Source organism: Nonomuraea sp. NPDC050202 (genome assembly GCF_040656115.1).
Taxonomy (GTDB): domain Bacteria; phylum Actinomycetota; class Actinomycetes; order Streptosporangiales; family Streptosporangiaceae; genus Nonomuraea.
The window spans coordinates 1-54,182 of record NZ_JBFALF010000041.1 but is presented as its reverse complement, the minus strand read 5'-3'; the positions used below and the strand labels follow the sequence as shown (position 1 = coordinate 54,182).

The following is a 54,182-nucleotide window of genomic DNA, read 5'->3' as shown; positions in this document are numbered from 1 at the left end:
ATCTGGTTGTCGCTGGACGCGCCCTGCAGGTGCAGCCCGGACTCGTAGTTGTCCCTGGTGACCAGGCGGTCGAAGACGTTGCCGTTGGTGTCGAGACCGAAGATCCCGTACGGGCCGTGGACGATCTCCAGCCCGATCAGCCGCCAGTGGTCGCCCTCGATGTGCACGGCGCCACGCTCGGCGCGCGGGATGCTGGAGCCGACCGCGCCCGGCGTGTACGGCATGTTCTCGCCGTCGATGATCACCCGTTCCCTGTTGTACGCGGTCATCGTGATCGGCTGGGCGGCCGTGCCGTTCTTGACGAGCTGGATGTTCGTGCTCGGCGCGTACGTCCCGCCGCGGATGAAGATCGTGTAACCGGGCTGCGCCAGGTCCACGGCGCGCTGGATGGTCCGGAGCGGGGCGGCCAGGGTGCCGGGGTTGGCGTCGTCGCCGTCCGTCGCCACGTGGAGCGCGGTCTCCGGCTGCTGGCCGCCGGCCTCGACGTCGAGGTGGTCGACGTTGGGCAGGCCGGCGGAGCCGGTCGGGTTGAGCCTGATGGTGTTGGAGCCGGCGTTCAGCTGGACGGTCGCGGTCTTGGTGACCCAGGTGGACCAGGCGCCGGTGCCTTCGAAGGACAGGGTCTGGACGGTGGAGCCGTTGACGATCAGGCCGGCGGGGCGCGACGTGGTCGTTCCGTTGGCGAAGCGGATCCCGAGGGTGGCGGTGCCGGCGGCGCTGGCGTTCACGGTGAACTGGGCGTGGGCACCGGCGGCGTTGTCGGCGTTGCAGAAGCCGGCGCCGGAGTAGTCGGCCCAGTTGGACTCGATGACGCCGGTGCAGACCGCCGGTGACACCTCGGCCTCGTAGCGGGCCGGCGCCGCGTACGCGGGCGAGGGTGACAACGCGGCGTAGGAGCCGGCCACCAGGCCGGCACACGCGAGGACAGCTCTGAGGCGCATCGCCCATCTCCTCGGTAAGCGCTTTCCGGGACGGCGCCGAGTCAAGCACAGCGCGGCCGGGCACGGGAAGCGGCGACTGCCGACCTGGCTGCAAACGGCCGGCTGGTCGCCGCGAACGGCATGCGGGCGCCAGCCGCGCATGGGGGATTCGCGCAGTTCGGCGCGCGTGACGACGGAGCCGCCGACGCCCGCGCCGGGCACGGCCGCCGCGATGAAACTTTCACCGGAGCCGGTGGGTCACGTGAAGAGGCGGTACGGGTGCACGCCGTCCACCAGGCCCAGGTCGGGTGGATGGATGCTGTAGCCGAGCATGCGGCGGGCCCGGCTGCTGAGCTGCCGCGCCACATGCCTGCCGGGGGAGAGGGCGAACGCCTCCCGGGTGCGCAGCCACGGCTCGCAGTAGTGCGCGGTGACGGTGAGGGCCGTCGCCGGTTGTGGGGGGCGGGCGTGCCAGAGGGTGCCGAGGAGGATGGTGCAGGAGCCCGGCGGGGGAGTCAGGGGGACGCCCGGTCCGGTGGGATCGCCGGCGGGCCAGCGATGGCTGCCCGGCCACACGGTGAGGGCGGTGCCGGCGTCGAGGGCCCAGAGGGCGGCGACGGACAGGGCGGGACGCGGGCGCGGCAGCGGGTACGGCTCGTCGTCGTAGCCCGGCGGGCGGGCGGGCGCGCCAGGGCCCACCTCGACGACCTCCAGCTGGGACAGCAGGTAGTTGGGCAGCAGGAGCCGGTCGAGGAGGGCGAGCACGCGCGGGTGGTCGATGAGCGGGTCCGCGGCCCGGGTGTTGTGGAGCACGCCGTACACGCGGCGGAGGTGACGCGACCGGAACGGGTCGCGTCCCGCGGGCCCGAGCAGCGGCGTGAGCTCGGCGCGGATCCGGCGGCAGTCGCCCGGATCGAGCAGGTCGCGCAGGACGAGGTAACCGTCCCGATGCAGCGCGGACAAGACGCCCCCGGCCCGCCCGCCACCGCTCGTGGCGCTCTCGGACTGGCTGCCACCGCTCGTGACTCTCTCGGCCCGCCCGCCACCGCTCGTGACTCTCTCGGCCCGCCCGCCACCGCTCGTGGCGGCCGAGGCGCGTTCGTCGCCGGTCATGGCGCGCTCGTGGGTTCGGCGCCGAGGGCGGCGGTGCTGAACTGCCAGATCTCCTCCAGCACGGCGGCCCGCTCCGGACGGGGCTCCTGATCGAGCACGACGGCCAGGATCGATCGCATGCCGCCGACGACGGCCGCCGACATGAGCTCCGGGTCCCGCCCCGGGGTGACGGCGCCCTCGGCCTGCCCGGCGGCGACGTGTTTCGCGCCGAGGGCGATGACCCGCCGGGCGCAGTCGGCCTCCATGGCGGCGACCCGGGCGTCCCCGACCATGCGCCCGAGCACGACGGGGGCCAGCGGCTCGTCGTACACCCAGTCGACCCACCGGGTGAGCTGGGCCCGCCAGCGTTCGAGCCAGGTGCGGCCGGAGAAGTGGCCGAGCACGGTCTCGGTGACGAGCCGGTCGTAGAAGTCGGCGATCAGGGCGCTCATGAGGCCGCTGCGGGTGCCGAAGTAGCGGTACGGCAGGCCGACGCTGAGCCCGGCGCGGCGGGCGACGGCCGCGACCTCGATGTCGCCGGTCTCGACGAGTTCGTCGGCGGCGGCCTGGAGGATGCGGCTCCGGGTGGTGGCGGCACGTTCGGACAAGGGCTCCACCCCGTCCATATTAGTTGAGTTCAACTCAACAATGAAGGACGGCTGGTGCGCTGTCGATCACCGGTGCTTGCCTGAGGAGGTCGCCCTTCGCGGATCCCGCCAAGATCAAGCCGAGCGGCTGAGCCCCCCGCGGGGAACCTGCGGGGCTGCCAGAGGCGTGGCGGGCTGGGGTCGGGAACCGCTGAGCAGGAGGCTGCCGGCGAGGATGACCGCGGCTGCGGTGGCGCCGTGCACGCCGAAGGCGGTCGCGGGCGCTCCGCCGGACTGCAGCACGATGATCATGTCGCCGAACGGGGTGAGTGCCATGGCGAGCATGACCCACCCGAGGACGCGGCGGTTCCCGATGACGAGGATCGCGAGGATGACCAGGCCGGATACCACGTCCCGGATCCCCTTGACGGCGAGGAATCCCGCGCCCTCGCCACGGGGCCAGCTCGGCAGGCCGAAGCTGGGCGCCATGGACTGGGGAGCCAGCAGGTAACTCATCCCGATGTAGCCGATGAAGACGGCGCCGACGACCGCGAGAGCGGTGCCGATCGTGGTGCGGGACGGCAGTTTTGCGGACATCAATGATCTCCTTCAACGTGGATCGGGGATGCGGTCGCCTGGCGGTCGCGCGTCCAGGCGGGGCTGTCGAGGAAGTGGTTGTCGTACAGGTCCTGGGAGGCCAGCAGTTCCTCCAGCGTGGCCTCGCCTCTGCGCAGGCGGTCGAGGAGGCGGAAGTACTCGAACCGCTGGATGCCGGGGGCCACGACGATGAGAAGGTCGGCGGTGTGGCCGGGGGCGGCGGCGAAGGCGTGGGGCGTCAGCGGGGGCACGGCTGCCACGTCGCCCGCCGCGAGCGTCACGATCTCCTGGCCCGACAGGACGCGGGCCTTGCCCTCCAAGACGTAGAACAGCTCGGTCGAGGTGGCGTGGTGGTGGGGCACGGCGCCGTCCGCACCGGCGGCGAGTGTCATCCTGATGGTGCTCAGCGCGCCGCTGGTGTGGCTGGAGTCGAGCAGCAGCCGCCCCGTGGCGGTGGGCGAGACGATCGTCTCGGCGTCGGTCTCGCGGACGACAGCCGTCTCTACGATCATGGACATGTCAGGCTCCCTTCGAGCGCGGACGACACCAGCCGCTCCGCGTAGGCGCGGTCGACCGGCGCGCCCGTGATCATCACTCGGTAGTAGAGGGCTCCGGCGAGCTGGTCGAACAGCGCCTCGGCGTCCAGGTCCGCACGCAGTTCGCCGCGCACGCGCGCCCGTTCGATCAGCGCGAGCGCGAGCGCGTTGCGCGCGGCGTATTGCTCGCGGGTCAGCCGGCCGATGTCCTCGTGCCTGGCCGCGGCCGCCACGAGTTCGCCGGCCACTCCTGCCGATGGGCCCGTACGGCCGCCCGCCGTGCGCATGCGGTTGAGCCCGGCGGCGATCTTCTCCAGGTAGTTGACGAGGTCGGCCCGGATGTCGCCGGTGTCGGTGATCTCGTCGTCGGCCTGCAGTCGCGCCACCACCGCGACGGCCAGGTGATCCTTGGTCGGCCAGCGGCGGTACAGCGTGGTCTTGGCCACGCCTGCCTGCTCGGCCACCTCATCGATGGACAGAGCGGCGTAGCCGCGCTCGAAGATCAGGGCAGCGGCGATCCGCAGCACCCGCTCGTCCACCTGCGTGTCACGCGGCCGTCCGCGAGGCACCATCAGGAACCCCCCATTTCGAAACTCAAGTAGCGAAATAGAAGCTACCGTCTGCGAGCCAATTACGCAACTCAGGTCTCGAAATTAGGGGTTGGCCTGGTGGCGGGGGTGGCTGGGTGGCGGTCGCGCAGCCCGGGTGGCGGTGGCGTGATCGGGACGCCGAGGATCTCCAGAGCTTCGCCGGACTCCTTGCCCTGGCCGCTGTGGGGGCTCGCACACTCAGGCGCCGCGCCTTGACCTGTAGGCCCATGGATCGACCGAACCCAGGGCTTGGATTCGAGCGACTGCTCGGATTGTTTCAGTGACCACTCGGACGGTGGCGTTCAAGGCTGGCACCCCTGCCCGTAACTGCAGGTCACCATCCGCATCGGATAGGCGAGCCCCACATGCTGACTTGCGCCACTACATGACGTAACGAACCTTGTCAACGGCACAAGTCATCAAAATAAAGTTACGTCACATGATGACTTACATCATTAATTTCTGATCTTGGTCCGACGTAGGTTGCAGGCGCCGACAAGTAATGATCACCGACTCCGGCGGCGCAACGATGCCGAACGGACCAGGTGCTCAGTGCTCGATGACCGTTCGGTGTCAGTGACCCTACAGGGCTCGACAGAGGAGATTTCATGATCCGTGCTCTTGGCAAGCTGGGTGACCGGCTGCTCGACAAGCTGCTGCCCACGACCTCCGCATCCGCTGACACCTGCTGGGACGAGACGAAGTTCGTCGGCTACGTCGTGCGCAGGACGTGCTGCATCGCCGCCGGTTACACGGCCTGCACCCCCTGGCGCTGACCGAGATCCCGGCCGAGTGATCGTCATGCAGTACGTGGCGTGGGCCTGCCGATGCGCGCTGGCTGCCGTCTTCCTGGTGGCAGTGCTCGGCAAGGTACGCGGCAGGGACGCCTTCCGCGCCTTCCGCGCCTCCGTGCTCGACATGGTGGCGCTTCCGGCGGGCGGGGCGACCCTCTTGAGCGCCGCGGTGGTCCTCTCCGAGGCATCCATCATCGTGCTGCTGGCGGTCCAGCGGACGGCACCGGCCGGTTTCATGCTGGCCGGCGCCGTGCTGCTGGCGTTCTGCGCGGGAATCGCGCGGGCCGTACGCTCCGGCGCCCGGACGCCCTGCCGCTGCTTCGGCGCCACGGCGACCCCGTCGAGCGGCAGGCACCTGGTCCGCAACGCCGTCCTGCTCACCGTAACGGCGGCGGGCGGTACGGCCCAGCTGCTCACCGCACCGGGTGAGGCCCACCCCGCCGGCGTCGCCATCGCGCTGGCCTGCGCCGGTGTGCTCGTTGTGGCCATCGTCCTCTTCGACGATCTGGCCGACCTGTTCGCCGGGCCGCCGCCGGCCTCCCGGCGTGCCGGCCTGTGAAGGGATTCCGATGTCGTACCTCGTTGTCGCCGTAGTCCTCGTCGGGGCCCTGTGCGCCGGGAACCTGCTGCTGACTCTGGCGGTCATCCGCCGCCTCCGCGAGCATTCGGCCCAGCTCGCCGCCGACCGGCCGACGAGACCGCCCCTCGTGACACCCGGCACCCCGCTGCCCCAGTTCACCTCCGCCGCGTCCGATGGCACGACGGTGTCGCGGGACTTCTTCACCGGGCCAACCCTGGTGGGGATGTTCTCCACCACCTGCGCCGCCTGTCACGAGCGCTTGCCCGAGTTCACCACCCGGGCGCGGTCGCTGGGGCCCGGGCGCGCGCTTGCGGTGGTGGTGGACGATCAGGCGGACGCCGGCGCGTTCGCCGCCGCCCTGACCCCGGTGGCGACCGTGGTCGCCGAGCCGCCGGACGGACCGCTGGGCAAGGCGTTCCAGGTGTCGTTCTTCCCGGCCTTCTATCTCGTCGACGGCCGGGCGGTGATCACCGCCGCGGCGCTCACCCCGGATGAGCTGCCGCTGGTGGCGCTCACGTGAAGAACCCCGAGGGTCCCGGAGGCCCTGCGGGGAGGGACTCCGGCGTGGGCCCCCTGTCTCGCCGCGGATGGGTGGCGGCCGAGCTGGCCTGGCGGGCGCAGCCGGCCGCCGTGCTGGGTTCGCTGGCGACGGTGCTGCTCATGGGGGCGGCCCCGGTGGCGACCGCATGGCTGACCAAACTGGTTCTCGACACGCTGGCGAGTGGTGAGGGCCAGGGCGGCCTCCTTCCCATCGCGGCCGCCCTCGGAGTGGCGGGCCTGGCCCTGGTCGCCCTGCCGCATGTCTCCGAGTACCTCCAGGGACAGCTGCATCGAGGGCTGCAGAGGCTGGTCTACGACCGGCTGTTCCGGGCCGTCAACGCCGATCCCGGGCTCAGCCGCTTCGAGAACCCCTCCTTCCACGACGAACTGCGGCTGGCCCACGAGGCCGGCCAGAACGCTCCGCAGCAGATCGTCGGCTCGTCCCTGGCGATCTGCCAGGGCATCCTGACGCTGCTCGGGTTCATCGTCACGCTGACCGTGCTCAGCCCGGTCATGGTGGCCATCGTCATCGCCGCCGCGCTGCCGTCGGCCCGGGTACAGCTCGCGCTGAGCCGCCGCAGGGCCCGCACGATGTGGGGCATCAGCTCCAACACGCGCCGCCAGCTCTTCTACGGCGCCCTTCTCACCAGCCCCGACGCGGCCAAGGAGGTGCGGCTGTTCGGGCTGGGCGACTTCCTGCGCACCCGCATGCTCACGGAACTCCGGACCGTCAACGAGGCCGAGCGGGATCTGGACCGGCGGACGCTGCGCAGCCAGGGGCTGCTGTCCGTGCTGGGTGCCGCCGTCGCGGCCGGCGGCCTGCTCTGGGCCGTGCTGGCAGCCGCGGCGGGAGGGCTGAGCGTGGGGGACGTCTCCGTGTTCGTCGCCGCCGTCGCCGGGGTGCAGACGGCCCTGACCTCCATCGTCAGCCAGTGGGCTGGCGCGCACAACGCCCTGCTGATGTTCGGGCACTACATCGGCGTCGTCAAGGCCGAGCCCGGTCTCCCGGTGGCCGCGGAGCCCACCGCGCTGCCGCCGCTGCGGGAGGGCATCGAGCTGCGTGACGTGTGGTTCCGCTACGACGACGAGCACCCCTGGGTGCTGCGCGGCGTGAACCTCTTCATCCCGCACGGCCACGCCGTCGCTCTGGTCGGCCTGAACGGTGCGGGCAAGAGCACCCTGGTCAAACTGCTGTGCCGGCTGTACGACCCGGTCCGCGGCTCCATCCACTGGGACGGCGTGGACCTGCGTGAGGTGCACCCGGACGACCTGCGCGCACGGCTCGGCGTGGTGTTCCAGGACTACATGTCGTACGACCTCACCGCCTCCGAGAACATCATGCTGGGTGACCTGGCCGCGGGCGCCGACCCGGTGTCCATCCGGGCCGCCGCCCGGCGCGCCGGGATCCACGACACGCTCGACGCGCTGCCCAGGGGCTACGACACGCTGCTCAGCCGGATCTTCTTCGGCGACAGCGACGAGCGGCAGGCGGGAGTGACACTGTCGGGCGGGCAGTGGCAGCGGCTGGCGCTGGCCCGCGCCCTGATGCGCCACCACCGGGATCTGCTCGTCCTCGACGAGCCGAGCTCCGGTCTGGACGCGGAGGCCGAGCACGCCGTCCACCTGGGACTGCGCCGGCACCGGGCGGGCCGTACCAGCGTCCTGATCTCGCACCGGCTGGGCGCCCTGCGGGACGCGGACCTCATCGTCGTGCTGGACGAGGGCAAGATCTCCGAACGCGGTTCCCACAGCGAGCTCATGGCGCGGGGAGGGACGTACGCGCGGCTGTTCGGCCTGCAGGCCAGCGGCTACGAGCTCACGCCGGAGCCCTCTGCCGCGCCCCCGGAAGGCTGGGCCGGGGAGAGCCTGCGCACGACCACACCCAGCACCCGGTCTGCCGGGAGATAACCCCAGTTCCGCGAGTCCGCGCTCATCGGGCCGTCGCCGATGACGACCAGCCGCCCCTGGGGGACCAGCGCCCCCTCGGGGGCGTTCACCGCGTGCGTGACAGCCGGCGGTACCGGATCACCGGGCAGTGCGGCCACCCGCTTGATGAGCCACTTCGAATCCTCCGGGGCGGACAGCGGACCGGTGCGCCATCGGCCTCCCAGCGCCGGTTGGAAGACCACCACCTGACCCCGCCGGAGTTTCGAGCCGGCCACGCGGCGGATGAGCACCCGGTCTCCGGAGCGGTACACCGGGAGCATGCTCGGGCCGGTCACCTGGACGATCACCAGCCGGCGCCGGGCGATGGCGAGAACGCCGGCGATCACCGCCAGCAAGATCACTATGTACCGCACGGACACACCCTAGCCGCCATCACCATCCAGCCAGGCCACGAAGGAATCCGGCAGGTGATCGACCCCAGCACCCGCACGGTCGCCACTCTCCCGAAAAGACGATCATTCAGGCATACTGATGCTGCTTGACCATGATCACTGACTGATGGGGGCCGATTGTGGTGACTTCTGAGAACAACTCCGAGCCAGGCATCAGCCGGCGACGGCTCCTGACCTCGGCCTTAGCCGTCGGTGGTCTCTCCGTGGGTCTGGCGGGCCTCCCGGCCGGTGCCCAGGCGGCCTCCTCGTCCGCGGGCAGTGCCACCCGCCGCGCCGCCCGCGCAGCCGCGCGCGGCGCCGAGACGTGGGAGAACATCATCGAGAAGACGTCCTTCAACAGCTGGACGGCCTTCGACCAGGTGTGGGCCCGCAACTACCCCGGTACCTTCGGCGACGTCACGACGCACAACGGCGCCGCCAAGATGCTGGACAGCCAGGTCTCCCTCTCCGGAGGCGTGCTCACCCTGACCGCGACCCGGCTGTCCCAGCCGGCCGGGACCAGCTCCCATCCACCGAAGGCCCCGCTGTGGTGGAACTCCGGCGCCATCCACGCCAAGCAGCAGATCGTCATCAACGATCAGTTCCCCGAATACGACATCGAGGGCGAGTTCAGGACGGACACCGGCCCGGGCATCTGGCCGGCGTTCTGGCTGACCGGGGTCGACGTGTGGCCGCCGGAGACCGACATCCTCGAGTACGTCGGGCAGGACGGCGCATACCCTCAGAACCTCTTCAACACCTGGAACGCCACCAGTACGGGCGACGACAGAGAGTTCGAGGACAGCGGCAACTACGTCACCCGGACGACCGAGCAGACCACCGCCGAGACCGATCCCAGGAGCAAGTTCATCAAGTACCGCGTCTGGATGTACAAGGACGGCAACGACGTCAGGCTCGAGTACTCCTTCGGCGGCAACTGGGTGGCCGACCATCTCGGCAAGGGCTGGGCCGGCATCCCGATGTGGCTCATCATCAACCTGCAGATGGGCACCTACGCGTCCGGCCTGGACGACGACAGCTCCCCGGGCTGGGCGGACCAGTTGCCGGGGCCCACCGGCAACACCTACTTCCGGGCCCAGAACGTATGGGTCGGGCGCACGCGCGCCTACTGATCGAGACGGCTCGTCGGGTGGCCGCCCTCCACATCCGAGTTCACAGACATGTCGCAACGCGGATCAGGTCGGCAACCGCACGAAGGCGGCTGTGCGGCGGCCAGGCGATCACCGTTGTCACGGGCGGAGCGTCCAGGACCGGCACGGCGGCGAGGTCCCGGCGCAGGTCGGCGCCGGCTGACTCGGGAATGACCGCAGTGGTACGGCCGAGCGCGATCAGCTGGAAGAGCTGTGTCAGGTTCCGTACCTCTGCGCCCGGCCCTTCTGGGTAGCTGCCGCCGGGACCGGGCCAGCGGGCCATCGGGAGCTCTGGCAGCGTGGTGACGCCGGCCATCCGGACCCGGGAGCGGCCGGCGAGCGGGTGTGCGGCCGGCAGGACCGAGACCTGTCCCTCGGTGTACAGGGGTTCGGTGTCGAGCCCGGCCGCTGAGTCGAAGGGGCAGGTGGAGCAGGGCCACGCCGGCTTGCCCGTCCTGCAGCAGCTGCTGGTGCTGGTGTGCCTCGCAGAGCAGCAGCACGACGGTGGCTGCGCCGGGCTCCGCGGCGTAGGCGTCGAGCAGTTTCGTCAGCAGCTCGCCGGCGGTGCCGGATTTGACGGCGAGGACGAGGCCGGGGTGTCCTGCCGCGGCCCGTTGGGTACGCCGCTCGGCTGCGGTCACCGCGCTGAGGATCGCGCGCCCCTCGGCCAGCAGCACGCCTCCGGCCTCGGTGAGCGTGACCTTGCGGCTGTTGCGTTCCAGCAGCGCGATCCCGAGCCGCCGTTCGAGCTGGATGATCGTGCGAGACAGGGGCGGCTGGGCTATCCTGAGGCGCTGGGCAGCCCTGCCGAAGTGCAGCTCCTCGGCGACGGCGACAAAGTACCGCAGCTCGCGTGTTTCCATGAGCCCAGGCCAATGACGGCAGACGCCAGATCGATATCGCTGGGGTATCGCTGCACTACCGAGACGGTGTTGGTGCCCGGCCCCAGCACAGGCATGCTCGCTGTCATGAGCGAGAAGACGATCGCGCTGGTCACTGGCGCGAACAGGGGAATCGGGTATGAGATCGCTGCCGGGCTGGGTGCGCTGGGCTGGAGCGTCGGTGTCGGCGCCCGGGACGAGCAGCGCCGACAGGACGCCGTGGCCAAGTTGCGCGCGGCTGGTGCCGACGCCTTCGGCGTACCCCTGGACGTGACCGAAGAAGTGCCGCCTGGCGTGGGCGAGCTCCTGGGCGGGCGAGTCGGCCGGGTCCGGCGAGTAGAAGCTCCGCCCGCTCGGCGCCCACCAGCCGGCGTCGCCTTCGGAGTGCAGGTAACGCCCGTCGGACTCGAACATCGCGTCGGTCGTCCTGCCGCCGTACAGCTTGGAGACCAGCGCCGGGGTGAACGCCAGCTTGTGGCTCTGGAACGGCAGCGCCAGCGGCTCCAGCCGGCCGAGCGGGCCCGCGCTCGTGATGGACGCCAACCGCAACCGCTCGGCGATCGCGTTCGACGCGCTTGGAGGCCTTCCAGAAGGAGCTCGGGGAACGCACGGCGGCGAAGGGCCTGGGCTCGAACAGGAAGAAGGGCACCGGGATCAACTACGCCAGGGAGACGTACGCCAAGGTCAGGACCAGGTTCGGGAAACTGGCCCAGTCCACCGCATCTCACTCGAAGGCATCCAGGTCCACCACACCTTCGACGAGCTGGCCAAGAACCCGGCGCAGGCGCTCGAGACCACCAACCTGAGCTTCCAGCAGGGCCACGCGGGCTCGAAGGGATCGGCGCACAACTTCGCGCACGAGGTGAACAAGGCCCACGCGGCCGGCGTCAAGAATCCGGGCCAGCACGTCAAGACCACGATGGCGGCCGAAGGGGTGCAGCCGAGGGTGCCGGAGTTCAGCCCCGCGCCGCACGTGCCGCACGCCCCGCACGCCCCGAAGGTGCCCATGGGCAAGAAGATCGGCGGCTGGATCGGCCTGGCGATCGGCGTGGGGATCTCGGGCTACGTCCTGCTGGAGACCGGGGACGTCTACGCCGCGGGACAGGCGGTCAACCCCGCGGCCAACACCACCGGAAGGTGCTCAGCGACTGGCTCACCCCTGCGGCCAAGTGACCTGCCCGGCCCGGCGGGCTCCTTGCCTCTCTTGAGAGGAGATCCACAAGCATGAGCAGGTACGTGGGGTTACCCGTTCAGCCACGCGTTGATGAGTTGTTCGGCCGTGGTGCGCACCCAGTCCCACACCTCCGCCGGGGGATGCCCGAGGAGCGCGGCCACCAGCAGCCCGCCGCCGATCAGCGCCGGCACGAACAGGAGATCGCCGGAGCTCGGATCCGCGCTCGAATCGCGCCTGCGCCGTCGCCGGAGCTGATCGTCTCGTTCCCACCGGTCGAGGAAATCCTGATGCTGTCGTTGGTGCCAGCTGCCGTTCATGCGCGTCCCCACTCCGAGATGCCACGGTGGTATCCCACCGCACATATGACGCTACAGACCGTCAAGTTGTTCACGCCGGCTGCCACACGCCATGGCGCGGGCCGAACCCGGCGACCGCCCGGCTGGAGCGCCTGGCGTTGGTCGTTCTTCCCCCGAAGCGTGACGAGCTCTCCCATCCCGCCTCTCGACGCGATCGGCATTCCAGCGGCCACCGCGCGATCTCACGCTGAGTGAGGCGAGCTCGCGGCCAGGGCTGCCGCGCTGGTCCGCAGCTTCGCCACGATGATGACCGACCGGCGACGGCCACCTGCTCGACGACCGGATCGCCGCCGCCGAACCGGGAGCCGCGCCCTACCTGGCCATCTTCGCCACCGGACTCCGGCTGGCGCGTAACGCCAAGATGGTGAGATCCCGCGCTCGGAGGCAGGTCACGTCCCGGTTCGTCGTCGAGATGGTCACCTCAACGGGCCAGCGGTGCCGTTCCCACCGCGCTCGATCAGGTACTGCTCTTCGAGATCCGCCGCAACATCACCTTCGGCCTCGAAAAGACCGGTGGACCAGGGAATCGGACATGGCGAACGATGATCAGGATCAGGGCACAGCAGGCGTTGCACCCTTTGCTCAATGTCCCGTGCCTGCTCGGCGGTCGCGTACATCTCTACGCGCAGCTCCCACCCCACCCGATCTCCGTCCACGGTCTTCCATTCTCTTGCGCACAGTCGAAGGCCTCGACGCGAGCATGACGCTCTTCGACCCGCACAACAATCCAATTTCGGGCGAACACAGCACGGCCGAGCAGACATGGGCATGCCGGGGCACCAGGAGGTACACGGCCGGGACGGTTCGTGGTGAGCGCGCTCGACATGGCGGCGACCTGCGCAGTGGCGTCTCGGCCTTGAGCGTGCGCTGATCGCCGAGACATGAGGTGACAGATCGACATGGGGCGCGCCAGAATGCGGGAGCCGTCCACCGTCTACCGCAACTGGAGGAATTTCCTATGCGCCGACCCCTTGGGTTACTCGCCGCAGCCGCTGCCCTGGCCACGTTCGCCGTGCCCGTGAGTACGGCGCAGGCTGTCACGGCGTCTCCGGCTTCCGGTGTCGGCCGGTACGGCTCGTCCAGCCTGTTCGGGCCGGCCGCCACGTCGTCGGTATCCGGCGCCGCCAGAGTGGGCACGGCGCGGGAGAACCTGGTCGTGCGGCTGGTCAATGCGCGGCGGGCGAAGAAGAAGGGGTGCCGGGCGCTCAAGCACCACCCGCAACTCCACCGGGCCGCCCGCGGGCACTCGGCCGACATGGCGGAGCACAACTACTTCTCGAGCACCTCCCGCGACGGCCGATCCTTCATCGACCGCATCAAGGAGGCCGGCTTCACCGGCGGCACCGGGTGGGCGGAGAACATCGCCAAGGGCCAGCGCACCCCGGCCGCGGTCGTGCAGTCCTGGATGGACGCCTCCGGAACCAAGGCCAGCATCATGAACTGCAGGTTCACCTTCATCGGGGTCGGCGCGGTCGAGGACTCCGACGGCGCGATCTACTGGGTCCAGGACTTCGCCGCCGCCAAGTGACCCGCTTCGTGGTGAGCCGGTGGAAGAAGATCGCAGGCGGCCTGTTTCGCCGGCGGTGGGAGCGCAGCCCGTCCATCAACGGATCGAGCGCGTGCAGGTCGTCGCCGGATCGCCTCTCCGGCGAGAGCGGGCCGGTGCTGGTGCCCGAGCGGGCCGGCCGCATCTCCGGCAGCCTGGACGACATGATCATCAGCTTGTACGCGCATGGCACGAGCGTGCGCGACAACCACAGCGTCCAGGCCAAGCCCGCCCATCTGGCCGTCGGCATCGGCGCCGACGGCGGGAAGCACATCCCGGGGATCCGGCCCGCCAAGACCCCGCTACCGCCGGTGAATCGGCCCGCTGCCGGACCACGGTGATGACCGGCCTGCGCAACAGGGGCGTGCCCGACATACTGATCGCCTCCACCGACGGCCTGAACGGCCTCGCGGACGCCATCCACCACGCTTCCCGCACACCACCGTGCAGACCTCAGCCATCGGCCCGGACATGATCATCTTTGATCGCCGTGCGGTGCCGCCGTCCTGGCGATGTCGTGGCCGGCAGCCGGACGCCGTGAAGGGAAACGAGGTGGGTGGTCACGGCGGCGGAGGCGGCGACGAGCAGGTGTGCGTCGTTCCCCCGCCGGAAGCAGGCATCGCCGCTCGGTTGTGACCGGCCATCGGGTCTCTCACCGGTGGACGCCACGAGCCGTCCGGGGCAGCGGAAGCGCTGTCACGTCGCCGCCTGGTTCACGTCAGCAGAGCACTACCTTGTCGAACACGGCGGCGTACGTCGACTCGTACCTCCTCGTCGCATCCGGGGAGAGCGCCTTGCAGGTGCTGTCAGGGGAGAACTTCCACACGACCTTGATGTCGTACGTCCAGGCGCAGTCGTTCCTGATCTTCACCCACACGTTGCCCGTCAGTTCACGGCCGCCATCAACCTTCTTGATGCAGTCCGCTGCCTGTGCGCTCTGCGCGCTCACGCTGCTCGCCCCGGCGGCCAGTAGGAGCGCGGCGCCCGCGGTCACCGCCAATGCCTTGAGACTGGTCCTCATCACACAACCCCTTCAACGAAGATTGTTTCGTTCAGAGGACACAGTAGGGACGGCCGCCATACGGGCGGTACAAATCCGCCATAAAGTGCTCATCGCCTGGAGCCTGACGTTCCGCCCGCTCAGGTCGGACAAGCCCTTGTGCGCGTTCAACAACGACCAGTCGTCCGCCCCCGGATCCACGTACAAGATCTCTGCGGCGGTGCCTGGAGATCAGGTTGGTGGCGATGCCGAACAGCCAGGGCCGCAGGTCTCCGCGTTCCGGGTCGTACCGGTCGCGCCGGTGGTCACGATCATCCATCCTTCGCCGGAGGCCGCAATCGTCTTCCCGCGCGTCCGACAAGGAGGGGCTGGGGTTGCTGACCAGCGTGCATTCCAGCAACGCCCGGCCGGCATCCCCTCACTGACCGCCTTCACCCGTCATGCGGCTACTTCCCATAGCCGCATGGTCCTGAAATGTGCATTTTGGGATATCATCGCTATATGGCGATAGATAGTGATGGCGGGCGATGCGTGAGTGCCGGGATCGCGGCAGGTGTCTCCCCGGCGGCGGCGCTGTTCCACTCCCTGGCCGAGGAGACACGGCTGCGCATCGTGCAGCGACTGACGCGGGGTGAGGCCCGCGTGGTCGACCTGACCGCCGAGCTCGGGCTGGCCCAGTCCACCGTGTCCAAGCACCTGGCCTGCCTGCGCGACTGCGGCCTGGTCGACTACCGGGCGGAAGGCAGGCAGTCGTTCTACTCCCTGACCCGGCCGGAGCTGATGGACCTGCTGGCCGCGGCGCAACACCTGCTCGCCGCCACCGGTCACATGGTGAGCCTGTGTCCCGCTCTGGACGACGAGGCCGCCCAGCTGGTGGCCGACGGGGAGCCGGTACCGTGACCGCGCTGAACCTGCCCGGCACCGGTCCCGCCCCCTCCCGGCGGGCCACGCTGCAGCGCCGGATCCGGCTGCTGGTCGCCGCCACCATCACGTACAACGTGATCGAGGCCGCGGTCGCCATCACCGCCGGCACCGTCGCCTCCTCGGCGGCACTGATCGGCTTCGGGCTCGACTCGATCGTCGAGGTCGCCTCGGCCGCGGCGGTGGCGTGGCAGTTCTCCGCCGCCGACCACGAGCGCCGGGAGAAGGCCGCGCTGCGTGTGATCGCGATCAGCTTCTTCGCCCTGGCCGCGTACGTCACCTTCGACGCCGTCCGCGCCCTGTTCGGAGTCGGCCAGGCCGAGCACTCCACGCCGGGGCTGATCCTGGCGGCGCTCTCCCTGATGATCATGCCCTTCCTGTCGTACGCCCAGCGGCGTGCGGGCCGGGAGCTTGGCTCCGCCTCGGCGGTGGCCGACTCCAAGCAGACGCTGCTGTGCACGTACCTGTCGGCCGTACTGCTGGTGGGGCTGGCACTCAACAGCCTGTTCGGCTGGTCGTGGGCCGACCCGATCGCCGCTCTGGTCATCGCCGCCGTCGCGGTCAAGGAGGGCCGCGAGGCCTGGCGCGGCGACGCCTGCTGCGCCGTGCCCGCCGCCACGGCCCGCGGCGCGTCTTCCGCCAGTGCCGGCGACGCGGATGGGTGCTCCGACGGCTGCTGCGGGCCCGCCGCTCCTGAGCGGTGACGGGCGAGCAGCCCGCCTACCGGCCCGCCGTGACCTGTCAATCACGTTGCGGCAGATCGGTGTGGCTGGTTTGGTTCGTCATGCTCGTGGCCGGCATGGCGGAGGTGACGTGATCATCAGGTACGTGAGGTGCGGATGGCCAGGCGGCCGTAGGGAAGCTCTCCGGTGACCTCGACGTGCAGCCCGCCCGGGCGAGGGCGGCCCGGCACCTTGCAGGTCACGCGGCCCCATTCGGTGCGGACTCCGTCGGTGTTCGCGCTCGCGCCGGCGGGCAGGATGATCAGGGCGCGGCCGTACGCGAGCCGGAGCTCGATGTCGACGCGTCCGTACGGGACGTGGGCCTGGGACAGGTCGAGCCGCACGTTGCCGTACTCGGAGTCGACGTGCAGCCGGCGCGGGACCTGCCAGTCGCCGGTCCGCGTGAGGCGTCCGCCTACGGACTCCAGCCGGACCAGCTCGTCGCCCGGCAGGTCGGCGACGATCGGCTCCAGCTCGTGGGAGGAGGTGGCGGTGAGCGCCCGTTCGAGCCGGATCTCCAGTTCGGCCGGGTCGAGCCGGCCGTCGGCGTACGCCTGCTGGACGAGCTCCACGGCCCTGTCGCGGTCCAGGTCGGAGATGGGGGTCATCGGCTGACAGCTCTCTTGTACAGCCGCGTGGCCAGCGGCGCGAACACGACCAGGAGCAGGACCGACCAGAGCAGCGACACCGGCACCGCGTGCCGGAGCGGCCAGGCGGTGGGCGCCGGCATGGCCGCGCTGATGTTGCCGAACAGTTCGCGGGCGGCCTGGACGAGCGTGGAGACCGGGTTCCATTCGGCGACCACCCGCAGCGGGCCGGGTAGGCGCGTGCTGTCCACGAAGGCGTTGGACAGGAAGATCAGCGGGAACGACAGGAGAGTCGCCACGTTGTTGAAGACCTCCGGGGTGCGCAGGGCCAGCGCGACGGTCGCCGTCACCCAGGAGAAGGCGTAGGCGAACAGCAGCAGCAACAGGAACCCGGCAGCGCCCTCCAGCGGTGAGCTGTGGATGCGCCAGCCCACCAGCAGCCCGACGAGCGCCATGGTGACGATGCTGGTCACGTTCATGATCAGGTCGGCGGCGGTCTGGCCGGTCAGCACGGCCGAGGGTGACATCGGCAGGGTGCGGAAGCGGTCGAAGATGCCCTTCCGCAGGTCCTGCGTCAGGGTGTAGCCGGTGATCTGCGCGCTGCTGACGATCGTCATGACGAAGATCCCGGGGAGCAGGTACTCGCCGTACGACATGCCGGGCAGCTCGATCATGCTGCCGAAGACGTAGGTGAACAGCAGCACGAACACGACCGGCAGCATGACCACGCCACCCAGCAGGTCGGGGGCGCGCCGGATCTTCAACGCGTTGCGCTTGGTGATCGTCATGCCGTCGGCGACGGCGATCTGCAGGGCGTTCATCGGGCGTTCTCCTTCACCGTCTCTTCGGCCTGGTGTCCCGTGAGGCTCAGGAAGACGTCGTCCAGGGTGGGCCTGCGCAGGCCGGCGTCGCGTACGGCGATCCGGTCGGCGGCCAGGTGCCCGAGCGCGCTGGTCAGCGTGGCGGCGCCGCCGTCGACCGGGATCGTCAGCCGCAGGGCGGCGGCGTCGATCCGCATGTCGCCGGCGGCCAGCGGTGTCAGCGTGCGCGTGGCGGTGCGCAGGTCCGCCGCGCTCGTCACCGACAGCTCGATGCGGTCGCCGCCGACCTGGTCCTTGAGCTGGTCGGCGGTGCCGAGCGCGATCACGCGGCCGTGGTCGACCACGGCGATGCGGTGGGCGAGCCGGTCGGCCTCCTCCATGTACTGGGTGGTGAGCAGAACCGTGGTGCCGCCACCCACGAGCTCACCGATGACCTCCCACAGGCTCGCCCGGGCCCGCGGGTCCAGGCCGGTCGTGGGCTCGTCGAGGAACAGCACCGGCGGGTCGGCGACCAGCGCGCCGGCCAGGTCGAGCCGCCGCCGCATGCCGCCCGAGTAGCCCTGCACCGGGCGGTCGGCGGCCTCGCCGAGATCGAAGCGTTCGAGCAGCTCGCGGGCGCGCTGCCGGCTGCGCTTGACGCCCAGATGGTAGAGGCGGCCGACCATCTCCAGGTTCTCGGCGCCGGTGAGGTGGTCGTCGACGGCGGCGTACTGGCCGGAGGCGCCGATGCGGGCGCGCAGCCGGGAGGCGTCGCGGACGACGTCGAGCCCCGCCACCCGGGCGTGCCCGGCGTCCGGTTTCAGTAACGTCGTCAAGATTCGCACGGTGGTGGTCTTGCCGGCTCCGTTCGGGCCGAGCAGCCCGAACACGGTCCCCTCGGGAACGGTCAGTTCCATCCCGTCGAGGGCGGTCAGCTCGCCGTACTTCTTGACCAGGCCCTCGGCCACGATCGCGTCGGTCACGGAGGTCTCCTTCGGCCGTCAGGAACGGTGGATGACGATGTCGCCGTGGTCGGTATGGGCCCGCACCTCGACGACCGGATCCGCTTCATCGGGGGCGTCGCTGGCATCGAGGGAGACGTCCACGGTGCCGTAGGTGGAGCTCACGTCCAGCCAGGCGGCGGTGCCTCTGCGGACGCCGAGGTCGAGGCCGCCGCCGGTGGTCTCCATGACGATCGAGCCGGACACCGCCTCGCCGATCCGCACGTCGGCGTACGCGGTCTTGGCGGTGACGCCGGCCAGGGCCCGGTCGACGGTGATGTCGCCGTGGGCGCTGTTGAGCCGCAGCTCGCCGGTCACCTCCCGGACCCGGACGTGGCCGTGGGCGCTGCTGACCGCGGCGGCGCCCTCGATCAGGCCGATGTCGATGGCGCCGTGGGGCGCGGTGATGTCGGCGGGCCCGCAGGCGCGGGTGACGGTGACATCGCCGTAGGTGCTCTTCAGCCGCAGCCGGTCGGCCTGCTCGACCTGAAGGTCGCCGTAGGAGGTGGACAGCGACACTTCGCCGAGCGGTCCCCGGCACACGACGGTCCCGGCCGTCTTGACGTCGAGGCGGGAGCCGGCCGGCAGGTCGATCGTCACGTCGATCGAGCCCGGGCCGAGCACCAGCGAGCGTGCCCAGTCCTTGGGCGACTCGACGAGCTTGCCGAGCGACAGCCCCCAGTCGGAGCCCCAGCCGGCGTGTTCCTTGTCGGTCCGCACCAGGAGCCTGCCGTTGGCGTAGTCGACCCGGGTGCGCAGCGCGGCCTGCATGTCGGCGTCGTTGTGGGCGTCGCTCGGGCGCACCTCGACGACGGTGTCGGCGCGGTCGCTCGCGTTGATCCGGATGGTGGCGGTCGCCGTCTCGAGAACGGCGGCGATGGGCTCAGAGGTGTCGAAGGTCGGCATACCGATTCCCCCGTCGTGGGTTGTCGTGGTCATCAGCGCACCCAGCCGCTGTAGCGGTTGCCGGACTGCTGAGCGGGGCGCCGGCCGGCACGGTCGCCGGCGGCGCCGGGATCGAGCGCGGCGGAGACGGCCCGCACCAGCCAGGCGTTGACCGACAGCCCGTCCCGGGCCGCCGCCTCCTCGATACGGGGCTTGAGGTGCTCGGGGACCCGGAGCGAGATCCGGGACGTGCCGCCCTCGTCGCCATCCGGAGGCGGGGGCAGGGGCGGGGCCTGAGATCTCTCGATCCGGCCGAGCTCGCTCTCCTCCGACGGCCGGGCGGCCGGCGGTGGTGTCACGACGAAATCAGGGTCGCGGCCGCGCAGGCGCACCTCCACCGAGCCGGGGGTGAGGTCGTGCGTGATCTCGTCCGCGGCGGCGGACAGGGCTTCGAGCAGCGCGAGCCGGGTGGCCGATTCGAGCGTCGCGGCGAGACGTTCGGCCAGCGCACGAGCTTCCTCGCCACCGGCACCCGCCGCGATGGCGAGCTCGCGGCGGAGGTGATCCACATACGGCGCAAGGTCCATGACGCCATAGTGGCATCACAGTGATGTCACTGCAAGCCCAAGAGGGGTGCATGTGGCGTCGTTTTGATGTCATGCGCCCGCTCTGCTGGGACGCCGGGTCCTTGTCAGGCACACCAGCGAGCGTTTGTTCACCGGCGCCGAGGCGGCCAAGGCCAGCCTCGACAAGCTCCTCGGCCCTGGTCGGCGGCCCGCCCGCCGCGCCGATGACGACCTCGGCCGCAAGGCCGCTCGGTCAGCGGGTCACCGGGAGCGGGCCTCGGTCGGGGGTGAAGAGCTGGTCGTCGAGGTGGTCGACGGCGTAGTCGATCGCGCCGGTCACCACGCACTCGTCGCCCAGGGTGGAGGCGCGGACCTCGGGCATGCGCATGCACCTGCGCTCCAGCCGGTCGCGCAGCGGCCCGAGCAGCACGTCGGCGGAGCGGGAGAAGCCGCCGCCCAGCACCACGACCTCCGGGTCCAGCAGGAGGACCATCGCGGCGGTGCCGACCACGAGGTCGTCGATGTACCGGCCGACCGCCTCCAGCGCCACCGGGTCGCCGTTCCTGGCGGCGGCGAGCGTGTAGCCCGCCGCGTCCTCCGGCGGGGTGCCCTCCGGGACCGACGCGCAGGTGTTGAGGTGTTCGGGGGCGTCGAACCAGCGGGCCTCGGGCAGCATCGCGATCTCGCCCGACGCCGCGCCGAACCCCCTGTGTACCTTCCCGCCGATGATCAGGCCGGCGCCCATCCGCCTGCCGACGTGGAGGAACACGACGTCCTTGGCGCCCCGGGCCGCGCCGCGGCGGTGCTCGGCCATGGCGGCGAGCCGGCTGTCGTTCTCGATCAGCACCTGGCAGGGGAAGATCTCCCGCAGCTTGCCGGCCAGGTCGAGATCGCGCCAGGCGGGCACCGCCGCCGAGTAGACGACCCGCCCCTCGACGTCGATCACGCCGATGGTGCCGAAGGCGATGGTCCACACGTCCTCGATCGCCGTACGGCTGAGCGCGAGGCAGCCGGAGACCGCACGTTGGATCGCGGCCAGCCGTTCCTCCAGCGTGGCGTCGAGCTGTACGGGCTGGCGGGTCTCGGCCAGGATCACGCCGTCGAGGTCGGACAGGGCGGCCCGGATGTTGTAACCCCCTATGTCGACGCCCACCAGATAGCCGCTGTCGGCGCGGAAGCGGTAGCGGCGAGCGGGCCTGCCCATGCTGCCGGGGCTCGGCGGCACCTCCTCCACCCAGCCCAGCTCCATGAGCTCGTCGGCGACCTCCTTCATGGAGGGACGCGACAGGCCGGTGCGCTCGGCCAGCGCGGACAGGGTGAGCGGCCCCGCTCCGCGCATCGCCCTGATGGCGGTCAGGGAGTTGAGCTGCCGCAGCCGGGACAGGTCGCCCCCGCGTAGGTCCGCCATCACCCTCCTTAATGTGGGTCTCCTCCGTAAGCTCCAGATTATGCCAGCGTTCGAGCGGTGATCATAGAGCGGTTGGCTGGCATTAACCCGGAAATCAGGGCATTGACCCTCCGACAAGCCCGGTGCTACTAATGAAGCGCTCCTTCGTAAGTTGAGTGGAAATGAGGACTGATGTCGTTCACTGACATCGGCGAGACCAGGTGCCGTCCCGATGAGGCGCGGGTGTTCGAGCACGGCTGGCAGTCGTGGAGCCCCACCGGCGCCTACCGGCTGGACGACAGCCCGCCGCGCCCCGCCGACGAGACGATCCAGATCCTCTGCTACCGGCCGGAGACGCCGATCCCCGCAGGCGTCTTCCAGGGCGAGGGGCTGCTGGCCGTCGACCCGGGCGACGGGTCCGTCGAGCTGTGGTCCGCGCCGAACCCGCTCCAGGTGCCTTCGATCAGGGCGCGGCGCGTAGGCCCGGACCGCCTGGTGATCTCCGCGAACGGCCCGGTCCGCCACCACCGCGCCGAGGGCGGTCTCGACGCCGCCCTCCGCGAGTGGGCCACGACCGTCGCCGCCGGGCATGCCCCGGCCTCCTTCCCGGCGGTCCCGCCCATGTGGTGCACCTGGTACGGCTACTGGGGCAAGGTCACCGACGCCGACGTGATCGAGAACCTGGAGCTGTCCGAGCGGCTCGGCCTGGGCGCGGACATGTTCCTCATCGACGACGGCTACGAGGCGGAGATCGGCGACTGGCTGGAGCCACGACCGGAGTTCGGCTCGCTGGCACGCGCCGTGGACGCCGTGACCGCCGCCGGCCGGCGGACCGGCATCTGGACCGCGCCGTTCCTGGTCGGCCACCGCAGCCGGATCTTCAGGGAACACCCGGAATGGCTGGTCGGCGGCGCGTACGCCGGCCGCATGTGGGACCAGGAGCTGGCGGTGCTCGACGTCACCCACCCCGGGGCGGCCGAGCACGTGGTGAACGTCTTCCGCACGTTCGCCGCGATGGGCATCAGCCACTTCAAGCTCGACTTCGTCTACGCCGGCGCCCTGGCCGGAACCCGGCACGAGGACGTCGCCCCGATCACGGCGTACCGCAGGGGCCTGGAGCTGATCCGCGAGGGCGCGGGCCGCGACGCCACCCTGCACGGATGCGGCGCGCCGATGCTGCCCAGCATCGGCCTGGTCGACATCATGCGGGTCAGCCCCGACATCGCGCCCACCCTGCACCCCAAGTCGGGCGACATCAGCCAGCCGTCGCAGCTCGGCGCGCGGCTCACCGGCGCGGCCCGCGAGTTCCTGCACGCCCGCTGGTGGGTCAACGACCCCGACTGCATCATCGTGCGCCCCGAGGTGGAGGCCAGGCAGGAGTGGGCGGCCCACATCGAGGCGACCGGCGGCCTGCGCGGGGCGAGCGACCCGATCGCCGCGCTGGACGACTGGGGCCTGGAGACGACCAGGCGGCTCATGGTGCCCACCACGACGGACCCGTCGTGACCAGCGGAACCCTCCCCGACGTCGCCCAGCGCGAGCGCGCGGAGCGGAAGGGCGCGAAGGCGCGCCGGCGGACGGCCGGCTGGCACGCCTACCTGTTCATCGGGCCCAGCCTGTTCGGTGTCGTGGCGTTCCTGCTGCTGCCGATGGTGATCGTGCTCGTCCTCAGCCTGTTCGACTGGGAGCTGCTGTCCGCCCCCGAGTTCGTCGGCCTGGACAACTACCGGCGGCTGCTCGGCGACGGCGAGACCTGGCACTCGCTCCTGGTGAGCGTCGTCTACGTCCTGCTCTGCATCCCGCTCCAGACCGTGCTCGCGCTGGCCATGGCGATGCTGCTCAACCGGCCCGTCAAGGGCGTCAGGTTCTTCCGGTCGCTGTACGTGGTGCCGTGGATGGCCACGCCGATCGTGCTCGGACTGATCTGGAACTGGATCTTCGACCCCCGCGACGGCGCGCTCAACAGCGCGCTCGGGCTCGTCGGCATCACGGGCCCCGACTGGCTGTCCGACCCCTCGTGGGCGCTGCCCGCCGTCGCGCTGGTCAGCGTCTGGCAGCACACCGGCTACAACATGCTGTTCTTCCTGGCCGGCCTGCAGAGCATCCCGAAGGAGCTGCACGACGCCGCCTCGACCGACGGCGCCACCCCGGCGCAGCGGTTCTGGCGGGTGACGCTGCCGCTGCTCAACCCCACGATGTTCTTCGTCACGGTGACGAATCTGATCGGGGCCTTCCAGGTGTTCGACACGGTCTACGCGATGACGGCCGGCGGGCCGGGCCGCAGCACCGAGGTCATCAACTTCCGGATCTTCGAGACGGCCTTCAAACAGTTCGACTTCGGCTACGCCTCCACGCTGTCGATGCTGCTCTTCGTGATCATCCTGGTGGTGACGCTGGCGCAGGTCAGGTTCTTCGGCAAGCGCACGACCTATGACCTTAGCTGAGGGTTCACATGACCAAGCGCGTTCTGCTCTACCTCACCCTCGCCGCCGGCGCGTTCGTCTCGGTCTTCCCGTACCTGCTCGTGGTGCTGACGGCCGTCAAGACGCAGGCCCAGCTCAGCTCCACCGCCCCCTGGCTGCCGCCGCTGCCGCCGACCGCCGACAACCTGACCGAGATGCTGGCCGGCGACTTCCCCCGCTACGTGTTCAACACGGCCCTGATGACGCTGGCGCTGACGGCGGGGCAGCTCGTGTTCACCACGTTCGCCGCCTACGCGTTCGCGCGGCTGCGCTTCAGGGGCAGGGACGTGCTGTTCTGGCTGTACGTCGCGACCATGATGGTGCCGAGCGCCGTCACCATGATCCCGCTGTTCCTCATCATGCGGGAGCTCGGGCTGGTCAACACCTGGTACGGCCTGCTCGCCCCGTACGTGCTCGGCACCCCGTACGGCATCTTCCTGATGCGCCAGTTCTTCAAGGGCCTGCCTGCCGGGCTGGAGGAGGCCGCGCGGATCGACGGGGCCGGGCCGCTCGCGATCCTCGTGCGGATCATGCTGCCGCTCTGCCGCCCGGCGCTCGGCACGCTGGCGATCATCACCGTGATCTCCTCCTGGAACAGCTTCCTGTGGCCGCTCATCATCACCAGCGGCGACGAGACCAAGGTGATCACCGTCGCGATCGCCACCCTCAAGTCGGGCATCGGCGTGGACTACAACCTCATGATGGCCGGCAGCCTCATCGCGCTCGCGCCCATGGTGGCCGTCTTCATCTTCTTCCAGAAGCACATCGTCAGGTCGGTGGCTCTCACCGGCCTCAAATAGAAGAGGTCAGCGAATGTCGCACAACCCCCCGATTCGCTGGGCCGGGGCGCTGCTCGGCGCCGCCCTGCTCACGCTCACCGCCTGCGGCACGGGCGGCGGCGGTGACGCGGAAAAGGTCACGTTGACGTACCGGCTCTGGGACGAGCAGCAGAAGGCCGGCTACGAGAAGGTCATGGCGGCCTTCGAGCAGGCCAATCCGGGCATCGACGTCAAGATCGAGCTGCTGCCGTACGACCAGTACTGGACCAAGCTCACCGCCGACGCGGTCGCCGGCACCGCGCCCGACGTGTTCTGGATGACCCCCACCCAGTTCCCCGAGTACGTCACCAAGGGCGTGCTCGCCCCCGTCGAGGCCGGCGACACGGCCAAGTACCACCAGACCGTCGTCCAGTCGTTCACCTACCAGAACAAGCTGTACGGCGTGCCCAAGGACTGGGGCATCGTCGGCCTGCTCTACAACAAGGATCTGTTCGCCAAGGCCGGCGTGGAGATGCCGGACAAGCTCACCTGGGCCGCCGACGGCTCCGGCAGCCTGCTCGACACGGCCCGCAAGCTCACCGTGGACGAGGCCGGCAAGCACCCCGACGAGGCCGGGTTCGACCCCGCCAAGGTCACGACGTACGGGTTCGCGTCCTGGAACCACTACCAGACGCAGTGGATGAACTGGGTTGGCTCCAACGGCGGCAAGCTCGTGGACAAGCCCTTCGGGACGTACACCTTCAACGACGCGGCCTCCGTGCAGGCGCTGCAGTTCGGCGTGGACCTGATCAACAAGCACCACGTGTCGCCGCCGGCCACGCAGACCAACCCGCCGACCGGCAAGGTCACCGACATGTTCAAGGCGGGCAAGGTCGCGATGTTCCCGGCCAACAACGCGCTGCTGCCGTTCGTCGCCCCCGAGGCCACCTTCGAGGTCGGCGTCGCCCTCATGCCCGAGGGCCCGGCCGGCCGCTCGGTCAACCTCAACGGGCTCGCCGAGGCCGTCCACGCCAAGAGCAAGCACCCCAAGGAGGCCATGAAGCTGGCCGCCTGGCTCGGCACCGAGCAGCCGCAGAAGATGATGGCCGACGGCGGCTACGTCTTCCCCGCCATCACCAGCCTGGCCCAGGGCTACGTCGACTACTGGAAGTCCAAGAAGCTCGACGTCTCGCCGTTCCTGGAGGAGTCGAAGGGCACCACGTTCCCGCTGCCGATCACCACCGGCTTCACCGGCTTCGAGACCAAGCTCAACCAGATCTTCAACGAGATGTACCTCGGCAAGCTCACCCCGCAGCAGGCCGCCGACCAGGCCGTCTCCGAGGGCAACGCCTCCATCAAGTAAAGGAAGAACATGATCACCCGGCGCGCGTTGTTCGCCGGGGGCGCCAGCCTGGGATTGTCCGCCGCACTGGGTGCCTCACCCGTGCGCGCGGCGGTCCGGCGCGCCCCCGTGTCCGACCCCTTCCAGCTCGGCGTCGCCTCCGGCGAGCCCACGCCCGACGGCGTCGTGTTATGGACCAGGCTCGCCATGAACCCGATCGCGCTCGACGGCCTCGGCGGCATGCCGGGCCGCCCGGTACCGGTGCAGTGGCAGCTCGCCTCCGACGAGAACTTCAAGCATGTCGTACGCCGGGGCACAGAGGTGGCCCTGCCCGAGTCGGCCCACAGCGTGCACGTCGAGCTCGACGGGCTCCGGCCGGGCGCGGAGTACTTCTACCGCTTCAAGGCTGGCGGCGAGCTCAGCCCCGTCGGCCGCACCCTCACCGCCCCCGCCCCCGGCACCCGCGGCAGGCCGCTGAACCTCTCCTTCACCTCCTGCGCCGACTACCAGACCGGCTGGTTCACCCCGTACCGCAGGATGGCCGAGGACCAGCCCGACCTGATCGCCTTCCTCGGCGACTACATCTACGAGTACGGCGACTACAAGTACCCCGTACGCGACCAGGCCGGCGGCGAATGCCTCGACCTCGCCGGATACCGGCTGCGCCACGCCCAGCACAAGGCCGACCCGGAGTCACAGCTCGCGCACGCCATCGCCCCCTGGGTCGTGGTCTGGGACGACCACGACATCGAGAACGGCTGGGCCGGCGACGTGCCCGAGCAGCCCGACCCGCCCTTCCTCCAGCGCCGGGCCGCGGCCTTCCAGGCCTACTACGAGAACATGCCGCTGCGCCGCGCGCAGAAGCCGAACGGCTCCTCGTTACGGCTGCACCGGTCCATCCGCTGGGGCGCGGTCGCCAACCTGCACCTGCTCGACACCCGCCAGTACCGCGACCTGTACGCCTGCACCGGCAGGAGCGGCACGATCGGCCCCGACTGCCAGGAGCGCTTCGCCCCGAACCGCACGATCCTCGGCCAGGAGCAGGAGAGCTGGCTCGACGGCGAGCTCAAGCGCTCCGAGGCCACCTGGGACCTGCTCGGCCAGCAGGTCTTCCTCATGGAGATGGACTGGACCAACGGCGAGGGCAAGGGCTACTCCAACGAGGGCTGGGACGGCTACGTCGCCTCCCGCAACCGGCTGACCGCCGCCATCGACTCCTACAAGCGCAACGCGGTCGTGCTCACCGGCGACGTGCACTCCCACTGGGCCGGCGAGATCAAGCGCGACCACCAGGACCCCGAGTCCAAGTCGGTCGCCGTCGAGCTGGTCACCACGTCGGTGACGAGCGCGGGCAACGGTCTCGACGAGTACCCGAACACGCAGATCCTGCTCGACGAGAACCCGCACGTGAAGTTCTTCAACGGCCGCCGCGGCTACGTCCGTACCAGGATCAGCCAGCAGGAGATGCAGGTCGACTTCCGCTCGGTGTCCCGCGTCACCGAGCCCTACGCCCCGGCCTACACCTCCGGCCGGTTCGTCATCGAGCCGGGCCGCCCGGCACTCCACCCAGCCTGACGGGACCCCCATGCGTAAGTCCACGGCCGCCGTCGCGACGGCCTTCCTCGCCATTGCGTTCCTGCCGTTAGCCAGCGCCGCCGACGCCGCGCAGACCCCGCCGATGGGCTGGAACAGCCGCACGCTCGGCTGCTCGGTCTCGGAGACGTCGGTACGCCAGGCCGCCGACGCGCTCGCACCGCTGGCGCCCCTCGGCTACCGGTACGTCATCCTCGACGACTGCTGGCTGGCCGCCCAGCGTACGGGCGGGGCCCTCGCCCCCGACGCGGCCCGGTTCCCCGGCGGCATGCGCGCTCTGGCCGACTACGTCCACGGCAAGGGGCTCAAGCTGGGCCTCAGCCTTTCGGCCGGCACGAAGGCGTGCTCGGGCGGCGGCCCCGGCTCGTACAACAACGAGGCCGCCGACGCCGAGCAGGTCAAGGGCTGGGGCGCCGACTACGTCAAGTACGACTGGTGCTCGGTGCCCACGGCCGACTTCCCCGGCCAGAACGTCCAGCAGATCGCCCAGACCCTCTACCCCCGCATGCGCCAGGCCCTCGGTGACGGCGTCGTGTTCGCCATGAACAACGAGGACGGCAGCACCGTGCCCTGGCTGTGGGGCAAGGACGCCGCCGCCACCACCTGGCGGACCAACGTCTACAACAAGCCCATCCCCGACGCGTACGCGAGCATGGTCGACATCTGGGAGACCAACCAGCTCAGAGCCGAGTACGCCGGCCGGGGAAGCTGGGCCGACCCCGACCTGATCCAGGCCGGGCGCGGCGGGATGACCGAGACCGAGTACCGCACCCAGTTCACGCTCTGGGCCGTGGGGGCGGCCCCGCTGATCCTCCAGGCCGACCCGGCCAAGGTGCCGCCCGCGATCGTCGCCAACCCCAAGGTGATCGCGGTCGACCAGGATCCGCTGGGCGCGCACGGCACGCTCGTCCGCACCGACGGCTGGTACCACGTGCTGGCCAAGCCGCTGGAGAACGGCGACCGGGCGATCGTGCTGTTCAACGAGAGCGATCGGGCGGCCACGATCTCCACGTCGCTCGGCCGTTCCCGCTACCGCGTCGAGAACCTGTGGACCGGCGCCGTCGCCTCCTCCGAGGGCGAGCTGGCGGCCCAGGTGCCCGCACACGCCGCCCTGCTCTACCGGGTCTCGGAGAGCCGCGAGCAGGCGCCGCCACTGGTGACGTTCGAGGCCGACCCGCCCGCCTTCCTCGGCGAGGACCGGCCGTCGGTGCTGGAGCCGGGCAAGAGCGCCGACCTGGTCACCCGCGTCACGAACACCGGGGCGACGGGACGGCTGCGCGACGTCGAGGTCACGGCCGCCGTCCCCGAAGGGTGGGAGGTTGCGGCGCGTACCCCGGCGAAGAAGGCGCGGCTGGACGCCGGCGAGACGTTCACCGTCACCTGGGCGGTCACCCCGCCCGCGGCGGCCGAGCCGAAGAACTACGAGCTCGCCTTCACCCAGGGCGGGCAGAGCGCCGTGGCCGTCGTGACCGTGGCCCGCCCGCCGGGCCCCGGCCGTACGTACCTGAGCGACGTGGCCTGGACCAGCGCGAAGAACCACTTCGGGCCGGTCGAGAAGGACACCAGCAACGGCGAGAAGGCCGCCGGCGACGGCCGCCCGATCACCATCGAGGGCGTCCGCCACGCCAAGGGCCTCGGCACGCACGCACCCGCCGACATCGAGTTCTACACCGCCGGCCGCTGCTCCACGGTGGAGTTCCAGGCGGGGATCGACGACGAGGTCGGCGCGGCCGGCTCGGCCGACTTCGAGGTCTGGGCGGACGGGGGCCGGGTGGCGCACTCGGGCGTGCTCACCGGCGCCATGCCCGCCCGCACGGTCACCGCCCCCATCGAGGGTGCCCGGTTCGTCCGGCTGGTCGCGACCAACGGCGGCGACAACGCCACCTCCGACCACGCCGACTTCGCCGACGCCACCATCACCTGCTCGTAAGGAGTTGCCCTGAATGATCGTTCCCAAGCCCATCACCTTCGGGCACAGGCCCGGCCGGTTCGTCCTCGACCGGCACACCTCGCTGGCCGCCGACCCGGCACTCGGCGAGGTGGCCGGCTGGTTGCGCGGCGAACTCGGCACCCTCAGCGGCGGGGAACTGCTGCCGGGCGGGCAGGGGCCGGAAACGATCAGTCTGGGGCTGGGCGACCTGGCCCCGGAGGCGTACCGGCTGACCGTGGGGGACGACGGGGTCAGGATCGTCGCGGGTGGGGCGGCGGGGGCGTTCTACGGCGCGCAGTCGTTCCTGCAACTGCTGCCGCCCGCCGCCTTCAGGAAGGCGGCGGCCGGCCCGCTCACCGCGCCCGGCGTGCACGTCGAGGACGCGCCGCGCTTCCGGTGGCGCGGCTGCCTGCTCGACGTGGCCCGCCACTTCATGCCCAAGCACGAGGTGCTGCGCTTCATCGACCTGCTGGCCATGCACAAGCTGAACGTGCTGCACCTGCACCTCACCGACGACCAGGGCTGGCGCGTCGAGATCCGCCGCCACCCCCGGCTCACCGAGGTCGGCGCCTGGCGCCGGGAGAGCCAGACCGGCTGGAACGGCCCCATGGACGGCCGCCCCCACGGCGGCTACTACACCCAGGACGACATCAGGGAGATCGTCGCCTACGCCGCCCGCCGGCACGTCACCGTCGTCCCCGAGATCGACCTGCCCGGCCACACCCAGGCCGCCATCGCCGCCTACCCGGAGCTGGGCAACCTCGACACCCCCTTGGAGGTGGGCACGACCTGGGGAATCGGCGAGAACGTGCTCAACGTCGAGGACGCCACGATCGCCTTCTTCCGCGACGTGCTGGAGGAGGTGCTGGAGCTGTTCCCCAGCCCGTACGTGTGCCTCGGCGGCGACGAGTGCCGCAAGGACCAGTGGCGGGCCAGCCCGGCGGCGCAGCGCCGCATCGCCGAGCTCGGCCTGCGGGACGAGGAGGAGCTGCAGAGCTGGTTCGTCCACCGGTTCGACGCGTTCCTGACCGCGCGCGGGCGCCGCCTGGTGGGCTGGGACGAGATCCTGGAGGGCGGCCTCGCCCCCGGCTCCGTCGTGGCCTCCTGGCGGGGCGACCTGGGCGCGGTGGCGGCGGCGCGGCGCGGCCACGACGTGATCAACTGCTCCAACACCGAGCTCTACCTCGACTATCGGCAGGGGCCAGGGGAGGACGAGCCGGTGCCGTTCGGCACGGTGCTGACGCTGGACGACGTCTACGCCTTCGAGCCGATCCCGGCCGATCTGCGGGGCGACCCGGCGGCCCGGCACATCCTGGGCGCGCAGTGCGGGGTCTGGACCGAGCTGATCGACAACGGCCGGCATGTCGACTACATGGCCTTCCCCCGGCTCGCGGCCTTCGCCGAGACGGTCTGGAGCCCCGCCGAACGGGACCTGGCCGACTTCCGGGCCCGCCTCGCGGTGCACCTGCGGCGGCTGGAGGCGGTGGGCGTGGAGTACCGGCACGAGGAGGGACCGCTTCCCTGGCAGAGGCGGCCCGGCGTGCCGGGGCGTCCTGAGGACCCGGTGGAGTGGCAGGCCCAGCTCGCCGCCTGGACCAGCAACCTGCGGGACCTGGCGTGAACAGCGTGGAACGTACGCTGCGCTGGCCCGGGTGCGCCAACGTGCGGGATCTGGGCGGGCTGCCCGTCGCCGGGGGCGGCCGGATCCGGCCGGGCGTCCTGGTACGGGGCGACCGGCCGCGGCAGGCGAGCGTGGCAGCGATGTACGGGCACGGCGTACGGCTCGTCGTCGACCTGCGTTCACAGGCCGAACGCGCCGCCGACCCAGGGCCGTCCGAGCCGCGGATCGCCTGGCGCCACCTGCCGGTCCTGCGGGAGGAGGACGCCGTGCTGGAGGAGATGGCCGACACGCTGACCGGCATCTACCGGCGCATCCTCGACCACGGCTCCCGCAGCCTGGCCGCCGTCGTCTCCGCGATCGCCCACGCGCCGCCGGGCGCCACCCTGGTGCACTGCCACTCCGGCAAGGACAGGACCGGCCTGGCGATCGCGCTGACGCTCACCCTGGCCGGGGTGGCGTCGGCGGACGTCGCCGCGGACTACGCCGAGACCGCCGCCCGCATGAGCCTCGACGCCCACCTGGCCGCCCTGCCCGGCGAGGCGGAGCGGGCCAGGTCCCGCCGCCTGTTCACCGAGGTCCGCGCCGACACGATGCTCGCCACCCTCGCCCACCTGGACGACCGGTACGGCGGAGCCGACGCGTACCTGAGGGAGGGCGGCCTGCCCCCCGCGGACCTGGCCCTGCTCCGAACCCGCCTGACAACCGGCCCCTGACGCCACGGCCGCCCGCCCACTGACCCTCTGGTTCGCGGATCAGCACCGGCGCGGTTCACTCACGACAGCAGGTCGAGCTCCGTGCCGGCGCCATGCCGCTCCGCCCGCTGGTAGGCGAGCCAGGCGAGGGCGAGATCCTGCCATGGAAGTCCCACGGGCGCGTACACCGACCGCTGCCCAGGGTCGATGCGGCCGGCACTCCGGCCGTTCAGGATTTCCCCGAGCGTGGCCGCGGCGGCCGAAGCGGGAAGGCCGGCCGCCGCCAGGGCGCCGGCGGTGGCGGCCAGCTCCCGGTCGTCCACCACGAGGAGGGCGGAGCGCAGCAGGTCGCCGGCCAGTTCCTGCTTGCCCGGCTCGTCGGCGCCCAGGGAGGTGAAGTGCTGTCCGGGCCGGGTGTCGCTGAGGTGCAGCAATGGCGTCCGTGACCACGTCGCCAGCAGGACGACGTCGGCGGCCGCGGCGATCTCCGGCGCTGAGCGGAGCACCCGGCCGCCGTGGCGGGAAGCGAAGGCGGCAGCGCGGTCCGCGGCGGTGTCGTGCACGAGGAGATCACCTTCACGTCCCAGGCCGCGCAGTCCGCGCACCATCAGCTCGGCCTGCGCACCCGCGCCGATCACGCCGATGACCGCGGCGGGATCGGGCGCCATCAGGACATGAGTGCCCAAGGCGGCGGCCAGGCCGGTGCGCCAAGCGGTCACCGTGGCCGAGTCCAGGAGCGCGAGCAATTCGCCGTCCCTGCCGCTGTGCAGGCAGATCACGCCGCGCAGCGCCGGCCGGGCGGCCGGGAACTTGGCGTTCACCTTCACCGTGTACGCCTCCACGCCGGGCAGCACGCCGGGGATCAATGCCGTGGCCGTACCGGGGAAGGGCAGATCCGTACGCACCCGCTGCCCTGCCACCGTCGAGGAGTCTTCGACCCTGAACCCCGTCCGCAACGCCTCCAGGCAGGCAGCGGGTTGCAGCACGGCTTCCAGATCGCTCCGGGTGAGAATGCGAGTCATCGGGTCACCATCTCAGCTGTCAGAGTCGCCAGGGGATACGGCGAGATCAGGTGGGTGCCGGCGGCCTGGTCACCGGCGCGACGCACGTGCACGAAGGTCTTCAGTCTGCTGGGTCGGGGGGCCAAGGGCCCAGCTCCGGCAACTCGGGGGCGGTTGTGTGCAGGCGGCCGTCAGGGCGGCGGCCGGCCATCCAGGCGGCAAGGTCGCGCACTGCTCCAGAGACCTCGACGGTCGCTCCCGCCCCGAGGACTTGGTCGACGTCGTGGTCAGTTGCCCGCAGGACCAGCCGAGTACCGGCTGGGACCCTGGCAGCCAGGAAATCCAGCGCGTGCAGCGCGAACTGCAGCGACCAGCCGCATGGCCTGTAGCCGGCCGCGAGGTCGACGGCATGGATCTCCGCTTCTCTCCACCGTGCCAGCGCGGTGTCCAGCACCGTGGCGTTGCGGAAGCGTACTGGCCGGTGCCAATCTTCTGCCGTCAGCAGGTTCCACACTTCTTCCAGGGATCGCTGGGCATGCTCGAGCTCCTCCCGGAGCTGTGCCAACGGGTGGGATGCGCCCTGGTCGATGGACAGATCACGCATCCTCTGGCCGCCGTCGTACATGTCGACGCGCCGGCCATGCAGCGCGAAGCGCGCTTGGCGTTCGAAGGCGCGCGCGTTGTCCGCGAGGTGTTTCAGAACATGGCCTCGGGTCCACCCGGGCAGGGCCGAATCCATGCTCGCCCGTCTGTCATCCAGGCCGTCGAGCAATTTCAGCAGCCGTCCATGCGAGTGGGAGATCCGCTGAACCAACTCGTGCGGGACTATCTGTATGTCGACCATTACCACCTGTCCGTGGATCCGCTTCCGAACGGCGCCGCTTCGATGACTGCTCGTCCTCAAGCCCGGAATATTGTCAGCGGCGTTCCCGGGTCAGCGAACGCTGGATTCGAGCAGTTTCTCGATTGTCGCGAGCCCGTCCGAGATGTGCCGGCGGGTGAGTTCTTCGGCACGTGCGGCGTCCCGAGCGGCTATCGCCCGGGCCAGATCCCGATGCTCCGCGGAGAAGTCCTGAACGACGGCGGGAAGCCCTTCCCATTCCAGGTGAATGAACATGGTGTCGGCCCACAGGAAGAAATCGGTCCGCAACCGCTCGATCGTCTCGACGAGCACTGCATTTCCGGAGGCCTGGGCTATCGCCAGGTGGAATCGGGAGTCCAGCAGCCGGTAATGGCGCATGCTCGCCGCTTGCTCCTCGACCAGGGCGTTGATTTCGGCATGGCTCTCCCGGCTGCCGCGGGCGGCGCAGAGGGCTGCCGCCAGCGGTTCGACGGCCAGCCGGACTTCCATGTTGTCGGCGACCATCGCGACCAGTCTCTTGCCTGCCGAATCCGCTGGTCCCTTGCGGGGAGGAGCGTCCTGGGCCACCATCGTGCCCCCGGAACGCCCGCGGCTGGTGATCAGCAGGCCTTCGTCGTTCAACGTCCGGACAGCCGCACGCAGCGTCATTCGGGCGACGCCGAGCGACCGAGCCAGCTCGCGCTCGGGTGGGAGCCGCTGGCCGGGCTGGATCGCCCCGACCGCGACGGCACGCCGCAGGACGTCCGCGACGGCCTCGCTCGCGGTCGGATTCGCTACGGGAGTGAAGGCCGGCTCCATCAGGGACACTCCCGCATTGTATGGGGCCGATGTCGTCGAGCGCACACCAGGCGAACGCGCCCGCCAGGGCAAGGATACAGAAATGCAGTTCGACTGCCGGGCCAGGAATTCGGCGTTTCACATGCATTCCAGTCGTTCTTGAGTCGCCGGGCCGGACAGCGTAGATGATTTACTTCGCAGAACATGTTGGAGGTGCGCCAGGAACCGGTCAACATCCTGTGCGGTGTTGTAAGGAATGACCCTGGCTCGTTGCAGATCTTCGTCTACGTCGAGGCCGAGATGCTCGATAATACTTCGCGCCCAGGAATTGCCGTTCGCACACGCCCGCCTTTCCGGTGTGCGGGCCGGCGCTGCCGGTTTGACGCCGTCGGCGATCAGGCCGGAGTTTCGCGCCCGCCGCGCCGGATGCGGCTCGGCAAGCAGGGCCTCGACAAACCTGAGTTCTTCACCGTGCGTCTCCTCGGGGGAGGCGGACCCCGGGCGTGCCGCCGCGCTCCTGGCATGCTCTGGGCGGCTCGCGGGTCCGCATCGCACCTAAAGGACTAATAATTGGCCCAAATTATCGCCGCGTCTCACCGTCGTCAGTGCTTGCCGGAGGCTTCGCCCGGCGGCGCGACAAGGCCTGAGGATCGCTGGATCCGCTGCTCAGAAGCGTGATCAGGATCCCCTGTTGACCTTGTCCGAGAGGAGTCCTACTGTATGGGCCAGTAAATAGACCTTTTAGGGGCCGACGGCTCTTGAGCGTGTCGGATCAGCGGGCGGCAACCCGTCCCGACCGCGGCAGCAGGCGCGCGGCGTCCTCGAGAGAGGAGTTCTCGCGCATGGGGGAGAGGCCCGCGACCACGCGCAGATCCGGAAGCGCGCCACCCCCAGCGCCGCCGTATGGGACTCACCTCTGAAGCTGGAGCGGACGGATCGGGCGACGCCGGAACCCCTCGTGCGCGCCCCTCGACAGAAGGACTCGTATCGTCGCCATGGACATCATCGCCTCTCTTCCCACGTTCATCGTCGCCGTCGTGCTGATCTCGGCGTCACCCGGACCGGCGATGGCCTTGATCATGCGTCGTGCGGCGTTGCGGGGGTTGGCCGGGGCCGTGCCGACCGTTCTGGGGCTGGAGGCCGGGCTGTACGTGTGGGCGTTGTGCGCCGGCGCCGGCCTGGCCGCCCTGGTGGCCGCCTCGGAGGTCGCCTACGTCGTGCTTCGTGCGGTCGGCGCGGCCTTCCTGCTGTATCTCGGGGTCAAGGCCTGGCGGGCCGCCTGGCGAAGCCGTAAGGAAGGGCCGGCGGGGGAAGCCGGCCCGGAGGCGCCGGCCGCCTCGGCGCGGACCTGGTGGAAGGCCTTCGGGGAAGGGGCGCTGGTGATGCTGGCCAACCCCAAGGCCGCCGCGTTCATGATCGCGTTCTATCCGCAGTTCGTGCCCGCCGACCAGCCGCTGCTCGCCACGACCGCGCTGCTGGCCTTGCTCCAGGTGGCGGTCGAAATCGTCTTCTACCTCGGGTTGGCCGCGGTGGTCGGGCGGGCCGGGGCGTGGTTTCGCCGGCCCGCCATCCGCCGCCGGCTGGACGCCGTCAGCGGGACCGTCCTGATCGCCCTCGGCCTGCGGATGGCCGTCGAGAGCCGCTGAAGAGGCAGGCCAACAGCCCCCGCATCGAGAAGGACCGCAGCACCCCGTCCCGTCCACCTTCGGCCTCGGCGGCCGAGCCCCTCGCTACTCGGATCCATCTTGCGGAAGCGCGCGGCTGGTGAGCGCCTCGGTGATGGCGTAGGCGGTGTCGACGAAGGACTCCGCCTGCTGCTCCGTCAGGTTCCGCACGGAGGTCTCCTCCAGGGTCTGCCACAGGGCTGCGATGGGTTCGCGCATGGAACGGCCCTTGTCGGTGAGGTGGACCACCATGACGCGCCGGTCGTGCGCGGCCGGCTCGCGGACGAGCAGGCCGGCGTCCTGCATCCGCCGCAGGGACTTGGAGACGGTGGAGTGGTCCAGGCCGACGCTTTCGAGCAGCTCGGACTGGGTCTGGCCGTCCCGGTCAAAGAGCTGCATCAGGAGCAGTTCCTGCCCGGGATGCAGGTCCATCGCGCGAAGCAGGGCGGCGGCGTGGGCGCGGTGGGCGCGGGCGAGCTGGAAGATCGCATAGCTCATCGGCCCTTTGCCGGCCGTCGTGGGGACGTGGGGCATGGTTCGGTGCCTCAATCCGTGTAGGTGGGGTAGTCGGTGTAGCCGGCCGCTCCGCCGCCGTAGAAGGTCGCCGGGTCGGGGACGTTCAGCTCCGCGCCGGCGCGGAGCCGCTCGACCAGGTCCGGGTTGGCGAGCGCGAGGGCGCCGACGGAGACGAGGTCGGCCGTACCATTGTCGATGTCCTTGGCGCGGGTGGGCAGGTCGGTGCCGCCCCGGTTGAGGATCAGCGTGGCCGGCCACTGCGCGCGCAGGGTTTCCAGCAGGGCCTCCTCGCCCGTGTGCATCACGTGGAGGTAGGCCAGGCCCAGCGGGCGCAGCGCGTCCAGGAGCGCCGGATACAGCTCGGCGGTGTCGGACTCGGCGATGTCGTTGTAGGGGTTGCCGGGAGAGATGCGCAGACCGGTGCGCTCCGCGCCGATCTCGCCGGCCACGGCGGCGGCGACCTCGACGGCGAAGCGGATGCGGTTGTCAAGGGAGCCACCGTAGCGGTCGGTGCGCTGGTTGGTGTTGTCGGACAGGAACTGGTGCACCAGGTAGCCGTTGGCGCCGTGGATCTCCACGCCGTCGGCGCCTGCCGCGACAGCGGCCGCCGCGGCGTGCCGGAAGTCGTCGACCGTCGCCGCGACCTCCTGCGTCGACAGCGCACGGGGCGTGGGCATCTCCTGGGGTCCGGACGCGGTGAACATCGTGCCCTTGGGGCGGATCGCCGACGGGGCGACCGGCCGGCGCCCGTGGGGCGTGTTGTCGGGGTGGGAGATGCGTCCGACATGCATCAGCTGGATGACGATCCGGCCGCCGGCCGCGTGCACGGCGTCGATGACCTTGCGCCACCCGGCGATCTGCCCGTCATGGTAGATGCCGGGAGTGAGGAGATAGCCCTGGCCGTCGGCGGAGGGCTGGGTCCCCTCGGTGATGATCAGCGCGTGCGACGCTCGCTGGGCGTAGTACTCGGCGTTCAGCTCGGTCGGGACGCCTTCCGGCGTGGAGCGGTCGCGGGTCATGGGGGCCATGACCAGGCGGTGCGGCAGGGATGTGCCGCCGACGGTGGTCGGCGTCCACAGGGAGTCCAGCATGTGTGGTCCTTCGGTGCGTCGAGGCCCGGGTGGGCATCGGGACGGCGGGTGGGGTGGATGAAGTGGCGAGCGTGTTCAGCCGACGGTGAGGACGAGCTTGCCCCGGACATGCCCGGCGTCGCTGACCTGCTGGGCCGTGGCGGCCTGGTCGAGCGGATAGGCGGTGACGGTGGTGACGACCTTGCCGGTCGCGGCGTCCTGGGCCAGGGCGGCCAGGCGGCCGGACGAGGCCTCCTGAGGACCGCTGGCGAAGGTGATGCCGAGCTGCTGCGCGCGGAAGTCGGCGATGCTGACGATGCGGTCGGTGCCGCCCCGCAGGGTGATGGAGTCCTCGAGGGCGCCCTTCCCGGCCAGGTCGAACACCGCGTCCACGCCGTCAGGGGCGAGCGCCCGGACCCGCTCGACCAGGCCCTCGCCGTACACGGTCGCGGTGGCGCCGAGCGAGGCGAGATATTCCTGGTTCCCGGGGCCGGCGGTGCCGATGACACGTGCTCCGCGAGCCGTGGCGAGCTGAACCGCCAGGGTTCCGACCGCTCCCGCCGCGCCGTGCATCAGCACGGTCTCCCCGGCGGCGACGCCGAGCAGCTTCAGGACCCGCTCGGCGGTCTCACCCGCCACCGGCAGCGCGGCGGCGTGCTGCCAGCCGAGGGCGGCGGGCTTGGGGGCCACGATGGTGGCCAGCGCGTACTCCGCGTACGAGCCGGTGTCGGACCAGCCCAGCACCTCGTCGCCGACCTGCACGTCCTCCACGCCCTCACCCAGGGCGTCCACCACGCCGGCGAGCTCGCCACCGGGAACGGCGGGGAAGGTCGTCGGGTACACGGCCTCCAGCATCCCGGAGCGGATCTTGCCGTCCAGCGCGTTCAGACCTGCAGCCTTCACGCGGACACGGACCTGCCCGGGTCCGGGCTGCGGGACGTCGATGTCCGCCTCGTGCAGCACTTCCGGGCCGCCGAAACGGTCGAAAACGATGGCTTTCATGACAACTCCTCACGTTGCGCCACGGATTATGTGGCTAGACACGTATTCACTGTACATCAAATATGTGGCTAGCCAAGTATTTGCTGTCGTCCGGACCGCGTGAGATCGACGGCGGCCTCGTCCTGCAGGGGTGCGCGCTGCGGGCCGGCACCACGAGAGCCGGCAGCCTTCGCCGGGAGCGGCATGCCTCGGGTAGCGGTGCGGCTGCCGCGGATCCCAGGGGACCGAACCCGAGCGCAAGGGCGTCCGCCGTGCTGCCATGAAACTTTCATGGCGGCACGGCGGCGCGGTTGCACAGCATGATGACGACGCCTTCGCCCGGTGCCGTCCCCCGTGACCTCGGCCGATCCGCCGCCTGTCGCTGGGCTGCCGTGCCGCGGCGGGTTCCGTTTGCATGCTCGGCCTTTCCCCGCCCGGTGGTGCGTGCTTAGATTCGCTCGTCCCGGGAAAGCGCTTACCAAGCCTTTGGAGACCAAGGATGCGTCTGAAAGCCGTCACTGCCTGCGCCGGCCTGTTCGCCGGCGTACTCGTCGGACTGTCACCATCGGCCGCACACGCCGCGCCCACGCGGTACGAGGCCGAAACCTCTCCGGCGGTCTGCACCGGCACGATCGACTCCAACCACGCCGGGTTCTCCGGCAGCGGCTTCTGCAACGGCACCAACACCACAGGCGCCCACGCCCAGTTCACGGTGAACGCCTCCGCGGCGGGTACGGCGACGCTGGCAGTGCGGTTCGCCAGCGGCACCAGCAGCAGCCGTCCCGCCGACCTGACCGTCAACGGTACGACCGTGCAGTCGGTGTCGTTCGAAGGCACAGGCGCGTGGAGCACCTGGGTCACCAAGACCATGACCGTCTCGGTGAACTCGGGCAGCAACACCATCCGGTTCAACCCCACCAGCAGCGCCGGCCTGCCGAACATCGACTACATCGACGTGGAAGCGGGCGGCACGACGCAGCCGCCGGGCGACACGCTGTACGTGGCGCCGAACGGCACGGACAGCGCGGCCGGGACAGAGTCGAACCCGACGACGCTCACCTCCGCGATCACCCGCATCGCGGCCGGCGGAACGATCTACATGCGCGGCGGGCGGTACGACTTCTCGCAGACGGTCACCATCGCGGCGGGCAACGACGGCACCTCAGGCGCCCGCAAGAAGCTGTCCGCCTACCCGGGTGAGACGCCGGTGCTGAACTTCTCGGCCCAGAGCGAGGATCCGGCGAACCGCGGGCTTGCCGTGGGCGGGTCGTTCTGGCACATCTACGGCATCGTCGTCGAGCGCGCCGGTGACAACGGGATCCTCCTCGCCGGTAACAACAACATCATCGAACGCACCGTGACGCGTTTCAACCGCGACTCGGGCCTGCAGCTCTCGCGGCTGGTAGCCGGGGCGCCGCGGGAGCAGTGGCCGTCCAACAACCTCATCCTGAGCGCGGTGTCGCACGACAACGCCGACTCCGACGGCGAGGATGCCGACGGCTTCGCACCGAAGCTCACCGTGGGACCCGGAAACGTCTTCCGCTACACCGTCTCGCACAACAACATCGACGACGGCTACGACCTGTTCACCAAGACCGACACCGGCCCCATCGGTGCGGTGACCATCGAGGACTCCCTCGCCTACGACAACGGCACCCTCAGCAACGGCGGCCAGGCCGGCAACGGCGACCGCAACGGCTACAAGCTCGGCGGCGAGGACATCGGGGTCAACCACGTCATCCAGCGCAGCATCGCCTATGGCAACGGCAAGCACGGGTTCACCTACAACCGCAACCTCGGCACGATGACGGTGTCGAACAACGTCAGCATCGGCAACGAGGAACGCAACTTCAATTTCGACGGCGGCTCCTCGGTGTTCCGCAACAACACCTCCTGCGACAGCGGGTCGAACGACAGGATCATCGGCAACGCCGACAGCTCCAACCAGTTCTGGTCCGGCTCGAACGGCTCCCGCTGCTCCTCCTACAGCGGCGCCCTGGCCTGGTCCTTCGCCGCGGACGGCCGGCTGGTCGTGACCTTCGGCGGCACACCGGTCAGGCCGTAAGAGCCTCCGCCGCCCGGCCGGCGCAGCGCGCCAAGCCGGAGGAGCGGTTCCCCGCCCAGTCGCCGACCTGGGCCAGGAGCCTTGCACCAGCGCGACGGCCGCCACCATCACCGTGGCGGCCGTCGCCCAGCCGGCCATCGTCGCCGGCTCAGGTGGGCGAACCTCGCCCGCACCGCTCGTGCTACGGGAGGCGTGTCTCTTCCGTTGCCGCGATCGGCCTCGCCGTCTCCCCGCGGGCCTCGCTCGGGGTGAGGCCGAACCTGGCGCGGAAGAGGCGGGCGAAGTGCGCCTGGCTGGAGAAGCCCCACCGGTGCGCGACGTCGGCGATCGTGGTCTGCCGCGCCCCGGCCCCGGTGAGCTCCTGATGCGCCCGGACCAGGCGCCGCTCCATGACGTACCGCGCCGGCGACCTGCCGGTCGACTCGAAGATCCGCGCCAGATGCCGTACGGAGATGCCCATGACCCCGGCCACCTGAGAGGCTCCGAGACAGGGGTCGTGCAGGTGGCGCTCGATGTAGTCCTCGGCGACGATGAGCTGCGACCGGTAGGCGTCGGGCCCCGTCCGCCCGCCCGTACGCTCCTCGGCGAGCTGCCCGAGCAGGTCGAGCACGGCACGTTCGGCCGCGCCGGAGTCGTGCCTGTCGCGCAAGGCGGCCAGCCCGCCGAGCAGGGAGCTCAGCGCGGCCACGAGCGCGCCCTCCCGCGCCGTGCCTCGCCCGAACAGCATCGGCCCGGGCAACCCGCCTCCCACGCACGCCTGCGCGAACAGGTCACGTGGCACGTCCACCAGGATCTGCCGCATGGAGGAGGAGAACCCGAACAGGTACGGCCTGCGCGTGTCGTAGACGACCAGCTCGCCCGCCGTGGCCGCGAGGCAGCCGTTCTCGTGCAGGAACACCGCATCCCCTTTGACCAGCAGGGTCGCGAACACCGAGTCCTTGGGCGTCGACCTGACCGTCTGCGGGCTGCGCTCGATGGCGTGGGCGTTGCCGGCGATCTCGGCCAGGCGCAGCCCGCCCAGCTCGATGTTGGTCTGCCTGGCCAGCAGGCCGTCCTCGGAATAGGAGGTGCAGGACAGGCCCACCAGCGCCCTGCGGTTGTAGTCCTCCCAGTAATGGATGCGCTCGGCGGGCTCGACGTGCTCGGTGGTGGCTCGGGAGATCACGGAGAGGGCGGACATGCGACCTCCTGGTGTACGTGCATGTCAGGGGAGACTCAGCTTAGGTGACGGGTCACACCGCCAGGTAGCCTCCGTCCACGGGGACGACCGCGCCGGTGACGTACGAGGCCGCCGGCGAGCACAGGAACGCCACCACCGAGGCCACCTCGCGAGGCTGCCCGAGGCGCCCGGCCGGGATGCGGGCCAGGACCCGGGCCGTGGCCTCGGGGTCGTCGAGCACGCCCCGGGCCAGCGGGGTGATCACGAAGCCGGGCGCCACGGCGTTGACCCTGATGCCGTCGGCGGCGTACTCGGCCGCCAGCGACTTGGTGAGCTGGGAGACGCCGCCCTTGCTCGCGCTGTAGGCGGGCCGGTCCCGGCTGCCGGAGAAGGCGAACATGGACGAGACGTTCACGATGGCGCCGCCGTTCTCGGCCAGGGACGGGCGGGCGGCCTGGCAGGCGACCATGACGGCGGTGAGGTTGATCTCGATGACCCGCTGCCAGCGGGCGAGGCCGTACTCCTCGCGGTCGTGGCTGACGCCCGCGCAGTTCACCAGGACGTCCAGCGGCTCGCCCGCAGACAGCAGGCCGGTCAGCCCGGCGCGATCCAGCACGTCGTGGTCCACCACGCGGACGCGCGGGTGGCGGGGCAGGCCGGCGGGGTCGGCGGGCGGCAGGCCGAGCGCGGTCACGTCGGCGCCCGACTGGGCGAGGAGCACGGCCGTGGCCGCACCGATCCCCGAGGTGCCCCCGGTCACGAACGCCCGCCGCCCCGCGAGCCCCCCGCTCACCGGCCCTGCTCCCCAGGTCGTACCAGCACTTTGACCTGCTCCTGTCCGCGCGACAGCGCCTCGAATCCGTCACGTACGACGTGCTCCAGCGAGATGGTGGAGGTGACGATCCCGGCCAGGTCCACGCCCTCCTCGGCCACCATGCGGATCAGCTCCGGATAGACGTCGCGGTACCCCACGCTGGTCATGATCGTCTGCTCGTTGTTCACCAGGGCGAAGGCGTCCACACTGACCGTGCCCGTCAGGCCGAGGAACATCACCCGCCCGCCCCGCCTGGTGGCGGCCAGGCAGGCGCGCAGGGTGTCGCCCGAGCCGACCGCCTCGAACGCGACGTCCACCCCCTCGCCGCCGGCCAGACCGGCGAGGTCCGCGCCGGTCTCGGTGGCTCCCAGGCGCAGGGCCATCTCGCGGCGAGCCGCAGACCGGTCGGCGGCGACGACGCGCCCGGCGCCGTACCGGGCGGCGAGCTGGGTCACGAGCAGCCCGATCGGGCCCAGGCCGAGGACGGCGACGCTCTCGCCGGGGCGGATCCCGGCCCGCCGCACCGCGTGCAGGGCGACGGCGGCCGGCTCGAACACCGCCGCCTGCTCCAGGGAGACCGCCTCGGGCAGCCGGTGCAGCATGTACGCGGGCACGGTGGCGTGCTCGGCCAGCCCGCCGTGTCCCATGAGCCCCGCGAACCCGAAGTGCCGGCAGATGTTGTACTGCCCTGCCACACAGCGTGGGCAGCGACCGCACCGGTAATGCGGCTCCACCGCCACCCGGTCGCCTGGGAGGAAGCCGGTGACACCGCTGCCGATCTCGGTGACGGTGCCGCAGAACTCGTGCCCCAGGATGAGCGGAGCGGCCACGCCGGATTCCGGATGTGCCTCGCCCACGGGGACGGCGTGCGGCCCGTCGGCGTATTCATGAAGGTCGCTGCCGCAGATCCCGCAGTAGGCCACCTCGATCGTCACCTCGCCGGGGCCGGGTGGCGTCACCGGGACGTCCTCGACGCGGACGTCACCCGCCCCGTACCAGAGCGCCGCCCTCATGCGGCCGCCCGGCGGCGCAGCACGGCGGGAGCCGTCTCCTTCAGCGCGAAGCACAGCGCCACCACCACCAGCGCGCCACCCGCGGCGATGAACATCGCGGCCTGCAGCCCCCACTGGTCGGCCGCCCAGCCCGCGACCATCGGCCCGAGGAAGCCGCCGGCCAGCTCGCCCACACCCATGATCACGCCGAGCGCCGTGGCCAGCGCGCCGCGCGGTACCGTCTCGGCCGGGATCGTGGCCATGAACAGCGTGAAGCAGCCGAGCCCGGTGTAGGTGACCACCATGATCGCGCCGAGCAGCACAGGGCTCTCCACGTAGACCACGGCGAGCGGGCAGCACACCGCCAGTGCCGTGAACCCGATCAGCGCCGCCTTGCGTCCGATCCGGTCGGAGATGGCCGGAGTCACGAAGCCCCACAACACCCACGCCACCCCCAAACAGGTCATGACGCCGCTCATCGTGCCGGGGCTGAAGCCCTTGACCTCGGTGAGGTAGGTCGGGGTGAAGGTGATGATGGTGACGAACCAGGTGAGGTAGCAGCAGGCGATGAGCATGCAGACGACGATGTTGCGCAGCTTGAGCACCTCACCCAGCGGCACCTTGACCGCCGCCTGGGGCGCCTCGGTCTGCGTCCGCGGAGACCGCTCGCGTACGAACCTCCAGATGAGCGCGGCCATGATCAAACCAGGGATGATCGTGACGTAGAAGGCGACGCGCCAGTCGTAGGTCTCGGCGATCCACACCACGACCAGCGGCGCCAGGATGCCGCCGAGCAGCCCCGCCGACGAGCCCTGCAGCAGGCCCATGTTGAGGCCCCGGCGGCTCTCCCTGGACGCCTCCACCATCAGCGACTGCGCCATCGGCAGCACCGCGCCCTCGGCCGTGCCCATCAGCGCCCGCGCCACGAGCAGCCCGGCGAATCCGCCCATGAGCCCGGACGAGGCGGAGAACAGCGAGAACAGCACCACGGCCACGATCAGAATCGGCTTGCGCCGGCCGAGCGCGTCGGACAGGCGGCCGGCGAACATGCCGGCCAGCGCCCAGGTGAGCGCGAGCACGCCGGACAGGGTACCGAGTTCGGCGTTCGACAGGCCGAAGTCCTTGTCCATGTACGGCGCCAGGAACGACAGCGCCTGGCGGTCGAAGAAGACGAAACCGAAGGACAGGAAGAGGATGACGAGCAGGCGGATCTCGTACCGGTCGGCCGCGCGGGCGTCCGGCGCCGCAGTCGTGTCAGTCATGACGTTCTCACTTCAAGGGGGGTGCGCCGGGGTTCAGCGGAACAGGGAGTTGACGTAGTCGGCGCCGATCCCGGCCTGCTCGTAGTGCTCGCGGCACATCTTGATGTAGTCGTGCACGTCGAAGAAGCCGTCGGGCTCGCCGTGCTCGTCCAGCCAGATGAGCGGGCCCTTGACGATGAAGAACGTCTTCATCGGCTCGTCGCTGTCGTAGGCGACCAGCGTGTGCCCCTCGCCCGGGGCCTCGTAGACGAAGTCGCCCGCGGTCGCGGTCCAGGGCCGCTCCAGGTAGCCCCACTTGCCGGAGATCGTGTACGCGAACACCTCGTGCGGGTGGTAGTGCCGGTTGACCAGCCCCGCCTCCTTGGCCCGCAGGATGTCGGCCCAGCTGTTGTCCTTGACGTTGATCCACAGCGGGCGGGAGCCGACGGTCTCGGTGAACGGCACGTAGTAGCGGTCGTCGTCCGTGGCCACCTTGGACAGGTAGACCTCGGGCAGGGCGTCGGGGCGGAAGGAGTTCTCGATCCGCTTGAGGTCCTTCCAGAACTCTCCGGTGGGCATGTCGGGCATGTGAACGGCCCCTTTCGTCGCTTGTTTCCCGGAAGTGAATCCTGGAGGGGCCGGTGCCGTCTTTCCCCTGGAAGACCCGGCCGCTTGCAGATTCCGGACATCCGCCGGCGGCGACCGTCGCCGTGGCCCGTGACGAGCCGCCCGTCCGCTCCGAACCTGACGCCCTCGACCGTGATCGGCCGGATGGACATGGTCGAGTCGGCGTGATGATTTTTCGGCTGATGTCGGCCTCCCCCGTGCAGGGGAGCCCCCTGGCTCCTGTGCGGGATGACCGGCAGGAACAGGGGCGGGAGACTCGCCGTCATGCGTATTCGTCCCGGAGTCGGAGGGCTGGGGGTGCTGCGCCGCGTCGCTGGGTTCGCCGCGGCGGCGGCGATGTCCCCGTACCTGGTGGTCAAAGTGATCTGGATCGCCCGGGAGGTGTCGCAGGGCACGGCCGGATGGGTGCTGCTCAACGCGGTGACCGTGCTGATGGCCACAGCGGGCATCGGGCTGGGGCTGGCGCTGGCGCGGCCGTGGGGCATGCGGTTGCCCGGCTGGCTGGTGCTTCCGGTCGTGTGGATCGCCGGCGGCTTTCTGGTGTCCATGCTGCCGTACGTGATCGCCGGCAGCCTGCTGGTGCCGAGCGTCCCCGAGCCGGTGGACGAGCCGGCCATGCCGGCCTGGGAAACGGCGCTCATCGGCGTGGCGTTCGCCGGGATGACAGCGGCGCTCGTCGTGGGTCTGCCGCTCTACCTGCGGGAGCGATGGCCCTGGGCCTTCACCGGCTTGGTGGGCCGAAGCGCGGTGAACCCCCGTACTTTGTGGATCTTGCTCCCGGTGGCGGGGCTCGCCGCGCTGTGGACCTGTTGGGCCGCGGGCGGGACCGCCGGGCTCGACCCGGCGGCCCTGCCGACGTGGGATGTCAACGCCAGGCTCCTCGCCGGCAACAGCGCGCTGGGTGCGGTGTGCGCCGGCTGGAGCCTGTGGGCGCTGAGCAGATGGAGCAGCCCGCGGACGGTGCTCTGGTTGCCCATGACCCTGGGGTTCATCACTTCGGGCTCGTTGTTCTCCTGGGCGGCGTGGAAGTCGGTGTGGCTGCTGGTGCCCGGAATCTATCGACCGGCGGAGCATCGCGCGGTGGCGCTGATCGAGCATGCCGCAGCCTTGGGAACGGGCCTGGCCCTCCTGGTGGTGCTGGTGCGGGTGTACCGACGCCGCCGAACCTTGGGTGCGAGGCTGTGCCTATCACCAGAGAGGACGCCGGTCGTGGCGGGCGGCCAGGAAGGGCGCGCACCATGAGGGCATGACCGCCCGACTTCGATGGACCTGCCCATGACCGGACGATCCCTGGCCGCCGCCCTCCCTGTCCGGACCGGTGCGGCGCTCCGCTCGCCCTGGGTCCACGTCGGTCAGGCCGCCGCGGCGCTCGCCGCGGGCATGGGGGTCGGCCGGTTCGTCTACACCCCGATCCTGCCCCTGATGCACGCCCAGGCCGGCTTGTCCGCGACGACCGGGGCGAACCTGGCGACGGCCAACTACGCCGGCTATCTTCTCGGGGCGCTCGCGGGCAGCGTGTCGCCCGCGCTGATCCGCAGGCCCGCCCCGCTGCGGGCCGCCCTGGTCGTGCTGACCATGAGCCTGGCCGCGATGCCGTTCGCCGGTGGTGCGGCGGTGTGGATCACGCTGCGGCTGATCGCCGGGGTGAGCAGTGCGCTGATCTTCGTCACCGCGGCCAGTTCCCTGCTCAGCCACCTGCGCGAGCATCCCACGCACCTGCCGGGCTGGGCGTTCGGAGGGATCGGGGGCGGCATCGCGCTGTCCGGCCTGCTCGTGCTCGTGCTGCGCTCGGCCGCCGGCTGGCGGGCGGCCTGGTGGGCTTCTGCCCTGCTGGCCGCGCTGCTCACCGCCGCCGCATGGAACCTGCGCCCGGAGACCCCGCCGGCCACGCCCGCCAGGACCGGCGGGGTGAAGGCCGGTGGAGCGGCGCTGCGGGGGCGGTTCGCCGTGCTGTTCACCTCGTACACGCTCGAAGGCGTCGGCTACATCGTCGCGGCCACGTTCCTGGCGGCGGCGATCGAGGAGACGAGCCCCGGCTGGGTGGGGAGCTGCGCCTGGGTGCTGGTCGGGGTGGCGGCCGTGCCGTCCGCGGCCTTGTGGGCCCGGCTCGGGCGCCGGTGGTCGGTGCCGGGGCTGCTGCTCACCGCCCTCGTCATCCAGGCGGGCGGCATCGTGCTGCCGGCCCTGGTGCCGGGGGTGACGGCCGCGCTCGTCGCGGCGGTGCTGTTCGGCGCGACGTTCATCGGGGTCAGCACGCTCTGCCTGGACGCGGGCGCCCGCCTGCGCTTTCCCCGGTCCGTCGCGCTGCTGACCGCCGGGTACTCCGTGGGCCAGATCCTCGGTCCGCTGGTCGTGGCCCCGCTGCTGCGCCACGGTTACCACCAGGCGCTGATCCTGGCCGGCGCCATCGTTCTGGCGGCGGCCGTGGCCGCTGCTGTGCTGCGCGTTCGCTTCCCCCGCCACTCCGCGTAGCGGCGCGGCGGGGGTCAGGGCGCGGCTCGAACACTAGATGTGCGGGAAGGCCTGTCCTGTTGACAGCCGTTCGATGAGGGCTCGTACGCCCTCCTTCCCGCCGTTCGTCCCTGCCCACCGGCTCACCCGGCAGGCGGCTCTGGCGTACAGCTGAGGATCCGCTGATGCCGCGCGCAGCCAGTCGGCGAGCGTGGCCGGGAGGGGCCGGTGGGTGTCGAGCAGGCAGCGGTCGCCGGTCGGGGCGAGGTATCGGGGGTCGTCGCTGACCAGGACGGCGAGGCCCTCGTCGAACCACTGCGGGACTCGGCCGTCACCGAGGCGGGCGTGGAGTTCCACGTGGGTCAGCTCGTGCGAGGCGATCACCGGATCGACGCCGCGCGGGGACAGCATCACTGCCCGGTTCAGCACGGCGATGCCGCGTTCGCGACCGCCGCCGATCCTGCGGTAGCAGTCGTCGGTCAGGCACACCAGGACGTCCGGAGAGCTGGTCCGCCCTGCGAAGAAGTCACGCACTCGCTCGTCGGCCTGCTCGATGACCTGGATCACCCGCCGGCGTTGGGCCTGCGGCAGATCCGGTTCCACGTACAGGCCGGGCCGCAGCCGCTCCAGACCGTAGCACCCGGGGCAGGTGGTGGCCACCACGGAGGGGAACGCGATGGCCGTCCCCGCCGCGGCGGTGGTGAGGAGGACCACGGCGGCGGCGGCCACGATCCACAGGCGTTTCCTGTGACGGCGTGGTGGCCTACGGGGGTTCGTGGCCCGCCTGCGTCGGATCAAGGGCACGTGGTTCCCCGGGAGGGCAGCCGGCGCTCGGTGACGTACCTGCTGACGTGGTCGATGACACAGGGGTTGGCCATCGCGCCGAAGAGGTTGTGGCCAGGGCCGTCGTGTTCGATCGTGCGGCTGCCGGGGATCTGCTGGACCACCCGGCGGGTGGAGTCGAAGTCCTGCCAGGTGCCTGCGCCCAGGAGCGGCGGCAGCGTACGGGGCATCGGCGCGGGCGGGTTGGTCACCGGGGTCGGCCAGCCGGCGCAGGTGACCGGCAGGTGCCAGGCGAGGGCGAAGGAGGCGCCGGTGTTCGGGGCGATGGCGCGCAGCCGCTTGACCGTGCGCGCGAGGTCCCGCTGGTTGGCGGGGCGCGGGAGGTCCAGGCACTCCTTGTACCCGCCGCCGGGGACGCCGGGGTAGGGCTGCCGGCTCGACAGCGCGAAACCGGAAGCGTCGCCGGCCTCGGCCGCCCTGATGGCCGCCACGAAGTCGCCCCAGCTCGCGGGGCCGGGCCGGAGCTTGAGGAACGCGATCGCCTGCAACTGTGTGCCGTCGAAACGGGCGCCGGCCTTCGGGGCGGGGATCGGCTCCCGGTCGGCCTTGGCGATCAGCGCCCGCCAGCGTTTCTCCGTCCCGGCGGGCGCCCAGGCGAAGAACCGGTCCATGAACCGCTCGGTCTCGCGCGCCACGGCGTCGAGTTCCCGTTCCCAGTTGCGGAGGCTGTGGTTGCGGGTGCCGTCGATGTACATCGTGCGCACACGGCCGGGGAACAGCCGGGCGTAGGACTGCGCGATCGTCGCCCCGTATGACAGGCCGAGGAAGTTCATCTGGTCCTCGCCGAGTGCCTTGCGGATGGCGTCGGCGTCGCGGGCGTCGGCGGACGAGTCCATGTGGTCGAACAGCTCCGGATCGGTGTCGCGGCACTTGTCGCCCCTGGCCTTGTTCGCCGCGGCGAGCCGGTCGAACCCGGCCTGGTCGGCGGGGAACGCCGGGGTGCGCACAAAGCCCCAGTCGCACTGCAGCACCGCGCCGCCGAGCCCGGGATAGCCGCGCGGGTCCCAGGTCACGACATCCATCGACGTACGCATCTTGTCGAAGATCCGGGTGCGTGAGCCCAGGGACGCGATCTGGTACCCCTGAGGGCCGCCGAAGTTGACCAGCACGGATCCCTTCTTGGTACCGGTGGCGGGCAGGCGGGCCACCTTCAGGGTGATCTTGCGGTCGCTCCTGGGCGACAGGGCGACGGGCAGGTCCGCGCACTGGAGCTCGGGCGCACCCGCGATGGGGCAGGCGCTCCACTGGAGGGGCGGCTGCGGCGTCGGGGCGCTGACCGGTGTCGCGAGCACGGTCAGCGCCATGAAGGTCTTGAGCATGCGCAGAACACTAGGAGCCGCGGACGGCCGGGGTCTGCCGCCGAAAGTCATCGATGACTGTTCACCAAAGTTGACTATGAGTACCACGGAACGCAACGAGTAAGGTGAGGCGTATGTCCAGGTATGCGCTTATCGCGGCGGTCGTGGCCGCGGACACGGCGCTGCTGTGGTTGGACGGGACGGGGGGATGGGCGCTGTCCGCGTACGCCGTGGTCGCGGCGTTGACCATGGCGGCGATGAACCGCCTGCCGTTCGTGGCCTTCCTCATGGCGCTGGCGCTCACGGTGCTCACCGGCGGGTCGCTGGCCTTGCTGGTCTGCACCGGCTTTCAGGCCGGGCACCGCATCTCCGCACGCAGGGATGTCGTCGTGACGGCGGGTGCCCTGAGCGCGTACGTGTGCGTTCTTCTGCTGGCCGTGCAGCGCTCGCCCGGCGCTCAGGAGGTCTGGATCACCTTGGCCCGCGTCGTCATGCTGACGGCGCTGCCGTTGCTCGCCGGCCGGTACGTGGCCCAGGAGCGCGAGCACCTGCGCAGGGAGAGGGCCCTCATCGCTGAACAGGAGCGGCTACGCGAACGGCTGCGCATCGCCCATGACATGCACGACTCGCTCGGCCACCTGCTCAGCCTGGTGTCCGTGCAGGCCGCAGCGCTGCAGGTGGGCTCCTTGCCGCTCGACCAGCAGCGGGCGGTGGGCGCGCTGGCGGACACCGCCCGTGCCGCCGCGGCGGAGTTGCACGAGGTGGTCAACGCGCTACGCAGCCATGACGCTCCCGGCCTGGACAACATCGACGATCTCGTCGCGGGGTCCCGGGCGGCGGGAGCCACGGTGGCGATCGAGACGTCCGGCGAGGCCGTCCCGCTCACCGACCCGAAGGCGTCCCACGCCGCCTACCGGGTCGTGCAGGAAGGGCTGACCAACGCGGTCAAGCACGCGCCCGGCACGCCGATCACCGTGTCGCTCGACTGGCAGCCCGACGCTCTCCTGGTCTCGGTGGCGAACCCGGCGCCCCGCCGTCCCTCCTCCTCCGTCGGCGGCGGCAGCGGCCTGCACGGGCTCACCGAACGCGTCGCCGCGGCTGGGGGTCTGCTCCAGGTCCACCCGGGGCCGCGCGAGTTCCGGCTCGTCGCGATGCTCCCGCTGGTGCCGGCCCTCGCGGAGGCCGCCACATGATCAAGACCTTGATCGCTGATGACGAGCCCCTCATCGCCACCGGCATCCGCACCGTCCTGGAGTCGGCCGGGGACATCGAGGTGGTGGCCGTCGCGCGCGACGGACGCGAGGCGGTGCAGGCCACCCGCCGGCACCACGTCGACGTGGCGCTCCTGGACATCTCGATGCCGGTGATGGACGGCCTGGACGCGGCGGCCGAGCTGACAGGACCGCGGGTGGTGCTGCTCACCGCCTTCGGCGACGAGGACAACGTACGGCGAGCGGTGCGGCGAGGCGTGTCCGGGTTCGTCCTGAAGACGTGCACCCCCGAGGAGCTGATTCGCGCCGTCCGTGCCGCTCACGCCGGGCAGGCGTACCTCTCGCCGGCCGTGGCGCGTCAGGTGCTCGACATGGCAGCGCCGGGCGGCGACGAGCGCGGACGCGACGCCGCCCGCCGGCTGGCCACCCTCACCGCACGCGAAACCGACATCCTCGCCCTGGTGGCGCAAGGGCTGTCCAACGCACAGGTCGCCCGGCGCGTCCACATGACCGAGGCCAGCGTCAAGACCTACGTCAGCCGCATCCTCGCCAAGCTGAACTGCACCAACCGCGTACAGGCGGCCCTGCTGCTGCGCGATGCGCTGTCTCCGAACTGACTGACGCTCACGGCCCCCGCTTCCGGCGCATTCGTGAGACGCCGGACAGGTTCCGCACGATCGCCGACGCTGAAGGAGCCGCGATACCCGCGCAGGCGCGTCCGGCACCGAACCGCCTGACCCGGCACCAGCGATCGACCTCGTCCGGCGAACAGCGGTGAGGCCGGTGCAGCGCCTGGTCGTCAGGCGCGCAGCCCTCGCATCATCGTGTCGAAGGCGTCGTCCCAGTGGCGGCGTGACTCGGCGGCGTCGCCGAGGGCGCCGCGCAGGTCGAGGCTGCACAGCCCGTGCGCGAGGGCGTTGATCCCGACGGCGAGGTCATGGGGCGCGGCAGGGGTGAAGACGCCTTCCTGGACGCAGCGGGCGACGGCGGCGACGAGCGTGTCGAAGGTCGGCTGGATCCGTGCGGCGGCTTCGGCGTCGGGCTGGAACTCGGGGATGGGCCGGCCGAACATGAGCTCGTACAGGTGCGGGTTGGCCAGGGCGCTGGCCCGGTAGGCGTGGCCGAGGGCGAGGAGGTCGGCGAGGGGGTCGCTGGTGCGCGGGACGGCGGCGAAGGCCTCGGCGAGTCGCTCGAACCCGGCCAGGAACATCTCGCGGACGAGGCCGGCCTTGTCGCCGAAGAGCTGGTAGACGGCCATGGTGGACACGCCCGCCTGCTGGGCGACACGGCGGGTGGTCAGCGCCGCGGGCCCCTCGGTGGCCAGGAGGTGGCCGCCTGCGTCGACGAGCTCGCCGCGAAGCTCGTCGTAGTCGCGGTTTCTCGGTCTTGCCATGGACAGGCATGTTACCATAACATCGTTATATAACGTTGGTATGAAACGAACTCGCGGGAGTGAATGCCATGTCCGACCTGCACGTAGTCCTTGGAGCCACCGGCGGCATCGGCGCGGCCGTCGTTGCCGAGCTGACCGCGCGCGGCCATCGCGTCCGGGCCGTCAGCCGGAGCGGAGCCACCGGCCCGCACACCTTGCGGGCCGACGTCACCACCACCGACGGCGCCATCGCCGCCTGCCGGGACGCCGCCGTGGTCTACCAGTGCGCGCAGCCGCCGTACGTGCGCTGGGCCGCGGAGTTCGCGGACTTCACCCGCACGGTCCTGGCCGGGGTCGAGGCCGCCAAGGCGAAGCTGGTCATGGCCGACAACCTGTACGTCTACGGACCCACCGACGGCCCCATGACCGAAGACCTGCCGCACGCCGCCACCAACCCCAAAGGCCGCGCCCGCGCCGAAGTGGACCGGCTGATCCTCGACGCCCACCGGTCCGGGCGGATCCGCGCGAGCCTGGGACGGGTCTCCGACTACTACGGCCCCGGCGGTGTCAACACCACCATCGGACCGACCGTGTTCGCCGCCGCCCTGGCCGGCAAGACCGCCCGCTGGGTCGGCGACCTCGACCAGCCGCACACCGTCGCCTACCTGCCCGACATCGCCGCCGCACTGGTCACCCTCGGCGAGCGCGCCGAGGCCGACGGCCGCGCCTGGCACCTGCCCGCCGCCGAACCGGTCACCGGCCGCGAATTCCTCGGCCTGGTCCGAGCAGCCGCGGGAGGCCGGCCGCCGATCGCCGGACTCGGCCGGGGAGCGCAGCGCCTCATCGGACTGTTCAACCCGACCGTGCGCGCTCTCGGCGAAACCTGGTACCAGCGCGACCGCCCGTTCATCGCCGACGACTCGGCCTTCCGCCGAGCTTTCGGGCCGGTCAAGGTCACCCCGCACGCCGACGGCATCGCCGCGACCCTCGACTGGTACCGCCACCACCCAGCCTGAACGCGTCCTTCAGCCCGGGCATGGTTCGCCGCCGACCGCGGCGGTGTGGCGGCCGGCGAGCGGGGGAGTGACGGCCCGGCCGGGGGATCGACGAGCCCAGGTGAAGGCGTGACCGCCCCCGTGGGCCCGCGCGCGATCTGGTGCCCGTACAGGCGCGGAGTGGCGTGGCCATTGACGCGACGCCGGCCGGCCGCTCGGTCACATGCCGGCGATCAGCTTGTCCACCCGCTCGTCCACGCTGCGGAACGGGTCCTTGCACAGCACCGTGCGCTGCGCCTGGTCGTTCAGCTTCA

The 54,182-nt window shown here is 70.9% G+C and carries 57 protein-coding genes and 2 pseudogenes (1 of these 59 running past the window's edge); 26 read left to right on the top strand and 33 right to left on the bottom strand.

Annotation, left to right across the window (positions count from 1 at the left end):
- The 6 genes from AB0I79_RS53315 to AB0I79_RS53290 form a co-directional block, all read right to left on the bottom strand.
- Positions 1–941 carry the 5' portion of a CBM35 domain-containing protein gene (locus AB0I79_RS53315; RefSeq protein ID WP_357891613.1) on the bottom strand. The gene continues 637 nt to the left of window position 1, outside the view, so the window shows 941 of its 1,578 coding nt (coding positions 1–941); it begins with the start codon at positions 939–941; its stop codon lies beyond the left edge, outside the window.
- 237 nt (positions 942–1,178) lie between these two features.
- Positions 1,179–2,033 carry a phytanoyl-CoA dioxygenase family protein gene (locus AB0I79_RS53310; protein WP_357891610.1) on the bottom strand — a complete coding sequence of 285 codons (855 nt, stop codon included), beginning with the start codon at positions 2,031–2,033 and terminating at the stop codon, positions 1,179–1,181.
- A complete protein-coding gene (locus AB0I79_RS53305; protein ID WP_357891607.1) occupies positions 2,030–2,620 on the bottom strand; it encodes a TetR/AcrR family transcriptional regulator in 591 nt (196 codons plus the stop codon). The genes AB0I79_RS53310 and AB0I79_RS53305 overlap by 4 nt, the downstream gene beginning before the upstream one ends.
- 114 nt (positions 2,621–2,734) lie before the next feature.
- A complete protein-coding gene (locus tag AB0I79_RS53300; RefSeq protein ID WP_357891604.1) occupies positions 2,735–3,196 on the bottom strand; it encodes a DUF4267 domain-containing protein in 462 nt (153 codons plus the stop codon).
- A complete protein-coding gene (locus tag AB0I79_RS53295) occupies positions 3,196–3,714 on the bottom strand; it encodes a cupin domain-containing protein (protein ID WP_357891601.1) in 519 nt (172 codons plus the stop codon). The genes AB0I79_RS53300 and AB0I79_RS53295 overlap by 1 nt, the downstream gene beginning before the upstream one ends.
- Positions 3,705–4,304 (bottom strand): TetR/AcrR family transcriptional regulator, encoded by a 600-nt coding sequence (locus tag AB0I79_RS53290; protein ID WP_357891598.1) that lies wholly within the window; start codon positions 4,302–4,304, stop codon positions 3,705–3,707. Before AB0I79_RS53290 ends, AB0I79_RS53295 begins: the two co-directional genes overlap by 10 nt.
- A 626-nt stretch (positions 4,305–4,930) precedes the next feature.
- Between AB0I79_RS53290 and AB0I79_RS53285 the strand changes: the two genes are divergently transcribed.
- From AB0I79_RS53285 to AB0I79_RS53270, 4 genes are read left to right on the top strand one after another with little or no spacing between them, the layout of a single operon-like run.
- Complete coding sequence (locus AB0I79_RS53285; protein WP_357891595.1) at positions 4,931–5,098, top strand: hypothetical protein; 168 nt, start codon at positions 4,931–4,933, stop codon at positions 5,096–5,098.
- Between the two features lie 25 nt (positions 5,099–5,123).
- Positions 5,124–5,675, top strand: a complete 552-nt coding sequence (locus tag AB0I79_RS53280) for a MauE/DoxX family redox-associated membrane protein (RefSeq protein WP_357891696.1) — start codon at positions 5,124–5,126, stop codon at positions 5,673–5,675.
- A 10-nt stretch (positions 5,676–5,685) separates the two neighbouring features.
- Entirely contained in the window at positions 5,686–6,216 is a 531-nt protein-coding gene (locus tag AB0I79_RS53275) for a redoxin domain-containing protein (protein ID WP_357891592.1), read from the top strand.
- 44 nt (positions 6,217–6,260) lie between these two features.
- Positions 6,261–8,144 carry an ABC transporter ATP-binding protein gene (locus AB0I79_RS53270; RefSeq protein ID WP_357891589.1) on the top strand — a complete coding sequence of 628 codons (1,884 nt, stop codon included), beginning with the start codon at positions 6,261–6,263 and terminating at the stop codon, positions 8,142–8,144.
- Here AB0I79_RS53270 and AB0I79_RS53265 read toward each other — a convergent pair.
- Positions 8,045–8,536: a S26 family signal peptidase gene (locus AB0I79_RS53265; RefSeq protein WP_357891586.1), complete on the bottom strand. Its 492-nt coding sequence runs from the start codon at positions 8,534–8,536 to the stop codon at positions 8,045–8,047. The two genes, AB0I79_RS53270 and AB0I79_RS53265, sit on opposite strands and share 100 nt — an antisense overlap.
- Positions 8,537–8,778: 242 nt before the next feature.
- On the opposite strand from AB0I79_RS53265, the gene AB0I79_RS53260 reads away from it, so the two are divergent.
- Complete coding sequence (locus AB0I79_RS53260; RefSeq protein WP_357891583.1) at positions 8,779–9,687, top strand: hypothetical protein; 909 nt, start codon at positions 8,779–8,781, stop codon at positions 9,685–9,687.
- 40 nt (positions 9,688–9,727) lie between these two features.
- Here the strand turns inward: AB0I79_RS53260 and AB0I79_RS53255 are convergent, their stop codons facing one another.
- Together AB0I79_RS53255 and AB0I79_RS53250 are read right to left on the bottom strand one after the other, a co-directional pair.
- On the bottom strand, positions 9,728–10,063 hold the full coding sequence (locus AB0I79_RS53255; RefSeq protein WP_357891694.1) for a hypothetical protein: 336 nt from the start codon (positions 10,061–10,063) through the stop codon (positions 9,728–9,730).
- Between the two features lie 382 nt (positions 10,064–10,445).
- A pseudogene (locus AB0I79_RS53250) lies at positions 10,446–10,568 on the bottom strand (LysR family transcriptional regulator); the annotation flags it as partial.
- A gap of 12 nt (positions 10,569–10,580) precedes the next feature.
- Here AB0I79_RS53250 and AB0I79_RS53245 point away from each other — a divergent pair.
- Together AB0I79_RS53245 and AB0I79_RS53240 are read left to right on the top strand one after the other, a co-directional pair.
- Positions 10,581–10,856, top strand: a pseudogene (locus tag AB0I79_RS53245) (SDR family NAD(P)-dependent oxidoreductase); the annotation flags it as partial.
- Between the two features lie 190 nt (positions 10,857–11,046).
- Entirely contained in the window at positions 11,047–11,814 is a 768-nt protein-coding gene (locus AB0I79_RS53240) for a hypothetical protein (RefSeq protein ID WP_357891580.1), read from the top strand.
- Between the two features lie 14 nt (positions 11,815–11,828).
- On the opposite strand, the gene AB0I79_RS53235 is transcribed toward AB0I79_RS53240, so the two are convergent.
- Positions 11,829–12,077, bottom strand: coding sequence for a hypothetical protein (locus tag AB0I79_RS53235; RefSeq protein WP_357891576.1), 249 nt, complete (start codon positions 12,075–12,077; stop codon positions 11,829–11,831).
- 455 nt (positions 12,078–12,532) lie between these two features.
- Positions 12,533–12,733 carry a hypothetical protein gene (locus tag AB0I79_RS53230; protein WP_357891573.1) on the bottom strand — a complete coding sequence of 67 codons (201 nt, stop codon included), beginning with the start codon at positions 12,731–12,733 and terminating at the stop codon, positions 12,533–12,535.
- A 341-nt stretch (positions 12,734–13,074) separates the two neighbouring features.
- Here AB0I79_RS53230 and AB0I79_RS53225 point away from each other — a divergent pair, with 341 nt between their 5' ends.
- Entirely contained in the window at positions 13,075–13,644 is a 570-nt protein-coding gene (locus AB0I79_RS53225) for a CAP domain-containing protein (protein ID WP_357891570.1), read from the top strand.
- A complete protein-coding gene (locus AB0I79_RS53220) occupies positions 13,641–14,003 on the top strand; it encodes a hypothetical protein (protein ID WP_357891567.1) in 363 nt (120 codons plus the stop codon). The genes AB0I79_RS53225 and AB0I79_RS53220 overlap by 4 nt, the downstream gene beginning before the upstream one ends.
- Before the next feature lie 377 nt (positions 14,004–14,380).
- Here the strand turns inward: AB0I79_RS53220 and AB0I79_RS53215 are convergent, their stop codons facing one another.
- Positions 14,381–14,683 (bottom strand): hypothetical protein, encoded by a 303-nt coding sequence (locus tag AB0I79_RS53215; RefSeq protein WP_357891564.1) that lies wholly within the window; start codon positions 14,681–14,683, stop codon positions 14,381–14,383.
- A gap of 31 nt (positions 14,684–14,714) precedes the next feature.
- Positions 14,715–14,981 carry a sigma factor gene (locus AB0I79_RS53210; protein ID WP_357891561.1) on the bottom strand — a complete coding sequence of 89 codons (267 nt, stop codon included), beginning with the start codon at positions 14,979–14,981 and terminating at the stop codon, positions 14,715–14,717.
- Between the two features lie 182 nt (positions 14,982–15,163).
- On the opposite strand from AB0I79_RS53210, the gene AB0I79_RS53205 reads away from it, so the two are divergent.
- Both AB0I79_RS53205 and AB0I79_RS53200 read left to right on the top strand, forming a co-directional pair.
- Entirely contained in the window at positions 15,164–15,562 is a 399-nt protein-coding gene (locus AB0I79_RS53205) for a metalloregulator ArsR/SmtB family transcription factor (protein WP_357891558.1), read from the top strand.
- Positions 15,559–16,287, top strand: coding sequence for a cation transporter (locus AB0I79_RS53200; RefSeq protein WP_357891555.1), 729 nt, complete (start codon positions 15,559–15,561; stop codon positions 16,285–16,287). The genes AB0I79_RS53205 and AB0I79_RS53200 overlap by 4 nt, the downstream gene beginning before the upstream one ends.
- 116 nt (positions 16,288–16,403) lie before the next feature.
- On the opposite strand, the gene AB0I79_RS53195 is transcribed toward AB0I79_RS53200, so the two are convergent.
- The 6 genes from AB0I79_RS53195 to AB0I79_RS53170 all read right to left on the bottom strand — a co-directional run bounded on the left by AB0I79_RS53195 (position 16,404) and on the right by AB0I79_RS53170 (position 21,552).
- Positions 16,404–16,913 (bottom strand): DUF1707 domain-containing protein, encoded by a 510-nt coding sequence (locus AB0I79_RS53195; RefSeq protein WP_357891552.1) that lies wholly within the window; start codon positions 16,911–16,913, stop codon positions 16,404–16,406.
- Entirely contained in the window at positions 16,910–17,713 is an 804-nt protein-coding gene (locus AB0I79_RS53190; RefSeq protein ID WP_357891549.1) for an ABC transporter permease, read from the bottom strand. Before AB0I79_RS53190 ends, AB0I79_RS53195 begins: the two co-directional genes overlap by 4 nt.
- Positions 17,710–18,675 (bottom strand): ATP-binding cassette domain-containing protein, encoded by a 966-nt coding sequence (locus tag AB0I79_RS53185; protein ID WP_357891546.1) that lies wholly within the window; start codon positions 18,673–18,675, stop codon positions 17,710–17,712. Before AB0I79_RS53185 ends, AB0I79_RS53190 begins: the two co-directional genes overlap by 4 nt.
- Positions 18,676–18,693: 18 nt before the next feature.
- Positions 18,694–19,632 carry a DUF4097 family beta strand repeat-containing protein gene (locus AB0I79_RS53180; RefSeq protein ID WP_357891543.1) on the bottom strand — a complete coding sequence of 313 codons (939 nt, stop codon included), beginning with the start codon at positions 19,630–19,632 and terminating at the stop codon, positions 18,694–18,696.
- The gene (locus tag AB0I79_RS53175) at positions 19,632–20,165 is read right to left on the bottom strand and encodes a hypothetical protein (protein ID WP_357891540.1); all 534 of its coding nucleotides are present in this window, start codon (positions 20,163–20,165) and stop codon (positions 19,632–19,634) included. The genes AB0I79_RS53180 and AB0I79_RS53175 overlap by 1 nt, the downstream gene beginning before the upstream one ends.
- A 232-nt stretch (positions 20,166–20,397) precedes the next feature.
- Positions 20,398–21,552 carry an ROK family protein gene (locus AB0I79_RS53170; RefSeq protein ID WP_357891537.1) on the bottom strand — a complete coding sequence of 385 codons (1,155 nt, stop codon included), beginning with the start codon at positions 21,550–21,552 and terminating at the stop codon, positions 20,398–20,400.
- A 171-nt stretch (positions 21,553–21,723) separates the two neighbouring features.
- Between AB0I79_RS53170 and AB0I79_RS53165 the strand changes: the two genes are divergently transcribed.
- The 8 genes from AB0I79_RS53165 to AB0I79_RS53130 are packed head-to-tail and all read left to right on the top strand — an operon-like array spanning position 21,724 to position 31,950.
- Positions 21,724–23,037, top strand: coding sequence for a glycoside hydrolase family 36 protein (locus tag AB0I79_RS53165; RefSeq protein WP_357891534.1), 1,314 nt, complete (start codon positions 21,724–21,726; stop codon positions 23,035–23,037).
- Entirely contained in the window at positions 23,034–23,975 is a 942-nt protein-coding gene (locus AB0I79_RS53160; protein ID WP_357891531.1) for a sugar ABC transporter permease, read from the top strand. Before AB0I79_RS53165 ends, AB0I79_RS53160 begins: the two co-directional genes overlap by 4 nt.
- A gap of 8 nt (positions 23,976–23,983) precedes the next feature.
- The gene (locus AB0I79_RS53155) at positions 23,984–24,793 is read left to right on the top strand and encodes a carbohydrate ABC transporter permease (protein WP_357891528.1); all 810 of its coding nucleotides are present in this window, start codon (positions 23,984–23,986) and stop codon (positions 24,791–24,793) included.
- Between the two features lie 13 nt (positions 24,794–24,806).
- Positions 24,807–26,114, top strand: a complete 1,308-nt coding sequence (locus AB0I79_RS53150; protein WP_357891525.1) for a sugar ABC transporter substrate-binding protein — start codon at positions 24,807–24,809, stop codon at positions 26,112–26,114.
- Between the two features lie 9 nt (positions 26,115–26,123).
- On the top strand, positions 26,124–27,668 hold the full coding sequence (locus AB0I79_RS53145; RefSeq protein WP_357891522.1) for an alkaline phosphatase D family protein: 1,545 nt from the start codon (positions 26,124–26,126) through the stop codon (positions 27,666–27,668).
- Positions 27,669–27,678: 10 nt separating this feature from the next.
- Complete coding sequence (locus AB0I79_RS53140) at positions 27,679–29,616, top strand: NPCBM/NEW2 domain-containing protein (RefSeq protein ID WP_357891519.1); 1,938 nt, start codon at positions 27,679–27,681, stop codon at positions 29,614–29,616.
- Positions 29,617–29,629: 13 nt separating this feature from the next.
- Positions 29,630–31,237 carry a beta-N-acetylhexosaminidase gene (locus tag AB0I79_RS53135; protein ID WP_357891517.1) on the top strand — a complete coding sequence of 536 codons (1,608 nt, stop codon included), beginning with the start codon at positions 29,630–29,632 and terminating at the stop codon, positions 31,235–31,237.
- A complete protein-coding gene (locus tag AB0I79_RS53130) occupies positions 31,234–31,950 on the top strand; it encodes a tyrosine-protein phosphatase (RefSeq protein WP_357891514.1) in 717 nt (238 codons plus the stop codon). The genes AB0I79_RS53135 and AB0I79_RS53130 overlap by 4 nt, the downstream gene beginning before the upstream one ends.
- Before the next feature lie 59 nt (positions 31,951–32,009).
- Here the strand turns inward: AB0I79_RS53130 and AB0I79_RS53125 are convergent, their stop codons facing one another.
- The 3 genes from AB0I79_RS53125 to AB0I79_RS53115 form a co-directional block, all read right to left on the bottom strand.
- Positions 32,010–32,951 (bottom strand): NAD(P)-binding domain-containing protein, encoded by a 942-nt coding sequence (locus AB0I79_RS53125; RefSeq protein WP_357891511.1) that lies wholly within the window; start codon positions 32,949–32,951, stop codon positions 32,010–32,012.
- A gap of 100 nt (positions 32,952–33,051) precedes the next feature.
- Positions 33,052–33,774: a maleylpyruvate isomerase family mycothiol-dependent enzyme gene (locus AB0I79_RS53120; protein ID WP_357891509.1), complete on the bottom strand. Its 723-nt coding sequence runs from the start codon at positions 33,772–33,774 to the stop codon at positions 33,052–33,054.
- Positions 33,775–33,864: 90 nt separating this feature from the next.
- Positions 33,865–34,590 carry an FCD domain-containing protein gene (locus tag AB0I79_RS53115; protein WP_357891691.1) on the bottom strand — a complete coding sequence of 242 codons (726 nt, stop codon included), beginning with the start codon at positions 34,588–34,590 and terminating at the stop codon, positions 33,865–33,867.
- A 974-nt stretch (positions 34,591–35,564) separates the two neighbouring features.
- Between AB0I79_RS53115 and AB0I79_RS53110 the strand changes: the two genes are divergently transcribed.
- The gene (locus AB0I79_RS53110) at positions 35,565–36,215 is read left to right on the top strand and encodes a LysE family translocator (RefSeq protein ID WP_357891506.1); all 651 of its coding nucleotides are present in this window, start codon (positions 35,565–35,567) and stop codon (positions 36,213–36,215) included.
- Between the two features lie 84 nt (positions 36,216–36,299).
- Here AB0I79_RS53110 and AB0I79_RS53105 read toward each other — a convergent pair whose 3' ends face one another.
- The 3 genes from AB0I79_RS53105 to AB0I79_RS53095 all read right to left on the bottom strand — a co-directional run bounded on the left by AB0I79_RS53105 (position 36,300) and on the right by AB0I79_RS53095 (position 38,821).
- Complete coding sequence (locus tag AB0I79_RS53105) at positions 36,300–36,731, bottom strand: MarR family winged helix-turn-helix transcriptional regulator (RefSeq protein ID WP_357891503.1); 432 nt, start codon at positions 36,729–36,731, stop codon at positions 36,300–36,302.
- 47 nt (positions 36,732–36,778) lie between these two features.
- On the bottom strand, positions 36,779–37,840 hold the full coding sequence (locus AB0I79_RS53100) for an alkene reductase (RefSeq protein ID WP_357891500.1): 1,062 nt from the start codon (positions 37,838–37,840) through the stop codon (positions 36,779–36,781).
- Between the two features lie 75 nt (positions 37,841–37,915).
- Positions 37,916–38,821 carry an NADP-dependent oxidoreductase gene (locus tag AB0I79_RS53095; RefSeq protein WP_357891497.1) on the bottom strand — a complete coding sequence of 302 codons (906 nt, stop codon included), beginning with the start codon at positions 38,819–38,821 and terminating at the stop codon, positions 37,916–37,918.
- A gap of 478 nt (positions 38,822–39,299) precedes the next feature.
- Between AB0I79_RS53095 and AB0I79_RS53090 the strand changes: the two genes are divergently transcribed.
- Positions 39,300–40,865 (top strand): CBM35 domain-containing protein, encoded by a 1,566-nt coding sequence (locus AB0I79_RS53090; protein ID WP_357891494.1) that lies wholly within the window; start codon positions 39,300–39,302, stop codon positions 40,863–40,865.
- Between the two features lie 181 nt (positions 40,866–41,046).
- Here AB0I79_RS53090 and AB0I79_RS53085 read toward each other — a convergent pair whose 3' ends face one another.
- Genes AB0I79_RS53085 through AB0I79_RS53065 form a run of 5 tightly spaced genes read right to left on the bottom strand, consistent with a single transcriptional unit; the run spans position 41,047 to position 45,659 of the window.
- Positions 41,047–42,045 carry a helix-turn-helix domain-containing protein gene (locus tag AB0I79_RS53085; RefSeq protein WP_357891491.1) on the bottom strand — a complete coding sequence of 333 codons (999 nt, stop codon included), beginning with the start codon at positions 42,043–42,045 and terminating at the stop codon, positions 41,047–41,049.
- 52 nt (positions 42,046–42,097) lie between these two features.
- Complete coding sequence (locus AB0I79_RS53080; protein ID WP_357891488.1) at positions 42,098–42,817, bottom strand: SDR family NAD(P)-dependent oxidoreductase; 720 nt, start codon at positions 42,815–42,817, stop codon at positions 42,098–42,100.
- Positions 42,814–43,851, bottom strand: a complete 1,038-nt coding sequence (locus AB0I79_RS53075; protein ID WP_357891485.1) for a 2,3-butanediol dehydrogenase — start codon at positions 43,849–43,851, stop codon at positions 42,814–42,816. Before AB0I79_RS53075 ends, AB0I79_RS53080 begins: the two co-directional genes overlap by 4 nt.
- Positions 43,848–45,092 (bottom strand): MFS transporter, encoded by a 1,245-nt coding sequence (locus AB0I79_RS53070; protein ID WP_357891482.1) that lies wholly within the window; start codon positions 45,090–45,092, stop codon positions 43,848–43,850. The genes AB0I79_RS53075 and AB0I79_RS53070 overlap by 4 nt, the downstream gene beginning before the upstream one ends.
- Positions 45,093–45,125: 33 nt before the next feature.
- Complete coding sequence (locus AB0I79_RS53065) at positions 45,126–45,659, bottom strand: 2,4'-dihydroxyacetophenone dioxygenase family protein (protein ID WP_357891479.1); 534 nt, start codon at positions 45,657–45,659, stop codon at positions 45,126–45,128.
- Between the two features lie 303 nt (positions 45,660–45,962).
- Here AB0I79_RS53065 and AB0I79_RS53060 point away from each other — a divergent pair, with 303 nt between their 5' ends.
- Both AB0I79_RS53060 and AB0I79_RS53055 read left to right on the top strand, forming a co-directional pair.
- Entirely contained in the window at positions 45,963–46,940 is a 978-nt protein-coding gene (locus AB0I79_RS53060; protein ID WP_357891477.1) for a hypothetical protein, read from the top strand.
- 33 nt (positions 46,941–46,973) lie between these two features.
- Entirely contained in the window at positions 46,974–48,170 is a 1,197-nt protein-coding gene (locus tag AB0I79_RS53055; RefSeq protein ID WP_357891474.1) for a YbfB/YjiJ family MFS transporter, read from the top strand.
- A 33-nt stretch (positions 48,171–48,203) separates the two neighbouring features.
- Here AB0I79_RS53055 and AB0I79_RS53050 read toward each other — a convergent pair whose 3' ends face one another.
- Complete coding sequence (locus AB0I79_RS53050) at positions 48,204–48,878, bottom strand: hypothetical protein (RefSeq protein WP_357891471.1); 675 nt, start codon at positions 48,876–48,878, stop codon at positions 48,204–48,206.
- A gap of 65 nt (positions 48,879–48,943) precedes the next feature.
- Complete coding sequence (locus AB0I79_RS53045; RefSeq protein ID WP_357891468.1) at positions 48,944–50,311, bottom strand: alpha/beta hydrolase; 1,368 nt, start codon at positions 50,309–50,311, stop codon at positions 48,944–48,946.
- A 113-nt stretch (positions 50,312–50,424) separates the two neighbouring features.
- On the opposite strand from AB0I79_RS53045, the gene AB0I79_RS53040 reads away from it, so the two are divergent.
- Together AB0I79_RS53040 and AB0I79_RS53035 are read left to right on the top strand one after the other, a co-directional pair.
- On the top strand, positions 50,425–51,483 hold the full coding sequence (locus tag AB0I79_RS53040; protein WP_357891465.1) for a histidine kinase: 1,059 nt from the start codon (positions 50,425–50,427) through the stop codon (positions 51,481–51,483).
- A complete protein-coding gene (locus AB0I79_RS53035) occupies positions 51,480–52,118 on the top strand; it encodes a response regulator transcription factor (protein WP_357891462.1) in 639 nt (212 codons plus the stop codon). Before AB0I79_RS53040 ends, AB0I79_RS53035 begins: the two co-directional genes overlap by 4 nt.
- Positions 52,119–52,300: 182 nt before the next feature.
- Here AB0I79_RS53035 and AB0I79_RS53030 read toward each other — a convergent pair whose 3' ends face one another.
- On the bottom strand, positions 52,301–52,894 hold the full coding sequence (locus AB0I79_RS53030) for a TetR/AcrR family transcriptional regulator (protein WP_357891459.1): 594 nt from the start codon (positions 52,892–52,894) through the stop codon (positions 52,301–52,303).
- Positions 52,895–52,962: 68 nt separating this feature from the next.
- On the opposite strand from AB0I79_RS53030, the gene AB0I79_RS53025 reads away from it, so the two are divergent.
- Positions 52,963–53,889 carry an NAD-dependent epimerase/dehydratase family protein gene (locus AB0I79_RS53025; protein ID WP_357891456.1) on the top strand — a complete coding sequence of 309 codons (927 nt, stop codon included), beginning with the start codon at positions 52,963–52,965 and terminating at the stop codon, positions 53,887–53,889.
- The last annotated feature ends 293 nt before the right edge of the window (positions 53,890–54,182 follow it).

Excerpts from the sequence above, each read along its gene's own strand:
- AB0I79_RS53195 (WP_357891552.1), bottom strand. The coding sequence starts at position 16,913 with ATGACCCCCATCTCCGACCTGGACCGCGACAGGGCCGTGGAGCTCGTC.
- AB0I79_RS53095 (WP_357891497.1), bottom strand. The coding sequence starts at position 38,821 with ATGAAAGCCATCGTTTTCGACCGTTTCGGCGGCCCGGAAGTGCTGCAC.
- AB0I79_RS53040 (WP_357891465.1), top strand. The coding sequence starts at position 50,425 with ATGTCCAGGTATGCGCTTATCGCGGCGGTCGTGGCCGCGGACACGGCG.
- AB0I79_RS53280 (WP_357891696.1), top strand. The coding sequence starts at position 5,124 with ATGCAGTACGTGGCGTGGGCCTGCCGATGCGCGCTGGCTGCCGTCTTC.
- AB0I79_RS53105 (WP_357891503.1), bottom strand. The coding sequence starts at position 36,731 with ATGAGCTATGCGATCTTCCAGCTCGCCCGCGCCCACCGCGCCCACGCC.
- AB0I79_RS53225 (WP_357891570.1), top strand. The coding sequence starts at position 13,075 with ATGCGCCGACCCCTTGGGTTACTCGCCGCAGCCGCTGCCCTGGCCACG.
- AB0I79_RS53070 (WP_357891482.1), bottom strand. The coding sequence starts at position 45,092 with ATGACTGACACGACTGCGGCGCCGGACGCCCGCGCGGCCGACCGGTAC.
- AB0I79_RS53030 (WP_357891459.1), bottom strand. The coding sequence starts at position 52,894 with ATGGCAAGACCGAGAAACCGCGACTACGACGAGCTTCGCGGCGAGCTC.
- AB0I79_RS53190 (WP_357891549.1), bottom strand. The coding sequence starts at position 17,713 with ATGAACGCCCTGCAGATCGCCGTCGCCGACGGCATGACGATCACCAAG.
- AB0I79_RS53035 (WP_357891462.1), top strand. The coding sequence starts at position 51,480 with ATGATCAAGACCTTGATCGCTGATGACGAGCCCCTCATCGCCACCGGC.
- AB0I79_RS53025 (WP_357891456.1), top strand. The coding sequence starts at position 52,963 with ATGTCCGACCTGCACGTAGTCCTTGGAGCCACCGGCGGCATCGGCGCG.
- AB0I79_RS53055 (WP_357891474.1), top strand. The coding sequence starts at position 46,974 with ATGACCGGACGATCCCTGGCCGCCGCCCTCCCTGTCCGGACCGGTGCG.
- AB0I79_RS53065 (WP_357891479.1), bottom strand. The coding sequence starts at position 45,659 with ATGCCCGACATGCCCACCGGAGAGTTCTGGAAGGACCTCAAGCGGATC.
- AB0I79_RS53150 (WP_357891525.1), top strand. The coding sequence starts at position 24,807 with ATGTCGCACAACCCCCCGATTCGCTGGGCCGGGGCGCTGCTCGGCGCC.
- AB0I79_RS53310 (WP_357891610.1), bottom strand. The coding sequence starts at position 2,033 with ATGACCGGCGACGAACGCGCCTCGGCCGCCACGAGCGGTGGCGGGCGG.
- AB0I79_RS53140 (WP_357891519.1), top strand. The coding sequence starts at position 27,679 with ATGCGTAAGTCCACGGCCGCCGTCGCGACGGCCTTCCTCGCCATTGCG.
- AB0I79_RS53275 (WP_357891592.1), top strand. The coding sequence starts at position 5,686 with ATGTCGTACCTCGTTGTCGCCGTAGTCCTCGTCGGGGCCCTGTGCGCC.
- AB0I79_RS53100 (WP_357891500.1), bottom strand. The coding sequence starts at position 37,840 with ATGCTGGACTCCCTGTGGACGCCGACCACCGTCGGCGGCACATCCCTG.
- AB0I79_RS53230 (WP_357891573.1), bottom strand. The coding sequence starts at position 12,733 with ATGTACGCGACCGCCGAGCAGGCACGGGACATTGAGCAAAGGGTGCAA.
- AB0I79_RS53300 (WP_357891604.1), bottom strand. The coding sequence starts at position 3,196 with ATGTCCGCAAAACTGCCGTCCCGCACCACGATCGGCACCGCTCTCGCG.
- AB0I79_RS53110 (WP_357891506.1), top strand. The coding sequence starts at position 35,565 with ATGGACATCATCGCCTCTCTTCCCACGTTCATCGTCGCCGTCGTGCTG.
- AB0I79_RS53120 (WP_357891509.1), bottom strand. The coding sequence starts at position 33,774 with ATGGTCGACATACAGATAGTCCCGCACGAGTTGGTTCAGCGGATCTCC.
- AB0I79_RS53125 (WP_357891511.1), bottom strand. The coding sequence starts at position 32,951 with ATGACTCGCATTCTCACCCGGAGCGATCTGGAAGCCGTGCTGCAACCC.
- AB0I79_RS53215 (WP_357891564.1), bottom strand. The coding sequence starts at position 14,683 with ATGAGGACCAGTCTCAAGGCATTGGCGGTGACCGCGGGCGCCGCGCTC.
- AB0I79_RS53295 (WP_357891601.1), bottom strand. The coding sequence starts at position 3,714 with ATGTCCATGATCGTAGAGACGGCTGTCGTCCGCGAGACCGACGCCGAG.
- AB0I79_RS53135 (WP_357891517.1), top strand. The coding sequence starts at position 29,630 with ATGATCGTTCCCAAGCCCATCACCTTCGGGCACAGGCCCGGCCGGTTC.
- AB0I79_RS53155 (WP_357891528.1), top strand. The coding sequence starts at position 23,984 with ATGACCAAGCGCGTTCTGCTCTACCTCACCCTCGCCGCCGGCGCGTTC.
- AB0I79_RS53090 (WP_357891494.1), top strand. The coding sequence starts at position 39,300 with ATGCGTCTGAAAGCCGTCACTGCCTGCGCCGGCCTGTTCGCCGGCGTA.
- AB0I79_RS53210 (WP_357891561.1), bottom strand. The coding sequence starts at position 14,981 with ATGGATGATCGTGACCACCGGCGCGACCGGTACGACCCGGAACGCGGA.
- AB0I79_RS53085 (WP_357891491.1), bottom strand. The coding sequence starts at position 42,045 with ATGTCCGCCCTCTCCGTGATCTCCCGAGCCACCACCGAGCACGTCGAG.
- AB0I79_RS53180 (WP_357891543.1), bottom strand. The coding sequence starts at position 19,632 with ATGACCACGACAACCCACGACGGGGGAATCGGTATGCCGACCTTCGAC.
- AB0I79_RS53115 (WP_357891691.1), bottom strand. The coding sequence starts at position 34,590 with ATGGAGCCGGCCTTCACTCCCGTAGCGAATCCGACCGCGAGCGAGGCC.
- AB0I79_RS53075 (WP_357891485.1), bottom strand. The coding sequence starts at position 43,851 with ATGAGGGCGGCGCTCTGGTACGGGGCGGGTGACGTCCGCGTCGAGGAC.
- AB0I79_RS53205 (WP_357891558.1), top strand. The coding sequence starts at position 15,164 with ATGGCGATAGATAGTGATGGCGGGCGATGCGTGAGTGCCGGGATCGCG.
- AB0I79_RS53175 (WP_357891540.1), bottom strand. The coding sequence starts at position 20,165 with ATGGACCTTGCGCCGTATGTGGATCACCTCCGCCGCGAGCTCGCCATC.
- AB0I79_RS53145 (WP_357891522.1), top strand. The coding sequence starts at position 26,124 with ATGATCACCCGGCGCGCGTTGTTCGCCGGGGGCGCCAGCCTGGGATTG.
- AB0I79_RS53060 (WP_357891477.1), top strand. The coding sequence starts at position 45,963 with ATGCGTATTCGTCCCGGAGTCGGAGGGCTGGGGGTGCTGCGCCGCGTC.
- AB0I79_RS53285 (WP_357891595.1), top strand. The coding sequence starts at position 4,931 with ATGATCCGTGCTCTTGGCAAGCTGGGTGACCGGCTGCTCGACAAGCTG.
- AB0I79_RS53290 (WP_357891598.1), bottom strand. The coding sequence starts at position 4,304 with ATGGTGCCTCGCGGACGGCCGCGTGACACGCAGGTGGACGAGCGGGTG.
- AB0I79_RS53235 (WP_357891576.1), bottom strand. The coding sequence starts at position 12,077 with ATGAACGGCAGCTGGCACCAACGACAGCATCAGGATTTCCTCGACCGG.
- AB0I79_RS53165 (WP_357891534.1), top strand. The coding sequence starts at position 21,724 with ATGTCGTTCACTGACATCGGCGAGACCAGGTGCCGTCCCGATGAGGCG.
- AB0I79_RS53170 (WP_357891537.1), bottom strand. The coding sequence starts at position 21,552 with ATGGCGGACCTACGCGGGGGCGACCTGTCCCGGCTGCGGCAGCTCAAC.
- AB0I79_RS53045 (WP_357891468.1), bottom strand. The coding sequence starts at position 50,311 with ATGCTCAAGACCTTCATGGCGCTGACCGTGCTCGCGACACCGGTCAGC.